At 69.9% G+C, this 44,678-nt stretch carries 49 protein-coding genes, 1 tRNA gene and 1 pseudogene; 15 read left to right on the top strand and 36 right to left on the bottom strand.

All coding sequences use genetic code 11. The annotated features are described in order from the left end of the window. The 5 genes and pseudogenes from HCN51_RS52205 to HCN51_RS62810 form a co-directional block, all read right to left on the bottom strand. A pseudogene (locus HCN51_RS52205) lies at positions 1-762 on the bottom strand (DNA-directed RNA polymerase subunit beta); the annotation flags it as partial. 446 nt (positions 763-1,208) lie between these two features. Further along, positions 1,209-1,706 carry a hypothetical protein gene (locus HCN51_RS52200; protein ID WP_230465613.1) on the bottom strand — a complete coding sequence of 166 codons (498 nt, stop codon included), beginning with the start codon at positions 1,704-1,706 and terminating at the stop codon, positions 1,209-1,211. Between the two features lie 34 nt (positions 1,707-1,740). Next, a complete protein-coding gene (locus HCN51_RS52195; protein WP_080043247.1) occupies positions 1,741-2,241 on the bottom strand; it encodes a hypothetical protein in 501 nt (166 codons plus the stop codon). A gap of 217 nt (positions 2,242-2,458) precedes the next feature. After that, positions 2,459-3,460: an ATP-binding cassette domain-containing protein gene (locus HCN51_RS52190; RefSeq protein WP_168020725.1), complete on the bottom strand. Its 1,002-nt coding sequence runs from the start codon at positions 3,458-3,460 to the stop codon at positions 2,459-2,461. A 106-nt stretch (positions 3,461-3,566) separates the two neighbouring features. Beyond that, positions 3,567-4,124, bottom strand: coding sequence for a TetR/AcrR family transcriptional regulator (locus HCN51_RS62810; protein ID WP_168020723.1), 558 nt, complete (start codon positions 4,122-4,124; stop codon positions 3,567-3,569). 89 nt (positions 4,125-4,213) lie between these two features. On the opposite strand from HCN51_RS62810, the gene HCN51_RS52180 reads away from it, so the two are divergent. Then, positions 4,214-4,603, top strand: coding sequence for a nuclear transport factor 2 family protein (locus HCN51_RS52180; protein WP_168020721.1), 390 nt, complete (start codon positions 4,214-4,216; stop codon positions 4,601-4,603). 75 nt (positions 4,604-4,678) lie between these two features. Here the strand turns inward: HCN51_RS52180 and HCN51_RS52175 are convergent, their stop codons facing one another. The 12 genes from HCN51_RS52175 to HCN51_RS52120 all read right to left on the bottom strand — a co-directional run bounded on the left by HCN51_RS52175 (position 4,679) and on the right by HCN51_RS52120 (position 16,123). Next, positions 4,679-6,526 carry an ArnT family glycosyltransferase gene (locus HCN51_RS52175; RefSeq protein ID WP_346434123.1) on the bottom strand — a complete coding sequence of 616 codons (1,848 nt, stop codon included), beginning with the start codon at positions 6,524-6,526 and terminating at the stop codon, positions 4,679-4,681. A gap of 142 nt (positions 6,527-6,668) precedes the next feature. Next, a complete protein-coding gene (gene rplL / locus HCN51_RS52170) occupies positions 6,669-7,061 on the bottom strand; it encodes a 50S ribosomal protein L7/L12 (protein WP_080043250.1) in 393 nt (130 codons plus the stop codon). Positions 7,062-7,131: 70 nt separating this feature from the next. Continuing rightward, positions 7,132-7,656, bottom strand: coding sequence for a 50S ribosomal protein L10 (gene rplJ / locus HCN51_RS52165; protein WP_080043251.1), 525 nt, complete (start codon positions 7,654-7,656; stop codon positions 7,132-7,134). A gap of 235 nt (positions 7,657-7,891) precedes the next feature. Then, entirely contained in the window at positions 7,892-8,692 is an 801-nt protein-coding gene (locus tag HCN51_RS52160; RefSeq protein ID WP_230465615.1) for an SCO4651 family lipoprotein, read from the bottom strand. A gap of 49 nt (positions 8,693-8,741) precedes the next feature. Next, positions 8,742-11,957 carry an AfsR/SARP family transcriptional regulator gene (locus HCN51_RS61925; RefSeq protein WP_346434122.1) on the bottom strand — a complete coding sequence of 1,072 codons (3,216 nt, stop codon included), beginning with the start codon at positions 11,955-11,957 and terminating at the stop codon, positions 8,742-8,744. A 10-nt stretch (positions 11,958-11,967) separates the two neighbouring features. Continuing rightward, positions 11,968-12,399 (bottom strand): pyridoxamine 5'-phosphate oxidase family protein, encoded by a 432-nt coding sequence (locus tag HCN51_RS52150; protein WP_346434121.1) that lies wholly within the window; start codon positions 12,397-12,399, stop codon positions 11,968-11,970. A gap of 13 nt (positions 12,400-12,412) precedes the next feature. Further along, complete coding sequence (locus tag HCN51_RS52145; RefSeq protein ID WP_168020710.1) at positions 12,413-13,426, bottom strand: NADP-dependent oxidoreductase; 1,014 nt, start codon at positions 13,424-13,426, stop codon at positions 12,413-12,415. A gap of 132 nt (positions 13,427-13,558) precedes the next feature. Beyond that, positions 13,559-14,278, bottom strand: a complete 720-nt coding sequence (rplA, locus tag HCN51_RS52140) for a 50S ribosomal protein L1 (protein ID WP_080043255.1) — start codon at positions 14,276-14,278, stop codon at positions 13,559-13,561. Between the two features lie 64 nt (positions 14,279-14,342). Beyond that, positions 14,343-14,774, bottom strand: coding sequence for a 50S ribosomal protein L11 (rplK, locus tag HCN51_RS52135; protein ID WP_020544879.1), 432 nt, complete (start codon positions 14,772-14,774; stop codon positions 14,343-14,345). Between the two features lie 120 nt (positions 14,775-14,894). Continuing rightward, positions 14,895-15,659 (bottom strand): transcription termination/antitermination protein NusG, encoded by a 765-nt coding sequence (gene nusG, locus HCN51_RS52130; RefSeq protein ID WP_168020708.1) that lies wholly within the window; start codon positions 15,657-15,659, stop codon positions 14,895-14,897. A gap of 68 nt (positions 15,660-15,727) precedes the next feature. Then, a complete protein-coding gene (gene secE, locus HCN51_RS52125; RefSeq protein ID WP_080043257.1) occupies positions 15,728-15,973 on the bottom strand; it encodes a preprotein translocase subunit SecE in 246 nt (81 codons plus the stop codon). Between the two features lie 77 nt (positions 15,974-16,050). After that, positions 16,051-16,123 (bottom strand) — tRNA-Trp (locus tag HCN51_RS52120). Positions 16,124-16,291: 168 nt separating this feature from the next. Here HCN51_RS52120 and HCN51_RS52115 point away from each other — a divergent pair. After that, positions 16,292-17,500 carry a pyridoxal phosphate-dependent aminotransferase gene (locus tag HCN51_RS52115; protein WP_168020706.1) on the top strand — a complete coding sequence of 403 codons (1,209 nt, stop codon included), beginning with the start codon at positions 16,292-16,294 and terminating at the stop codon, positions 17,498-17,500. On the opposite strand, the gene HCN51_RS52110 is transcribed toward HCN51_RS52115, so the two are convergent. Both HCN51_RS52110 and HCN51_RS52105 read right to left on the bottom strand, forming a co-directional pair. Next, positions 17,497-18,027, bottom strand: a complete 531-nt coding sequence (locus HCN51_RS52110; protein WP_168020704.1) for a hypothetical protein — start codon at positions 18,025-18,027, stop codon at positions 17,497-17,499. The two genes, HCN51_RS52115 and HCN51_RS52110, sit on opposite strands and share 4 nt — an antisense overlap. A 39-nt stretch (positions 18,028-18,066) precedes the next feature. Continuing rightward, a complete protein-coding gene (locus HCN51_RS52105; RefSeq protein ID WP_168020702.1) occupies positions 18,067-18,699 on the bottom strand; it encodes a hypothetical protein in 633 nt (210 codons plus the stop codon). Positions 18,700-18,760: 61 nt separating this feature from the next. Here HCN51_RS52105 and HCN51_RS52100 point away from each other — a divergent pair, with 61 nt between their 5' ends. After that, entirely contained in the window at positions 18,761-19,783 is a 1,023-nt protein-coding gene (locus HCN51_RS52100; protein WP_168020700.1) for an adenosine deaminase, read from the top strand. A 6-nt stretch (positions 19,784-19,789) separates the two neighbouring features. On the opposite strand, the gene HCN51_RS52095 is transcribed toward HCN51_RS52100, so the two are convergent. Both HCN51_RS52095 and HCN51_RS52090 read right to left on the bottom strand, forming a co-directional pair. Beyond that, entirely contained in the window at positions 19,790-20,530 is a 741-nt protein-coding gene (locus HCN51_RS52095) for a hypothetical protein (protein WP_168020698.1), read from the bottom strand. Next, the gene (locus HCN51_RS52090) at positions 20,517-21,056 is read right to left on the bottom strand and encodes an RNA polymerase sigma factor (RefSeq protein WP_168020696.1); all 540 of its coding nucleotides are present in this window, start codon (positions 21,054-21,056) and stop codon (positions 20,517-20,519) included. Before HCN51_RS52090 ends, HCN51_RS52095 begins: the two co-directional genes overlap by 14 nt. Before the next feature lie 124 nt (positions 21,057-21,180). Here HCN51_RS52090 and HCN51_RS52085 point away from each other — a divergent pair, with 124 nt between their 5' ends. After that, positions 21,181-21,927 (top strand): class I SAM-dependent methyltransferase, encoded by a 747-nt coding sequence (locus HCN51_RS52085; protein ID WP_080043263.1) that lies wholly within the window; start codon positions 21,181-21,183, stop codon positions 21,925-21,927. Between the two features lie 42 nt (positions 21,928-21,969). On the opposite strand, the gene HCN51_RS52080 is transcribed toward HCN51_RS52085, so the two are convergent. From HCN51_RS52080 to HCN51_RS52060, 5 genes are all read right to left on the bottom strand, one after another. After that, entirely contained in the window at positions 21,970-22,863 is an 894-nt protein-coding gene (locus HCN51_RS52080) for a carbohydrate ABC transporter permease (RefSeq protein WP_240974141.1), read from the bottom strand. Beyond that, positions 22,863-23,786, bottom strand: a complete 924-nt coding sequence (locus tag HCN51_RS52075; RefSeq protein ID WP_168020694.1) for an ABC transporter permease subunit — start codon at positions 23,784-23,786, stop codon at positions 22,863-22,865. The genes HCN51_RS52080 and HCN51_RS52075 overlap by 1 nt, the downstream gene beginning before the upstream one ends. Positions 23,787-23,850: 64 nt before the next feature. Beyond that, positions 23,851-25,116: an extracellular solute-binding protein gene (locus tag HCN51_RS52070; protein WP_206068921.1), complete on the bottom strand. Its 1,266-nt coding sequence runs from the start codon at positions 25,114-25,116 to the stop codon at positions 23,851-23,853. 209 nt (positions 25,117-25,325) lie between these two features. Further along, the gene (locus HCN51_RS52065) at positions 25,326-27,197 is read right to left on the bottom strand and encodes an acyl-CoA dehydrogenase family protein (RefSeq protein WP_168020692.1); all 1,872 of its coding nucleotides are present in this window, start codon (positions 27,195-27,197) and stop codon (positions 25,326-25,328) included. A 67-nt stretch (positions 27,198-27,264) separates the two neighbouring features. Further along, positions 27,265-28,488: an APC family permease gene (locus HCN51_RS52060; protein ID WP_168020690.1), complete on the bottom strand. Its 1,224-nt coding sequence runs from the start codon at positions 28,486-28,488 to the stop codon at positions 27,265-27,267. A gap of 80 nt (positions 28,489-28,568) precedes the next feature. Here HCN51_RS52060 and HCN51_RS52055 point away from each other — a divergent pair, with 80 nt between their 5' ends. From HCN51_RS52055 to HCN51_RS52040, 4 genes are all read left to right on the top strand, one after another. Next, entirely contained in the window at positions 28,569-29,030 is a 462-nt protein-coding gene (locus HCN51_RS52055) for an Lrp/AsnC family transcriptional regulator (protein WP_080043268.1), read from the top strand. A gap of 70 nt (positions 29,031-29,100) precedes the next feature. After that, positions 29,101-30,552, top strand: a complete 1,452-nt coding sequence (locus tag HCN51_RS52050) for a serine hydrolase domain-containing protein (protein ID WP_346434120.1) — start codon at positions 29,101-29,103, stop codon at positions 30,550-30,552. 79 nt (positions 30,553-30,631) lie between these two features. Next, positions 30,632-31,183, top strand: a complete 552-nt coding sequence (locus HCN51_RS52045; RefSeq protein WP_168020688.1) for a sigma-70 family RNA polymerase sigma factor — start codon at positions 30,632-30,634, stop codon at positions 31,181-31,183. Next, on the top strand, positions 31,180-31,740 hold the full coding sequence (locus tag HCN51_RS52040) for a hypothetical protein (protein ID WP_168020686.1): 561 nt from the start codon (positions 31,180-31,182) through the stop codon (positions 31,738-31,740). The genes HCN51_RS52045 and HCN51_RS52040 overlap by 4 nt, the downstream gene beginning before the upstream one ends. A 46-nt stretch (positions 31,741-31,786) precedes the next feature. Here HCN51_RS52040 and HCN51_RS52035 read toward each other — a convergent pair whose 3' ends face one another. Continuing rightward, complete coding sequence (locus HCN51_RS52035) at positions 31,787-32,506, bottom strand: MFS transporter (RefSeq protein ID WP_346434119.1); 720 nt, start codon at positions 32,504-32,506, stop codon at positions 31,787-31,789. Between the two features lie 17 nt (positions 32,507-32,523). Here HCN51_RS52035 and HCN51_RS52030 point away from each other — a divergent pair, with 17 nt between their 5' ends. Further along, the gene (locus tag HCN51_RS52030; protein ID WP_168020684.1) at positions 32,524-32,877 is read left to right on the top strand and encodes a MerR family transcriptional regulator; all 354 of its coding nucleotides are present in this window, start codon (positions 32,524-32,526) and stop codon (positions 32,875-32,877) included. On the opposite strand, the gene HCN51_RS52025 is transcribed toward HCN51_RS52030, so the two are convergent. Genes HCN51_RS52025 through HCN51_RS52015 form a run of 3 tightly spaced genes read right to left on the bottom strand, consistent with a single transcriptional unit; the run spans position 32,878 to position 34,437 of the window. Beyond that, positions 32,878-33,120, bottom strand: a complete 243-nt coding sequence (locus tag HCN51_RS52025) for a hypothetical protein (RefSeq protein WP_168020682.1) — start codon at positions 33,118-33,120, stop codon at positions 32,878-32,880. Positions 33,121-33,161: 41 nt separating this feature from the next. After that, the gene (locus HCN51_RS52020; protein WP_168020680.1) at positions 33,162-33,893 is read right to left on the bottom strand and encodes a GntR family transcriptional regulator; all 732 of its coding nucleotides are present in this window, start codon (positions 33,891-33,893) and stop codon (positions 33,162-33,164) included. Position 33,894: 1 nt separating this feature from the next. After that, on the bottom strand, positions 33,895-34,437 hold the full coding sequence (locus HCN51_RS52015) for a UTRA domain-containing protein (RefSeq protein WP_168020678.1): 543 nt from the start codon (positions 34,435-34,437) through the stop codon (positions 33,895-33,897). 145 nt (positions 34,438-34,582) lie between these two features. Between HCN51_RS52015 and HCN51_RS52010 the strand changes: the two genes are divergently transcribed. The 4 genes from HCN51_RS52010 to HCN51_RS51995 all read left to right on the top strand — a co-directional run bounded on the left by HCN51_RS52010 (position 34,583) and on the right by HCN51_RS51995 (position 36,405). Next, on the top strand, positions 34,583-34,798 hold the full coding sequence (locus HCN51_RS52010; protein ID WP_168020676.1) for a DUF397 domain-containing protein: 216 nt from the start codon (positions 34,583-34,585) through the stop codon (positions 34,796-34,798). A gap of 87 nt (positions 34,799-34,885) precedes the next feature. Continuing rightward, a complete protein-coding gene (locus HCN51_RS52005; RefSeq protein ID WP_168020674.1) occupies positions 34,886-35,290 on the top strand; it encodes a hypothetical protein in 405 nt (134 codons plus the stop codon). Positions 35,291-35,318: 28 nt separating this feature from the next. After that, positions 35,319-35,603 (top strand): hypothetical protein, encoded by a 285-nt coding sequence (locus tag HCN51_RS52000; RefSeq protein WP_168020672.1) that lies wholly within the window; start codon positions 35,319-35,321, stop codon positions 35,601-35,603. Between the two features lie 55 nt (positions 35,604-35,658). Further along, positions 35,659-36,405 carry a S1 RNA-binding domain-containing protein gene (locus HCN51_RS51995; RefSeq protein WP_168020670.1) on the top strand — a complete coding sequence of 249 codons (747 nt, stop codon included), beginning with the start codon at positions 35,659-35,661 and terminating at the stop codon, positions 36,403-36,405. A gap of 368 nt (positions 36,406-36,773) precedes the next feature. Here HCN51_RS51995 and HCN51_RS51990 read toward each other — a convergent pair whose 3' ends face one another. From HCN51_RS51990 to HCN51_RS51965, 6 genes are all read right to left on the bottom strand, one after another. Beyond that, complete coding sequence (locus HCN51_RS51990; protein WP_168020668.1) at positions 36,774-37,919, bottom strand: acetyl-CoA C-acetyltransferase; 1,146 nt, start codon at positions 37,917-37,919, stop codon at positions 36,774-36,776. Positions 37,920-37,976: 57 nt separating this feature from the next. Next, positions 37,977-38,717 (bottom strand): hypothetical protein, encoded by a 741-nt coding sequence (locus tag HCN51_RS51985; protein WP_168020666.1) that lies wholly within the window; start codon positions 38,715-38,717, stop codon positions 37,977-37,979. Positions 38,718-38,731: 14 nt separating this feature from the next. Continuing rightward, positions 38,732-39,496 carry a class F sortase gene (locus HCN51_RS62805; RefSeq protein ID WP_080043273.1) on the bottom strand — a complete coding sequence of 255 codons (765 nt, stop codon included), beginning with the start codon at positions 39,494-39,496 and terminating at the stop codon, positions 38,732-38,734. A gap of 6 nt (positions 39,497-39,502) precedes the next feature. Then, positions 39,503-40,426 carry a hypothetical protein gene (locus HCN51_RS51975; protein ID WP_168020664.1) on the bottom strand — a complete coding sequence of 308 codons (924 nt, stop codon included), beginning with the start codon at positions 40,424-40,426 and terminating at the stop codon, positions 39,503-39,505. 560 nt (positions 40,427-40,986) lie between these two features. After that, positions 40,987-41,784 carry a class F sortase gene (locus HCN51_RS51970; RefSeq protein WP_168020662.1) on the bottom strand — a complete coding sequence of 266 codons (798 nt, stop codon included), beginning with the start codon at positions 41,782-41,784 and terminating at the stop codon, positions 40,987-40,989. Then, positions 41,784-42,989 carry a hypothetical protein gene (locus HCN51_RS51965; protein ID WP_206068920.1) on the bottom strand — a complete coding sequence of 402 codons (1,206 nt, stop codon included), beginning with the start codon at positions 42,987-42,989 and terminating at the stop codon, positions 41,784-41,786. The genes HCN51_RS51970 and HCN51_RS51965 overlap by 1 nt, the downstream gene beginning before the upstream one ends. A 338-nt stretch (positions 42,990-43,327) precedes the next feature. Between HCN51_RS51965 and HCN51_RS51960 the strand changes: the two genes are divergently transcribed. Continuing rightward, positions 43,328-44,473 (top strand): acyl-CoA dehydrogenase family protein, encoded by a 1,146-nt coding sequence (locus tag HCN51_RS51960; protein ID WP_168020658.1) that lies wholly within the window; start codon positions 43,328-43,330, stop codon positions 44,471-44,473. A gap of 42 nt (positions 44,474-44,515) precedes the next feature. Next, positions 44,516-44,677 carry a hypothetical protein gene (locus tag HCN51_RS51955; protein ID WP_168020656.1) on the top strand — a complete coding sequence of 54 codons (162 nt, stop codon included), beginning with the start codon at positions 44,516-44,518 and terminating at the stop codon, positions 44,675-44,677. Position 44,678: the final 1 nt, after the last annotated feature.

Here is a 44,678-nt window from a genome sequence, read left to right as displayed (position 1 = left end):
ATCCTGGCCGGCGGTGTGGTCCTTCTCCAGCGTGGCCCGCATCGACTCGTACTGGCCGAAGCGCTCGAGGATCTGCTCGCTGGTCCACCCCAGTGCCTTGAGAAGCACGGTGACGGCCTGCTTACGCTTGCGGTCGATGCGCACACCGACGCTGTCGCGCTTGTCGATCTCGAACTCCAGCCACGCACCCCGGGACGGGATGACCTTGCAGCCGTACAGGTCCTTGTCGGACGTCTTGTCGACGTTCCGCTCGAAGTAGACGCCCGGAGACCGGACGAGCTGGGAGACCACGACACGCTCGGTGCCGTTGATGATGAAGGTGCCCTTCGGGGTCATGAGCGGGAAGTCGCCCATGAACACCGTCTGGCTCTTGATCTCACCGGTGGTGTTATTGATGAACTCCGCCGTCACGAACATCGGGGCGGAGAAGGTCATGTCCTTCTCTTTGCACTCATCTACGGAGTACTTCGGCGGCTCGAACCGGTGGTCGCGGAACGACAAGGACATGGTCCCCGAGAAGTCCTCGATCGGACTGATCTCTTCGAAGATCTCTTCGAGGCCCGACTGGGTCGGGACGTCCCTGCGCCCGGCCTGGCGAGCCGCCTCGACCCGGGCCTTCCACTTCTCGTTTCCGAGCAGCCAGTCGAAAGACTCGGTCTGCAGAGCGAGAAGGTCAGGAACTTCCAGAGGCTCCTGGATACGCGCGAAAGAGACGCGACGGGGACCAGCGGGTACGGCGGAGGCGTTGCGCGAGGCTGCCAACAGATGTCCTTCCGAGGGCTCGCGGCGGACTGACTACACGCACGCCAGACAACCTCGCAACGTGAGCAAGCATCGCGGGTCGTCAAAGGGCAGCGCAAAGGGGCAGTGTAGCCGAACGGCACACGCCTGTCCACTTCGCCCTCGCTGCATGCTCCACGTTGGTCGCAGCATCGCCCGTTCAGGCGGAAACGTCAAGCCCGTGAGCCCGACTTTTAGCCGACTCAGGGCCCCGACGCTGGGTTTTCTCCCCTGTGTGACTGATCGCCTACCGCCAGGCCCAAGACGATACCCGCGAACGGGGGCGGTTAACGCTCTGTCACCCCGGGGGGCGAACCCATGCCGACAACCGGTGTTGCGATGACTGAGTTACCCCTATCAAAGGCTTCGCTAAACCTGATTTTTGGTAACAATTGAAGGTAGCGACGCGCCCGCGATCACCTGGGGCCTCAGGCCGTCCCCAGCAGGGTGGACAACACCGCCACCAGCCAGCGAGAGCCTTGCCGCACCATGACGAACCTGGCGCGGTTCTGGGTGAACTCTTGCTGGACCCCTTCTTTGCCGGGGATCTCCTTGACCGTACCAGTGTTCACGAAGAGCAGAACCTCTACCCGGTCCGGCTCCGCGCGCTCCACCCCGGCGCCCGCCACGGCCACGTTCTGGACGATCTTCTGCTCCTTCGCCTTCGGCACCAGGGTCTTCGCCAGCTCCTTGTAGTGCCCGGCCAGCTCGCCCGTCGTGAACGTCCCGGCCCGGGCCAGATCCTCCTCCACCGTCCGATAGTCGTAGGACAGCAGCTCGGGCGCGGCCTTCCTGGCCGCCGCCACGGCCGCCACACCGGCCGCGTCGCTGTCGCGCAGCTCCCGCAGGTCGAACCACATCCGCGGCACCAGCACCCCGCCCGCGGCCACGAGGACGCCGAGCAGGACGATCACGAAGGTCCTCACTGGACCCGCACCACCTTGCCGATCGCGAAGATCCTCACTGAACCTGCACCACCTTCGAGACCAGCCACGCCCCGCCGGCCTTGCTCAGATCCATCTGCCAGCGGTAGAAGCGCTCCTGCGGCGCGCTGCGGGAGCCGTCCCAGCGGATCTCCACGTCGGCCACCACCAGCACCCTGGCCGTCGTGGCGCTCATCGAAACCAGGCCGGTCGCGCGCAGCACGCCCTGCTGGACGACCTTGTTCTCGACCGTGGTGGCCCTCAGCTTGGCGGCGTTGGCCTCGTACTCGGCCCTGGCCGCGCCGGTGGAGGTGGTGAGGATGCGCCGCACGTCGGCGTCGGCGCTCTTGTAGTCCAGCGAGACGAGGTTCTTGGCGTGCGTGCCCGCCGCCTGGAGCACGGCCTGCCTGTCGTCCGCCCTGCCCTGCTCCTCGCGCGCCTGCGCCGCGATCCACCCGCCCGTGCCGACCAGCACCGCCAGCGCCCCGCTGAGCGCGGCGATCAGGAGGCGGGCGGGCCGGGCGGCGAGTCCTGCCACGTCTGCTCACCCCTTTCCGGCCGGTCGCTGCCGGATCATAACGCGACATCCGCTCGTGAAGCCCTCTTATCGACGGAGCCGGTCCGGAGCAAATCGGCCAGACGCGAAAGATCTCCGCAAATGCCCCCAGATGGCCCTGAGGGGCACGCTGAGCGCCCAGCGCGGCTTCCCCTTGCGATGGCCGCCCCTTCGACGCTATGGGGCGCCAGGGGGAGACTCAGGCGATCCCGTGCAGGTGGGCGTTGATCAGGCGGGGGTACTCCTCCAGCCAGTTGCGCCCGCGCTCGTCCACGAACGAGCCCTGCGGCGGGATCACCCCGTTGGCCGCCAGCCACGTGCCGGGCGGCCGCTGCGTGCGGCGGATCTTGTTGCCAGACGGCATGAGCTGCGGCGGGATCGGCGGCAGCGGCCCCGGATCGTGCCCCATCTGCGCCTCGGCCTCCAGCTCCGACAGATCCTTCTCCTCGGACATGCCGATCGGGCCGTGCTTCCTGGCGTTCAGGAACTGCCGCACCACCGGCTCGTCACTCGACAGCAGCATCTCCCGCGAGCCGAACATCACCAGCTCCCGCCGGAACATCAGCCCGATGTTGTCGGGCACCGTACGGGCGGTGTTGATGTCGTGCGTCACGATCAGGAACGTCGCCTCGATCTCGGCGTTGACGTCCACGATGAGCTGGTTGAGTATCGCGGTACGGACCGGGTCGAGACCCGAGTCGGGCTCGTCGAACAGGATGATCTCCGGGTCCAGCACCAGCGCCCTGGCCAGCCCGGCCCGCTTGCGCATGCCGCCGGAGATCTCGCCCGGCAGCTTCGTCTCGGCGCCCAGCAGGCCGACCAGCTCCACCTTCTCCATGACGATCTGGCGGATCTGGGTCTCGCTCTTCTTCGTGTGCTCGCGCAGCGGGAAGGCGATGTTGTCGTAGAGGTTGAGCGAGCCGAACAGGGCGCCGTCCTGGAACAGCACGCCGAACAGGCGGCGCAGCTCGTACAGCTTGGCCTCGGCGCAGTGGGCCAGGTCGAAGCCGTCGATCCAGATGTGCCCGCGGTCCGGCCGCAGCAGGCCGACCATGGTCTTGAGGAAGACCGACTTGCCGGTGCCCGAGGGGCCGAGCAGCACCGAGATCTCGCCCGCGGGCAGCGTGAGCGAGACGTCCTCCCAGATGACCTGCCGGCCGAACGACTTCGTCAGCCCGTCGACCACGACTTCCACGCCCACGGTCACCTTCCCTGTCGCCGGGGGTCATCAGGGGACAACGCTCTCCTGCACCGTAACGGCGTCGCACGGAATGGGGACCGGATCCCGGAGCCTTGTTACCGGGCAGTTATGAGACTTCTTGTCCAGTAAGCGCGCGCAGGCTCGGCCGCAGCAGCCGGGCCAGCTCCTCCTGCGGCACGCCGCGCAGCTCGTCGATCTCCAGGAGCTGGTGGCCCACGGTGATGCCGAGCATGGTGAGCGTCATCAGCGCCGCCCGCAGCCGCGCGTCGTCGCCGGGCATCGCCTCGGCCAGGCGGTCGATCTGCCGGCTGAGCACCTCCCGCGCGGAGGCGGCGGCCTCGGGGTGGGTCAGCATGGAGCGCATCATGGCCAGGGAGCCCTGCGGCAGCTCGCCCAGCTTCATGGTGAGCGAGCCCAGCACGTGCTCGACCGCGCCCTCGGCGTCCAGCTCGCCATCGGCGGGCGGCGTCATGCGTACGGCCTGCTGGAACAGCTCCTGCTTGCTGCCGAAGTACTGCATCACGAGGGCCGGGTCGACCTCGGCCCGCCTGGCGACGGCCCTGATCGTGGCGCGCTCGTAGCCCAGCTCGGCGAAGAGCACCCTGGCCGTGTCGAGGATCCGCGCCTCGGTTCGCCGCCGCCTCTCCGCCCTCGGAACGCCCACACCCCCGACTCTACACACGTTGACCGGCCGCTCCGATTCGCTCTACGCTCGTTGAGTCAACGACTGTTGAGCCAAATCCGGGGTGAGTCATGTCCATCGAAGAGATCGTCACCGGCTTCCACGCGGCCATGCTGCACAAGTCCGCCGACGAGCTGGCCGACCTGTACGCCGAGGACGCCCTCCACGAGTTCCCCTTCGGCGGCCTGGCGCCGTACGAGGGCAGGGAGGCGGTCCGCGAGAACTACCGCGCCACGTGGGGCGCCACGCCATTCGAGGTCGAGGAGGTGCGCCGGGTCGCGCTGCACCGCACGCAGGACCCGGAGGTCGTGGTGGTGGAGCAGACCGTGCACGGCACGGCGGGCGGCCACCGCCTCACCGTGCCCGGCCTGCTCGTGCTGCGGATCAGGGACGGCAAGATCGTGCACACCAGGGACTACATGGACACCAGCGCCATCGCCCAGGTGCGGGCTGCGGGCTGACCCCTGAATGCTCATCTCCGCATGAGAGGCGGCCGGCTGGTGCTCATCTCCGCATGAGGGGCGGCCGGCTGGTGCTCATCTCTGCGTGAGGTCGAACACCGTCGTGCCGCCGACCGTGGTCGCGGTGAACGTCTCCCGCACCCAGGCCGCGATCCGCGCCGCGTCGTCGCTGCCGCCGGTGCTGCGCCCGGCGCCGCCCATGCCGGTGCCGACGAAGTAGTGGATCCTCCCCTCGGCGACGTACTGCTGGAACCGCTCCAGCGTCGGCGCCGGGTCCGTGCCGTTGAACCCGCCCACCGCCATCACCGGCAGCTCCGTGGCGAGCTGGTAGCCGGCCGCGTTGTTGGACCCGACCGTCGCCGCCACCCACGTGTAGCCGGCGGCGCCGGACTTCAGCAACGCGGTCAGCTCGGCGCTCGGCGTGCCCGCACCGAGCAGCCCGCCCATGCCGCCCCGGCTCTGCGGCCCGCCACCACCCGGCCTCCTCTGCGCGAATGGCTGGTTGTCGCCGCCCCGCCGGCCACCCCCAGGCCGCTGGAACCCGCCGTCGAACGATCTCGTGGCGGGCCCGGCGGTCGGGATGGCGCCCGTGTGCGGGGACGCCGCCGTGTCCACGGCGTACGCGGCCGGCCCCGCCAGGCACGCCACCACCGCGACCACGACCACGGCGGCCACCCGCCGGGTGAACACCATCGCCAGCGCCGCCCCGAGCCCCGCCACCAGCACGACCACGCCCAGCCAAGGGTTCCAGCCGGAGCTGCGCGACAGCAGCACGTACGACCACACCGCCGTCCCCGCCGCGACCATGGCCAGGACGCGGTGCGCGCCCCGCTCCCACGCCACGGCCGCCCCGATGCCGACGAGCGCGGCGATGGCCGGTGCGAGGGCCACGGTGTAGTAGGCGTGGAAGATGCCCTGCATCAGGCTGAAGATCAGCCCGGTGACGACGAGCCAGCTCCCCCACACCCACAGCGCCGCCCGTGCCGGATCGGGCCTGGGCGCCCGGCGGGTCAGCCACGTGGCGGCGACCAGCAGCACGAGTGCGGCCGGCAGCAGCCACGAGATCTGCCCGCCCGCCTCGGTGTCGAACAGCCGCAGCCAGCCCGCCTGCTGGTTGAGGTTGCCGAGCCCGCCGTAGTCGGCGCCGTTGAGCCGCCCGATGCCGTTGTAGCCCAGCGCCAGCTCCAGCACGCTATTGGTCTGCGAGCCCCCGATGTACGGCCGCTCCGAGGCGGGCACGAGCGCCACGGCGAGCAGCCACCACCCGGCGGCGACCACCATCGCCGCCCCGGCCAGCAGCAGTTGCCGCACCCGCCGCCAGAACGCCACCGGCGCCGCCAGCAGGTACACCAGCGCGAACCCCGGCAGCACGAGGAACGCCTGCAACATCTTCGCCAGGAACGCGAACCCGATCGCCGCCCCGGCCAGCACCAGCCACCGCGTCGCGCCGCGTTCCTGCGCCCTGATCACGCAGTACGCCGCCACGGTCAGCAGCAGGACGAGCAGCGCGTCGGGGTTGTTGAAGCGGAACATGAGCACGGCCACCGGCGTCAGCGCCATCGCCGCCCCCGCGAGCAACGCGGCCCAGGCCGGGAACAGCCGGCGCACCGAGGCGTACACCATCGCCACCGTGCCGACGCCCATCAGCGCCTGCGGCACGAGGATCGCCCAGGAGCTCAGCCCGAACAGGCGCACGCTGAGCACCATCGGCCACAGCGACGCGGGCGTCTTGTCCACGGTGATCGCGCCCGCCGCGTCGGAGGCCCCGAAGAAGAACGCCTTCCAGCTCTGGCTGCCGGCCTGCACCGCCGCCGAGTAGAACGAGTTGGCCCACCCGGAGGCGTCCAGCCCCCAGAGGTAGAGCGCGGCGGTGCCGGCGAGCAGCACGGCCAGCGCCCAACGAGACTTCGCTTCGGTAACCACGCCAAGGACGCTAGGCGGGCCGGTTGGCCGGGCGATGAGACGTACATGAGAATCCTCTGAGGCACGCCCCGGAAACGCGAAAAGAGGCGGGCACACCCGGCACCAGGGTGTATCCGCCTCTCTCCGAACAGCTTGTCGTGAATTACTTCACGGTGACGGTGGCGCCGGCGCCCTCGAGGGCAGCCTTGGCCTTCTCCGCCTGCTCCTTGTTGACCTTGCCGTCGAAGACCGGCTTGGGAGCGCCGTCGACCAGGTCCTTGGCCTCCTTGAGGCCCAGGGACGTCAGGGCGCGGATCTCCTTGATGACCTGGATCTTCTTGTCGCCGGCGGCCTCGAGGATGACGTCGAACTCGTCCTGCTCCTCGACGGCGGCGGCCTCGCCACCACCGGAGGCGGCGGGGGCGGCGGCAACCGCGACGGGGGCGGCGGCCTTGACGTCGAAGGTCTCCTCGAAGACCTTCACGAACTCGGACAGCTCGAGGAGGGTCATCTCCTTGAACGCGTCGAGCAGCTCGTCGGTGCTGAGCTTCGCCATGATCGTTTCCTTACGTTAGGTCTTGCTGAAAACTAGGAACGGGACCGCGGTACGTGCGGCAACCCCCGTGTTACTCGCCAGCCTCATCGCGCTTGGCGCGCAGGGCGTCGGCCAGCTGAGCCATCTGCGTGGGCAGAGCGGCGAACATCGCGGCCGCGGCGCTCTGCTTGGCCTTCAGGGCACCGGCAAGCTTTGCGAGGAGAACCTCGCGGGACTCGAGGTCGGCGAGCTTGGTGATCTCGGAGGCGTCGAGCGTCTTACCGTCGAGGACGCCGCCCTTGATCACCAGAAGGGGATTGGCCTTGGCGAAGTCACGCAGACCCTTGGCCGCCTCGACAACGTCACCGTTGACGAAGGCGATCGCGGTCGGACCGGTGAGCAGGCCGTCGAGGCCCGTCAGACCGGCCTCGTTGGCCGCGATCTTGGTCAGGGTGTTCTTCGCCACGGCGAACTTCGCATTCCCACCGAGAGAGACACGCAGCTCCTTGAGCTGCGCGACGGTGAGACCGCGGTACTCGGTCAGAACGGCGGCCTGGCTGCCTTCGAACTCACTCTTGAGCTCGGCAACCGCTGTCGCCTTATCCGCCCTCGCCATGGGCCTCCTTCCAGATGTGCCGCCGGAGAAGGCCCAGAAAATGAGAACAGCCCCGGCGCAGGGCGCACGGGGCTCACGCACACGGAAACCACCATGTGGGAAACTCGTATCACACCTGCGCAGGTCGCCCACTGACGTGGATCCTTCGGTCGCCAGGCTCAGAGCACCTGACGACGACCGGCGGTCTTCGGCAACGACCAGAGTACGTGCTGGCCGCCGAGTTTCCAAATCGCTCTCAGTTGGTCGTGCCCTTGGGCAGCTCACCGACCTGGTCGGCGGGCGGGGCCTGGATGTTGACGGCCTCGTTGAACCCCTTGAAGAACAGGGTCGCGTCGAGGGTGGCGCCCTCCTTGGAGCCGTTCAGGGCGAGCTTGCGGGGCAGCTCGTCGGCCGCCACCCACATGTCGAACTTGACGTCCTTCAGCTCGGCCAGGTTCTGGCGGGCCTGCTCCTGCTTGTCGGCGGGCAGCTGCTGCACGGCCACGTCCACCGGGAACGTGCCGCTGTAGTGGGTGGTGTCCTCGCCGTTGACGCTCTCGGTGCCGACCGACTTCACGTCCTTGGACGCGGTGACGAGCTTGGTCACGTTGCCCAGGTCGAACTGCTGGATCTGGCCGAGATACTGGTTGACCTCACCGGCGTGACCGGTCTCGTTCAGCGAGACCTTGATCCACGGCTTGGTGTTGCCCAGGAAGTCGTTGAGAGCCTGAACCTTCACGTAGACGGTGTCGCCCTGGAGCACCGCGCGGACCCCACCGGGGACGTTGCGGCCCCCCATGTCCACGGTGTCCAGCGTCAGGTCGGCGGCGAGCTGCGGCTTGCTCTGGTAGAGCATGCGGCCCTGCACCTTGCCATTGCCCTGCTGCGGGTGCGAGACGTTCACCACCGCGTCGACCGTGTAGCTGGTGACCTCGGCGGTCTTCTGCGCGGCCTGCGCGAGCACCTCCGAAGCGGCCAGGTTGACCTGGATGGGCTGGGCGTTCGATCCACAACCGGCGACCGCGGCCACGACGAGCGCGGCGCCTGCCGCGGTCATACTTATCGTGCGCTTCAGCATGTCTTGACCCTACTTTTAAGTTTCCGGGTCATGGCGCCTTCCCCGCACAATTCGGGGAAAACCCAGGGTTCTCCCCCACAGGCTCTGCACAATCCCCACACAACTCGCTGATCGCCCGGCTGATCCGGTCCACGTCGAAGCGTTCCGCCGCAGGCAGCGGAGCCTGCGCGCGCTCCCGCAACTCGCCCGCCGCCCGCAGCAGCTCCGCCGCCTCACGCGCCGCCCCCTCCAGGAGCCGCGCGCCCGCCAGTCCCTCCAGGGCGAGGGCCTCGGCACGGGCGTCGCCGTCCGCGCGCGCCACGTCGAGGCTGCGCGCGTGCAGCTCGGCCGCCGTTGCGGCGTCCCCGCGCCGCTCGGCGACGAAGCCCAGCTCCGCCAGCAGCAACGCCACGGGAGCGCCACCGCCGCCGATCCGGCGCAACCACTCCAGTCCGGTACGGAAGTAGCGCTCGGCCGCGTCCAGGTCACCCCGGCGCCGGGCGGCCAGACCGAGACCGATCCTCGCGAACTCCTCCATCGACTTGTCGGACTGCTCCACCGCCCGCCGCCGGGCCCGCTCGTGCAGCTCGTCGGCCCGTTCGAGATCGCCGGCGAGCAGGGCGATCCGGCCCAGGCGCGAGGTCAGCAACGACTCCTCCGACCGCAGCCCCAGCCGCTCGGCCACCCGCAGCCCCGCCGCGAGGTGCTCGGCGGCCTCCTCGTACGCCCCGGCGATCTCGGCCAGCACCCCCAGTGGCTCGGCCGTCTGCAACATCCCCCACTGGTCCCCCAGCTCGCCGAACAGCTCCGCCGCCCGCTCGCCGCCCCGCCGGACCGTCTCGAAGTCGCCGCGCAGCGCGGCATAGCGCGCCAGCCCGGCCAGCGCCGCCGCCGTCCCCCATCGATCACCCACCGCTTCGAACGTCCGCAACGCCCCCTCGATGTACCGGACTCCGTCCCCCTGCTCTCCCACCCCGCACAACGCAAACCCGACAAACCACCGCAACCGCGCCCGCGTCCCCGGCTCGACGACGCCGTCCAGCACCGCCTCGAACCTGTCTCCCAGAGCCACCCCGGCACCCTCCGGGGCCCTGCCGCCGCCCTCCCCGTCCCTCTCCTGTGCCGCCCCGGCAGGGCTCTCGCCAGCGCGCAGCCCGATGACTGCGGCCCAGACCCGCGCCTGCGCCCGCGCCGACGGCTTGCCTCCGCCCAGCGACAGCGCCCGCCTGAGCGCCTGCCGGGCCTCGCTCAGGCGGCCGGTCATGAACCAGTACCAGGACAGCGCGTCGACCAGCCGCAGAGCATGATCGGCCGCCCCCTGCCCGACCGCGTGATCCAGCGCGGCCCGCAGGTTGGCGCCCTCGGCCCGCAACCGGGTCAGCCACATGTCCTGCTCGGCGCCGCGCAACCCGGCCTCGGCCCGCTCGGCGAGCGCGACGCAGTAGCCGAGGTGCCGCTCCCGCATCATCCCCAGCTCGCCCGCCGCGCCGAGCCGTTCCAGGCAGTACTCCGCGACCGGCTCCAGCAACCGGTACCGCCCATCGCTCCGCACCACCATCGACCGATCGACGAGCCGCCCGAGGACGCCCATGACCTCGGAGACCTCCACCCCGCCCCCGGCGCAGGTCCGCTCGGCCGCCTCCAGCGTGCACCCGCCGGGGTGCACCGCGAGCCGGGCCAGCACCACCCGCTCCGGCGGGCTCAGCAGCTCCCAGCTCCAGTCGATCATCGCGGCGAGCGTCCGCTGGCGGGCCGGCGCGTCCCTGGGCCCGTCGTCCAGCAGCCGCAGGCTCAGCCGCTCGGCCAGCTCCCGCACGCCCAGCCCGCGCACCCGGGCGGCGGCCAGCTCCAGGGCCAGCGGGATCCCGCCGAGCCGCCGGCAGATCTCCGCCACCGCCTCCGCGTCGTCCACCACCCCGCCGGCCGCGGCGACCCGCTCGCCGAACAGCCGCGCCGCGTCCCCCGCCTCCAGCGGCGGCACCGGGATCACCGTCTCCCCGGACAGGCGCAACGGCTCCCGGCTGGTGGCCAGCACCCGCAACCCCGGCACGCTCCGAAGGGCCGGCCCCACGACCCCGGCGACCTGGTCGAGCAGGTGCTCGCAGTTGTCGAGGACCAGCAGCAGCCGCCTGCCGTGCAGCACCTCGTGCAGCGGACGCCCGTCGTCCCGCACGCCCAGCGCCTCCAGCACCACCTCCGCCCCGAACCGCCGCACCTCGCCCAGCTCCACGAGGTACACACCGTCCTCGGCCCAGGTGGCGGCCACCTCCAGCGCGAGCCGCGTCTTGCCGACGCCTCCCGGCCCGGTCAGCGTGACCAGCCGCGCCCCCTCCAGGGCCGAGCGAACCCGGCCCGTTTCCGAGTCGCGCCCGACCAACCGGGTGACCGGCACCGGCAGGACCGGGCCCGCCAAGCCGGGCAGCAGGGTCTCGCCCTGGCCGGACGTCAGCCGCGCGTCCTGGCGGGATGCCCGGCGCGCGTCCCGCCCGAGCGTCAACGGCGGGTCCTCGCGGGGCGTCAGGGACGCGTCCTGGCGGAGCATCGCCGTGTGCAGGGCGGTCAGCAGCGGTCCCGGGTCGGCGCCGAGTTCGTCGGCCAGCAGGCGGCGTACCCGCTCGTAGGCCTCCAGCGCCTCCGCCTGGCGCCCGGCCCCGTACAAAGCACGCAGGTAGGCGGCCTGCAGTCGCTCGCGTAGCGGGTGGCGGGCGGCCAGGGCGCCCAGCTCCCCGGCGAGCCCGCGGTGCTCGCCCAGCTCCAGGCGGGTCTCCGCGCGTTCCTCCAGCGCGTCCAGGCGGGCCGCCTCCAGCCGGGCGATGGCGGGGGCGGCGAAGGCGGCGTCGGCGAAGTCCGCCAGCGCCGGTCCCCGCCACAGCGTGAGGGCGTCGGCGAGCAGGTCCGCCCGGGTACGGGGGTCGGCCGCGGCGCGCGCCCGGGACACCAGGACGTCGAAGCGCCCCTGGTCCACCGCGTCGGCCTCGACGGCGAGCCGGTACCCGGCCGGCCCGGAGGCGACGAGGCCGCGCGCGCCGGGCTCGGCGTCGTCCAGCACCCGGCGCAGCTGGGAGACCTTCTGCTGCAGCGCGTTGGCGGGATGCCGGGGCAGGTCCCCTTCCCACAGGTCGTCGATGAGCCGGTCGGCGGAGACCGGCCGCCCTTCCTGGACGAGCAGGTCGGCCAGCAGGGCGCGGACCTTCGCCTCGGGGACGCGGACCGGCTCGCCGGCCTCCGTCAGGACCACGAGCGGCCCCAGCACCCCGAAACGCACCCGTCACACGTTAGGTGAACTCCTTCCCGAAATCGAACGTCCGCCACCGTTCTGGGCGGATCCGGAAGGTCACCCAGCCGCCCAGTTCGTCCTGGACGGCGGCGAAGAACCGTTCGCCCTGTTCCGGGCCGAGGTACCGGATCGACCATTCCCGGTACTCGGCGGGATCGACCGGCTCGTGGCCGGCGACGGGGCCGTCCACGGAGACGTACCGGTAGGGCATCGCCTCCTGCTGCACCGCGAACCCGACGGCGGGGGCCGTGCGGATCAGGTCGTACTTGCGGGTTCCGGACGACGTGCTGATCCGGACGTCGCCGCCGGGCGTGTAGGCGTACCAGATGGGGATCAGCAGCGGCGCGCGCCCGTCGGGGACGCTCAGGACGCCGATGTGCGTGCCGGCGAGGAACTCCTCGCGCTCGCGGACGCTCATGCGGGTGGACACGTTCCTGCCTCCCTCAGCCGAGCCGGACGAGCATCTTGCCGGTGTTGGCGCCGCGCAGCACCCCGAGGAACGCCTCCGGGGCCCGTTCGAGACCCTCCACGACCGTCTGCTCGTAGCGCAGGGAGCCGTCGGCGATCCAGGCGGCGCCGCGCTCGATCCATTCGGGGAACAGGTCGAGGTGCCCGGGGATGTAGATGCCGCCCAGCGTGGCGTTCTTGGAGGCGAGCCGGAACAGGTTGTCGGGGCCGGGCACCGGCTCGGTCGCGTTGTAGGCGGAGATCGCGCCGACCATCCCGATGCGGCCGCGCTCGCGCAGCGCCGCGATCGCGGCCCTGAGGTGGTCGCCGCCGACGTTGTCCACGTAGACGTCGATGCCGCCGGGCGCGGCCTCGGACAGTTGCTTGGCAATCGGCCCGGCCCGGTGGTCCAGCCCGGCGTCGAAGCCGAACGTGGTGACCAGCTTCTCCGCCTTCTCCGGCCCGCCGGCCGAGCCGATCACCCGCGCGGCGCCCAGCTTGCGGGCCACCTGCCCGGCGATGCTGCCGACCGCGCCCGCGGCGGCCGACACCCACACGACGTCGCCCTCCCGGACGGGGGCCACCCGGGTCAACGTCGCGTACGCGGTCAATCCGGTCGTGCCCAGCGGCCCCAGGTAGACCTCGGCGGGCACCAGGCTCGTGTCCACGACGGTCGCCTCCGCCGCGTCCAGCAGCGCGTACTCGCGCCATCCGAGAAAATGCGTCACGGTGGCGCCCACGGGGACCGCCGCGGACCTCGAGGCGACCACCTCGCCGACCGCGCTGCCCAGCAGCGGCGCGCCGAGCTCGTACGGCCGCGCGTACTCGACGTCCTCCCGCATCCACTCCCGCATGTACGGGTCCACCGACATCCACGTGTTGCGGACCACGATCTGCCCCTCGGCGGGCTCGGGGACGCGGGTCTCGGCCAGTTCGAAGATCTCGGCCGTCGGCTCGCCCACGGGGCGGGCGGCCAGCCGGATCTCACGGGTCATCAGTTCGTCGCTCATGCCCCCACGGTGCCGCCCGCCGCTTTGGGTTTCCTTTGGGTCGGCGAGCAGCAAGCAAAAGGGGCCTGTGAGCGGAAAGCAAAACGCCCCCGCCCGGACGAACCGGGCAGGGGCGAAGAGGCTTGCTGAGGCTCAGGCGTCGAGCTCGGCCGTCAGCCCACGCGTCAGGTTGGGGTCGACCGGAACGCCCGGCCCCATCGTCGTGGAGAAGGTGACCTTCTTCAGGTAACGGCCCTTGGCCGCCGACGGCTTGAGACGCAGCACCTCGTCGAGGGCGGCGGCGTAGTTCTCGATGAGCTGGCGCTCGCCGAACGACGTCTTGCCGATGATGAAGTGCAGGTTGGCCTGCCGGTCGGTGCGGAACTCGATCTTGCCGCCCTTGATCTCCGTCACGGCCTTGGCGACGTCGGGCGTCACCGTGCCGGTCTTCGGGTTGGGCATGAGGCCACGCGGGCCGAGCACGCGGCCCAGGCGGCCGACCTTGCCCATCAGGTCGGGCGTGGCCACCACGGCGTCGAACTCGTTGAGCCGGTTGCCCTTGGCGATCTCGTCGATCAGCTCGTCGGCGCCGACGATGTCGGCGCCCGCCTCGCGGGCCGCCTCGGCACGGTCACCGGTCGCGAAGACCAGGACCCGGGCGGTCTTGCCGGTGCCGTGCGGGAGGTTGACCGTGCCGCGCACGATCTGGTCGGCCTTGCGAGGGTCGACGCCCAGCCGGAGAGCGACCTCGACGGTGGCGTCGAACTTGGTGGTCGACGTCTCCTTGGCCAGCCTCGCGGCCTCGACGGGCGAGTAGAGCTTGTCGCGGTCGACCTTGGCGGCCGCGTCTTTGTGCGCCTTGCTGCGCTGCATTCTTGACTCCTAGTGGTGTCCGGGCCGCATGCGGCGGCCCTCCCACGAACTGCTGGGAAAGGTCTTACTCGGCGATGGTGATGCCCATCGACCGGGCGGTGCCGGCGATGATCTTCTCGGCCGCCTCGATGTCGTTGGCGTTGAGGTCGGGCATCTTCGTCTCGGCGATGCTGCGCAGCTGCTCGCGGCTGAGCTTGCCCACCTTGTCGCGGTGCGGGACCGCGCTGCCCTTGTCGAGACCCAGGGCCTTCTTGATCAGCTCGGGCGCCGGGGGCGTCTTCGTGACGAAGGTGAAGCTGCGGTCTTCGAAAATGGTGATCTCAACGGGGATGATGTTGCCCCGCTGGGCCTCCGTCGCAGCGTTGTACTGCTTGACGAAGTCCATGATGTTGACGCCGTGGGGACCGAGGGCGGTACCCACCGGCGGAGCCGGCGTGGCCTGGCCGGCCGGCAGCTGCACCTTGACGAGTGCGGCGATCTTCTTCTTCGGAGGCATTAGTCCTTCTCCGGGTCCTGATTGCGATGCGCCCGGCCCGTGGGATTGCGGCCCGGACATGTCGGAGGCCGCCCCTCGCGATGAGGCGGCCGGCCGAACGTCTAAGTGTATGTGATCGTCTTAGATCTTCGAGACCTGGTTGAACGAGAGCTCCACCGGAGTCTCGCGGCCGAAGATCGACACGAGCACCTTGAGCTTCTGCGACTCGGGGCTGATCTCGCTCACCGAGGCGGGCAGCGTGGCGAACGGGCCGTCCATGACCGTGACCGACTCGCCGATCTCGAACTCGACGGTGGGGCCGCTGGCGGCCTTCGTCGTGGTCTTCTTGGCCTCTTCGGTCGGCTCGGGCGCCAGCAGCTTGGCGACCTCGTCGAGGCTGAGCGGGCTCGGCTTGTTGGACAGGCCGACGAAGCCGGTCACGCCGGGCGTGTTGCGCACGGCGGCCCACGACTCGTCGGTCAGCTCCATGCGCACCAGCACGTAGCCGGGCAGCACGCGCTCCTTGACCGGCACCTTCTTGCCGCTCTTGAACTCCTGGACGGTGTGCGTCGGCACCTCGACCTGGTAGATGTAGTCCTCCATGTTGAGCGAGACGTTGCGGCTCTCGATGTTGGACTTCACGCGGTTCTCGTAGCCGGCGTAGGAGTGGATGACGTACCACTCACCGGGCAGGCCCCGCAGCGAGCTCTTGAACTCCTCGACGGGATCGACGTCGGGAAGCACTTCACCGTCCTCGACGGTGGTCGCCTCTTCCTCGGCGGCCTCGTCGCTCTCCTCGACCTCGGCCTCTTCGAGAGCCGCCTCGGCGGACTCCTCAGTGGCCTCTTCCAGCTCGTCGCCCCACTCGTCGCGGGACTCGTCCGCCGGAATTGAAGACTCGGACACGGTGACTCTTCCTCTTTCGTGGTTTCGAATGGCGACTCCGTCAGGCGACCCACCCGGCGGCGTCTCGGTCAGGATCCGCCGAAGACGCGGAGGACCGCCCATCCCAGGGCGCTGTCGAGCCCGTACACGATCGCAACCATGATCAGAACGAATACCAGAACGACCGTGGTGTAGGTGATGAGATCCTTGCGTGTCGGCCAGATGACCTTGCGGAGCTCGTTGACGACCTGCCGGTAGAAGAGGGCAGGAGAAGTGCGGGTCTTCTTCTCGCCACTAGGCTTGTCTGCGGTCTCGCCGCGCGTGTCGATCGCCACAGTCCTCACCTGATCCGTCGTATCCAACGCAGTCTTGCGGCGCGCTTACACGCCAATTGTTGCGCGGACCGCACTCGCAGGGCACGAGGGACTCGAACCCCCAACCGCCGGTTTTGGAGACCGGTGCGCTACCAATTGCGCCAGTGCCCTATGTCGTAGACCAGACTACCCTGATCGACTCACTGCCTGGACCGAACCGCTCGCCGACATGCGGCGGAAGGACCAGGCGAAAGCATACGGGTGATTGCCCGCCACGTCGAACCAAAACCTGATCGCCCAGGTCACGCGCACGCGAGGGCCGCGTGGGAGCATGGAGTCATGTCCACCCGATCCCGCATCTCCGCGAGAATTTCCGCGATTTCCGAGTCCGCCACGCTCGCCGTGGACGCCAAGGCGAAGGCGATGAAGGCGGCCGGGCGCCCCGTCATCGGCTTCGGCGCGGGCGAGCCCGACTTCCCGACGCCCGGGTACATCGTCGAGGCGGCGATCGAGGCGGCTCGCGACCCGCGCTTCCACAAGTACACGCCGGCGGGCGGCCTGCCCGAGCTGAAGCAGGCGATCGCCGCCAAGACGCTGCGCGACTCCGGCTACGCGGCCGAGGCCGGGCAGGTGCTGGTCACCAACGGCGGCAAGCAGGCGGTGTACGAGGCGTTCGCGACGCTGCTCGACCCGGGTGACGAGGTGCTGGTCATCGCCCCCTACTGGACCACCTACCCCGAGGCGGTCAAGCTGGCCGGCGGCGTGCAGGTGGACGTCGTGACCGACGAGTCCACCGGCTACCTGGCGAGCGTCGACCAGCTGGAGGCGGCGCGCACTGAGCGGACGAAGGTGCTGCTGTTCGTCTCGCCGTCCAACCCGACGGGCGCCGTCTACTCGCGCGAGGAGACGGTCGCGATCGGCCGCTGGGCCGCCGAGCACGGCCTGTGGGTGGTCACCGACGAGATCTACGAGCACCTCGTGTACGGCGGCGCCGAGTTCACCAGCATCGCCACGGCCGTGCCGGAGCTGGGCGACCGCGTGGTGATCCTCAACGGCGTGGCCAAGACGTACGCGATGACGGGCTGGCGGGTGGGCTGGATGATCGGCCCGTCCGACGTGGTGAAGGCGGCGACCAACCTGCAGTCGCACGCCACCTCCAACGTCTCGAACGTGGCACAGATGGCGGCCCTTGCGGCGGTGTCGGGCGACCTGTCGGCGGTGGCCGAGATGCGCACGGCGTTCGACCGGCGCCGCCAGACGATGGTCAGGATGCTGAACGAGATCCCGGGCGTGTTCTGCCCGGAGCCGAAGGGGGCGTTCTACGCGTACCCGTCGGTGAAGGAGCTGATCGGCAAGGAGCTGCGCGGCAGGCGGCCGCAGTCGTCGGGCGAGCTGGCGGAGCTGATCCTGGAGGAGGCCGAGGTGGCCGTGGTGCCCGGTGAGGCTTTCGGCACCCCGGGTTACTTCAGGCTGTCCTACGCGCTGGGTGACAACGACCTGGCCGAGGGCGTCAGCCGGATGGCCAAGCTCCTGGCCGAGGCCCGCTAAGTGGTGATGTCGGCGGCGATGGGCCTGATGTCGTCGGCGAGGCCGGGCGTCGCGCCGACGTAGACGGCGGTGCCGGGCCGCTCCAGCCACATGAAGCTGCGCACGCCCGTGCGGGTGGTCCAGCGCAGCGCCGGCTTGCCCTTGTACGCCGTCAGCGTCGATCGGGCGACCAGCGTGGCGAACTGCTCGGCGGTGCGCACCCCGCAGACCACGCCGACGTACATGCGCTCGTCGTTGTCGCTCCAGATGCGGCCCTCGACCTTGAGCGGCCGGGTGAGCGAGTCGAGGCGGCCGAACGCGCCCGCCGGGGTGAGTCCGGCGGGCGAGGCCGGCACGCGCACGTCGGTGCCGTCGCAGGACAGCGAGATCGAGTCGCTGCCCGCGCCGGCCGGCTCATGTGAGGGCGAGGAGGACGGAGAGGGGGACGGCGGGGTGGTCGAGCTGCCCTGCACCTCGCCGCCGTCACCGCCAGCGCCGCCGCATCCCGTGAGCGTGAGCATGAGGAGAACCGCCGCCAACCGCCGCATCGACCCCCCATGAGGTGTGTGGAACCAGGGAAAAGGCTCCTAGTCTCCTACAGGAGCCTTGACCGAGGCGGCAATTGCGACGAGTTCGCGGCCGAACGAGTCGCTGACGCGGACCAGCGCGCCCGTGCCCGGCCGTTCGAGCCAGGCGAGCACGCGGCCGCCGCCGGGGTACCTGCCGGCCACGGCGGGCCTGCCGCGCACGGTGGTGGCCCGGGCGTCCAGCACGGTGAGCCGGTGGCGGTAGCCGTCCCAGTCGGCGGCTACCGTACCGTGCTCCACCTGCACCTCGGCGAATCCGCCCGGGGAGCCGAACCGGGCGCGGGCGCCGGTCGCGGTGACCTCGCCGCCGCTGCGCGCCAGCCCGTCCGGCAGGTACGACAGCCAGAAGTCGGCGGCGACGACGGCGAGACCGGGCGCGCGGGGCGGGGCGGGCTGCCCGGCCCCCGCGCCCGCGGGCCGCTCGGGTTCGGGCTCGGGCTCAGGCTCGGGTTCGGGTTCGGCCAGGACGGGCTCCGGCGTCGGTACGGCCGCCCGCGGCAGGCGCCCGAAGCCCGAGGAGAACAGGGCGTAGATGATGAAGGCCGTGACTCCGAGCGCCAGCACGGCGAGCGCCGCGCGCCATCCCTGGCCGGTGTGGTGCCCCTCGGGGATCATGGTGACTTGATCCCCCACGGGGCCCCTTCCGTACCGTGGAGCCCAGCGGCCGCGTGAGGTCGGGTGGCAAGATATGCAGATGCTCCGGCCCCTGCACGCGCTTCCCAAGGCTCACCTGCACCTGCACTTCACCGGCTCGATGCGGCACTCGACCCTGATCGAGCTGGCCAGGGAGCAGGGGCTGACCCTGCCCGACGCGCTGGAGCAGGACTGGCCGCCCAAGCTGCGGGCGACGGACGAGCGGGGCTGGTTCCGGTTCCAGCGGCTGTACGACATCGCCAGGTCCGTGCTCACCCGCCCGGAGCACGTCTACCGGCTGATGCGGGAGACCGCCGAGGACGAGGTGGCGGCCGGGTCGCGGTGGCTGGAGATCCAGGTGGACCCGTCGGGGTACGCGCAGCGCTTCGGCGGCCTGACGGCGACGCTGGAGCTGATGCTGGACGCGGTGGAGCAGGCGTCGAGGCACGCGGGCGTCGGGATGGCGGTGGTCGTCGCGGCCAACCGCACCCGCCACCCGCTCGACGCCAACACCCTGGCCAGGCTCGCCACCCAGTACGCCGGCAAGGGCGTGATCGGCTTCGGCCTGTCCAACGACGAGCGGCGTGCCCAGGCGAGAGACTTCGAGCGGGCGTTCCGGATCGCCAAGCGGGGCGGGCTGCTGGCGGTGCCGCACGGGGGCGAGCTGCTCGGGCCGCGCAGCGTCGCCCAGTGCGTGGACGACCTGGGCGCCGACCGCGTGGGGCACGGGGTGCGGGCGGCCGAGGACGAGTGGCTGATGCAGCGGCTGGCCGACCGGCAGATCTGCTGCGAGGTGTGCCCCACCTCGAACGTGGGCCTGGGCGTGGTGGAGGAGGCGGCGGACGTGCCGGTGCGGCGGCTGTTCGACGCGGGGGTGCCGATCGCGCTGGGCGCCGACGACCCGCTGCTGTTCGGCACGCGGCTGCTGCGCCAGTACGAGCTGGCCAGGGAGGTGTACGGGTTCAGTGACGCGGAGGTGGCGGAGCTGGCCCGGCAGTCCGTACGGTCGTCGGCGGCGCCGGAGCCGGTGCGCAAGGAGCTGCTGAAGGGCGTGGACGACTGGCTCACCGGAGCCCTCCACTGACCCCGTCTACTTGATCGACGAGGCGATGCGGACGGCCTCCTTGAGGCTGCCCGCGCCCTCCAGGCGGAGGTTGACGCCGTCCTGCTGCCAGATGAGCGTGGCGGCGGCCTGCCGGAGCGGGACCTGCGTGCCGTCCTCGCGCGGGATGTAGCCGAGCGGGTGCTCTCCGGGGATCCACCAGGCCTCGCGGCCGTTCACGCGGGTGTACTCGGGGGCGGGCGGGCCGAGCTTCTTGAAGAAGAACGGGGCCATGGTGCCGTCGAACTGGTCGAGCCTGATCCCTCCTGGCCAGAACATCGAGGCGACCCGGCCGTTCTCGGACACGGTGACGCGTTGCGGCTCGCCCAGTGCCGCCGGGGTCCGTACCGGGAACCTGACCTGGGCGGGGAGGTCGGCCCTTGCGACCTCGTGCTCGCCCGGCAGGCCGGCGGTGGTGGTGACGGGCGGCGGCGTGGTGTCGCCGACCTCGATCTCGATGCCGGCGAAGCGCAGGATCTGCGCCACGGCGGCGCGGCCCTGGGGGGTGGCGGCCGTGACGGTGATCACGGCGACGACCACGGCGGCCACGACCGCCCACCGCGTGCGCCGTCGCCGCCGCGCCGGCCGTACAGGCTCGTTGTCTTGGGAGAGGCGGGCGCGGACGGCGGCGGCCACGTCGGCCGGCGGCGGCGCGGCGGGGACGTCGAGGAGGTCCCCGAGGGCCGTCAATTCAGACTCGATCGCGTCCGAAGGCTCATTTGAGCTCATCCCCCACCTCCTCCCTGAGCCGGGCCAGCCCCCGGTGCGTGCTGGACTTGACGGTGCCGACGGGCCAGCCGAGCACCTGCGCGGTCTCGGCCTCGCTCAGTTGTAAGAAGTACCGGCACACGACGGCCTGGCGTTCCCGTTCGGGCAGGGCGCGGACGGCGGCGAGCAGGCGGGTGCGGCGGTCGGTGGCGACGGCGGTGTCCTGCGGGTCGTCGGGGACGCGGGTCTCGGCGGTGCCGCCGAGCCGCAGTTCGAGCGAGGAGCGCCGACCGCGCGAGCGGGTGAGGTTGTGGGTCTCGTTGGCGACGATGCGCAGCAGCCACGGCCGGAACGGCGCGCCCTCGCGGAAGCCGGACAGGTGCCGGTAGGCCTTGACGAACGCCTCCTGCACGACGTCCTCCGCCTCGTTGCCCGCCCCGAGCAGGAACGCGGTACGGTGGGCGAGCGCGCTGTAGCGGGCGACCAGCACCTCGTAGGCCGTCAGGTCGCCTCGGGCCGAGCGCGCGATCGCCTCGTCGTCGTCCATGGCGAGTCAGATTCCACCGCATACGGGTCGCGCGGGGAAGGGCGATCCGCGGATCGTGTCATCCTGGTGACTGTCCAGGGCACTAGACTCTGGCAATCCATGAGCCCCTCGAAGGAACGGGATTATGTCTTCTGGGTATGACCGTGTAGTTCAACCGGCGGCCGGTGACGAGGCCCTGGAGAACCACCTGGGTGGGGACGAGGCCAAGAACTATCGGCAGTACGAGTTCGACATGGTCGCCCCGCACGTGGGCCGTTCGATGCTGGAGATCGGCTCGGGGCTGGGTCACTTCGCCGAGCAGTTCCTGCCGCGTCTCGACCGGCTCGTGGTGAGCGACTTCGACCCTTACTGCGTGGAGCAGCTGGAGAAGCGCTTCGCCGACCGCGACGAGATCGACGTCCTGCAGTTCGGGCTGCCGACGGACATCCCGCTGGAGGACAAGGTCGACACGGTCGTCCTGATGAACGTCCTGGAGCACATCGAGGACGACGCGGAGGCGCTGCGGTCGCTGGCGCGGGTGACGCTGCCGGGCGGGCGCATCATCATCTGGGTGCCCGGCTACATGCAGCTTTATGGAGACTTCGACCGCAAGGTGGGGCACGTCCAGCGCTACACGCCGAAGACGCTGGGCACGACGGTCGCCAAGGCAGGGCTCGACGTCGAGGTGCTCAAGCCGATCAACTTCCTGGGCGGCATCGCCTGGTGGGCGGCGGTGCGCCGGGGCGGCGTGGGCTACCCCGACCCGCGGCTGGTGAAGATCTACGACCGCACGGTGGTGCCACTGACCAGGCTCATCGAGCGGTTCGTGCGCCCGCCGTTCGGCCAGACGGTGTTCTGCGTGGCGCGCGTGCCGCAGGAGAAGCAGCGGTGACCCGCCCGGGCCACCCCAAGGGTTGCGGGGTGGCCCGGGCGGTCACTTGATGGAGCCGGCGGTCAGGCCGCCGACCACCTTCCGCTCGATCAGGGCGAACAGGATGATCACCGGGATGGTGGCGATCACCGAGCCGGCGAACAGGTTCTGCCAGTCCACCTGGTACTGCCCGATGAACGAGTTGAGCGCCACGGGAAGCGGCTGGTTCGCGGTCGTGGTGGTGAGCGTCAGCGCGACCACGAACTCGTTCCACGCGGCGATGAACGTGAAGATCAGCGCGGTGATGACGCCGGGCATGGCCAGCGGCAGCGTGATCCTGAACAGCGCGCCGAAGCGCCCGTTCCCGTCGATGAAGGCGGCCTCCTCCAGCTCGCGCGGGATGGAGGAGAAGTACGCGTTGAGGATCCACACGGCGAAGGCCAGGTTGAAGCCGCCGTTGACGAGGATCAGCGACCAGATCGAGTCGACCAGCCCGAACTGGAAGAACTCGCGGTAGATGCCGACCACCATGGCGGTGGGCTGGAACATCTGGGTGATCAGCACGAGGATCAGGAACGCGGTGCGGCCGCGGAACTGGTGCCGGGCCGAGTAGTACGCGGCGGGCAGCGCGACCAGCAGCACGAGCAGCGTCGAGCCGGCCGCCACCTTGATCGTCACCCACAGGTTGCCGGCCAGGCCGCTGCCCCAGAAGTCGACGAGGTTCGACCACACCCACTCGTCGGGCCAGAACGTCACGTCACGCAGGGACTCCTGGGAGCGCAGCGAGGTCAGCAGCATGACCACGTACGGGAACAGGAACAGCAGCGCGACGACGTAGGCGGTGGCCGCGACGAGCACGGTCTTGACCTTGGGCATGGCGCGGCGCGCGCCGCCGCCGCCCGCGCGGGCGTGGTGGTGATGGGGCTGGGCCGGCGCCGGCATGGTCTTGACGGCCATCAGGCCACCTCCTTGTTCCACCGGGACACCTTGAGGAAGACCACGGTGAGCACGATCACCATGCCGAAGTTGACGACGGACATGGCGGCCGATTCGCCGATGTCGGAGCCCTTGAGGATGTACATGAGGATGGTCGAGGTGGCGGTCGAGTAGCCGGGCTGGCCGTGGGTCATGGCCCAGATGATCGGGAAGCTGTTGAAGACGTTCATGACGTTGATCAGGGCCGCCACGGTGAGCGCGGGGCGCAGCAGCGGCAGCGTGATCGACCAGTACGTCCGCAGGCGTCCCGCGCCGTCCATCCTGGCGGCCTCGTACACGTCTGCGGGGATCGTGGCGAGCCCGGCGAGCAGCGCGTACGTGGTGAACGGCACCGAGACGAACACGGCGACGAACACCAGCCACGGCATGGCGGTGGCGGCGTCGCCGAGCTGGTCGGCGGCGGCTCCGCCCATGGCGTCGATGAGCCCGAGCTTGAGGCGGATCTGGTTGATCACGCCGACCTCGGGGTCGAGCATCCACTTGAAGATGATCGCGGTCATCAGCACCGACGCGGCCCACGGCGCGATGAGCGCCCAGCGGGCCAGCTTGCGCAGCGGGAAGCGCTGGTTGAAGAGCTGGGCCAGGGCGAGCGAGATCAGCACGGTGAGCGCGACGACGGCGACCACCCAGATCACGCTGCGCAGCATGACGTCGGCGAAGTCCTTCTCGGCGAAGAGCTTCTCGTAGTTCGAGAGTCCGGCCGAGCCACGCACCACGCCCAGCCGGCTGATCTCCAGGAACGACGACCTGATCATCTCGACCACGGGCCAGAGCACGACCAGGGCGATCAGCACGATGGCGGGCCCGACCCAGGCGAGGGGTTCGAGGGCGCGCAGGCCCCGCCGCCGCCGCACGCGCGGCTCTTTCACGTCCAGCGTTGTCACTCAAGCACCTTTCGACAGGCCGGTACGGCCGGCGCGGGGCCGGCCGTACCGAGGTCCTGCTGGATCAGCCGGCCGCTTCCGCGGTCTTCTGCAGCTCACCGAGGACCTTGGCGGGGTCGTCCTTGACGGCGCCGCCGATGGTCTGCTTGATCGCCGGGTTCAGGGTGGCCCACTTGGGGTCCTGGAAGGGGTAGAAGCTGGCGTTGGGCAGGGCGTCGAGGAACGGCTTGAGCTTCTCGTCGCCGGACAGCTTCTGGATGCCGCCGTTGGTGACGGGCAGCAGCTTGTACGTGTCGGAGATCTTCTGGGCGGCGGTGCCGGTGTAGAAGAAGTCGAAGAACTTCTTGATCTCGGCGGCGTGGCCGTTCTTGTTGAACGCCATGATCCAGTCCATGACGCCGAGCGTGGTGTCGAGCGGGCCGGTCTTGCCGGGGATGGGCGCGACGCCGTAGTTCTTCAGCCCGGCCGCGTCGAAGATCGGGATGGACATGGGGCCGCCGTTGACCATGCCGACCTTGCCGGCGCCGAAGTCCTCCCAGACCGTCTTGCGGTCCTTGGTGCCCGGGTTCGGGGTGGTCAGGCCGGCGTCGACGAGGCCCTTCATGTACGTGAAGGTCTCGATGTTCTGCGGCGAGTTGATCGCCCACTTGCCGGAGGCGTCCTTGTAGCCGCCGCCGTTGCCGAGCATCCACAGGAACGACTCGGCCTGGGCCTCCTCCTGGCCGAGCGGCAGGCCGAACGGCTGCGTCACGCCGGCCGCCTTCAGCTTCTCGGCGGCGGCCTTGAGCTCGTCCCACGTCTTGGGCGGCTCGGCGATCTTCGCCTTCTCGAACAGGTCCTTGTTGTAGAACAGGGCGCGGGCGGAGGAGACGAACGGGATGCCGTACGCGGTGCCGTTCACCTTGCCGAACTCGGCGAACTTCTGCAGCATGTCGCCGGAGACGTTCGGGGACAGGACCTCGTCCACCTTGTAGAGCAGGCCGTCCTCGACGAAGCCGGAGTAGTCGCCGGTCTGCAGGATGTCGGGGATCTGCCCGTTCTGCACCATGGTGGCGACTTGCTTGTCGATGTCGTTCCAGTTGATGACCTGGACGTCGACCTTGATGTTCGGGTTGGCCTTGGTGAACTCGTCGGTGACGCCCTTCCAGAACGTCTCGCCGGAGTTGGGCTTGCCGGGGCCGTCGCCGTAGTCGGCGGCGACCATCTTCAGGGTGACCTGCCCGTCGCCGGACGCCTGGGTGTCACCCCCACCGCCTGAGCCGCCCGACCCGCAGCTGGACAGGACCAGCATGGTGGCAAGGCCGAGAGCGGCGCCGCCCACAAGCTTCATGTTCACTGGAGATACCGCCTTCTCGTCGGACGGGCCCCGCTGGTCCGTACCAGCCGGCGGAGCCCCGCCCAGGGGGATGTGCGCGCGAGCCGACACGCGACCGCGTTTGCGCAAGCGTAAGCCGGAGTTCAGCAGCCGGTCTATACCGGCCTGTCTCGGTTTGACAACATCCAGGCGGCGATGAGCGCACAACCGGTCTAGACCGGATGTCAGGGAATCTTGCGGCGGACGTTCTCCCCGCCCTCCGGCGTGCCGATCCACGGGCCGTCGATGGACGGATCGAGGATGCCCTCCTCGACGAAGGTGTAGCGGCCGTCGAGCACGTAGCCGGCCACCCGGACGTCGTGGCTGTCGCTGTTGTCCCACAGGCGGTCGAACAGCGCGTCCACCCGGTTCCTGGACTGCCGGCAGAAGGTGTCGGCCAGCTCGTACGGCCGGCGCCCCAGGTCCTTGGAGTCCTCCTCGGCCTTGAGGCAGGCGGCGGTCATGGCGTACAGCTCGGCCCCGATGTCGACGATCCGGCCGAGGAACGACTGCTTGTGCTCCAGCCCGCCCTGCCAGCGGGACATGCCGTAGAAGGTGGACCTGGCCAGCTTCCTGCTGGTCCGCTCCACGAACCGCAGGTGCCCGGCCAGGGGGCCGAAGGCGGCGTACGCGGTGGGCAGGTTGCCGGTGCCGGCCACCAGCGTGGGCAGCCACTTGGCGTAGAAGCCGCTGGCCCGGCGCAGGGCCTGGGCGCGCTCCTGGCGGCTGGCGTCCGGGTTGATCAGCTCGCCGGCGACGGACAGGTGCGCGTCCACCGCCTCGCGCGTGATCGCCAGCCGCATGATCTCGGAGGAGCCCTCGAAGATGCGGTTGATGCGGGAGTCGCGCAGCATCTGCTCGGCGGGCACGCCGCGCTCGCCCCTGGCGGCCAGCGACTCGGCGGTCTCGTAGCCGCGCCCGCCGCGCACCTGGACCAGCTCGTCGAGCACCTTGTACGACAACTCGGAGGCGAACAACTTGGCCAGCGCGGCCTCGATCCTGATGTCGTTGCGCCGGTCGTCGGCCAGGCGGGCGGTCAGCTCGCAGACGGCCTCGACGGCGTACGCGGTGGCCACGATGAAAGCGATCTTGGTGGCCACGGCCTCGTGCTGCCCGACCTTGCGCCCCCACTGCACGCGCTCGTTGCCCCACTCGCGGGCGATCTTGACGGCCCACTTGGAGCTGCCGGCGCAGGTGGCGGGCAGCGAGAGGCGGCCGGTGTTGAGCGTGGTGAGCGCGATCCGCAGCCCCTCGCCCTCCTTGCCGATGAGGTTCCGGACGGGCACCCTGACCTGGGAGAACTCGGTCACGCCGTTCTCGATGCCGCGCAGCCCCATGAACGTGTTGCGTCGCTTGACCGTGATGCCCGGCGTGTCGGCCTCGACGACGAACGCGCTGATCTTCTTGCCGGTCCTGGCCATGACGACGAGGAGGTCGGCGATGACGCCGTTCGTGGTCCACAGCTTGACGCCGTCGAGCACGTACTCGTCGCCGTCGCGCACGGCGGTGGTGGCCAGCCGCGCCGGGTCGGAGCCGACGTCCGGCTCGGTCAGCAGGAACGCCGAGATCTCCCCGGCCGCGCACCTGGGCAGGAACTCCCGCTTCTGCTCCTCGGTGCCGAACAGCTTGAGCGGCTGCGGCACCCCGATCGACTGGTGCGCCGACAGCAGCGTGGCCAGCGCCGGGCAGTACGAGCCGACGAGCGTCAGGGCGCGGCAGTAGTACAGGTACGGCAGGCCGAGCCCGCCGTACTCCTCCTTGATCGTGATTCCGAACGCGCCCAGCTCCGCCAGGCCCTTGACCACGTCGTCCGGGATCTGCGCGGTCCGCTCGATGAGCGCCGGGTCCACCCGCGCGTCGAGGAAGCGGCGCACCGCCCTGACGAACTCCTCGCCCTTCTTGGCCGCCTCGGCGGGCGGCACGGGCGCCGGATGCACCAGGTCCATCCGGAAGTCGCCGAGGAAGAGCTGCTTGGCGAAGCTCGGGCGGGCCCACTCCTTCTCCCGCGCCTGCTCGCCGACCTGCCGGGACTCCGCGTACTTGGCGTGCTGGGTCATGGCACCTCCGGACGTCGCGCCGCCTGTGCTCATGGGTACTGCCCGCCTGACGGCGCCCTGTCGCCGTTTATAGCCCGATTTTGTAGGAACGGCGAGGCTTGACGTGGAGTGCGGCGATCGCCACCGCGCCCAGCACGGCCGGGACCAGCAGGTACACCCCGCAGAACGCCAGCCCCAGCAGCGACATCCCGGTGCCCACGACGGCCACGGTCCGGTGGCGGCCCCGCGGCAACATCCGCACCGCCGCCGCCACCCCCGCCGACGTGACCGCCGCCAGGCACGCCGAGGTCGCCCGCATCAGCACGTCCAGGTCCACCGCCGCCACCAGGACGGGCACGCTGAGCACCAGCACCAGCCCGAGACTCCGGTACGGCGTGCGCCCCGGCGCCCCGCCCCTGGCGAACCAGCGCGGCAGCGCCCCGTCCGCCGCCAGCGCCGCACCGAGCCTGGAAGCCCCCGCGATGTAGGTGTTGACCGCGCCGAACGTCAGCAGCACCGCCACCACCCCGGTCACCGGCCGGGCCGCCGGGCCGAGGCCGAGCTGCAGCATGTCGGTGAGAGGCACGGCCGACATGTCCGCGCCGAGCACGGCGACCGAGGTGACGGAGACGCCCGCGTACAGCACGCCGATCACGGCGAGCGTGACCACGGTGGCGCGCAGCAGGCCGCGCCGGTCGGCGAACTCGGCCGACAGGTGGCTGGCCGCCTCCCAGCCCACGAAGGCGAACATGAGCACCCCGGCCGCGCCGGCCACGCCCGCCGGGCCGTACGGGGCGAAGGGGGTGAAGCTGGCAGGGTCGGCGTGCGGCGCGGCGGTGATCACGGCGGTGGCCAGCAGCGCGACGAGGAGGGCGACGAAGCCGATCTGCAGCCCGCCGGACGTGCGCAGCCCGGCTGCGTTCGCGGCGAAGGCGGCGGCCAGGATCAGGCACGCGGCCACGGTGGCGTTCACGCCCAGGCAGGCTTCGACGTACTGGCCGCCGACCAGCGCGCCGGCGACGGTGCCGATCGGCACGGCGCCGTAGAACCACCAGCCGGTCACGGCGGCGGCGTGCCGGCCGAACGCCAGGCCGACGACCGCGGCCACGCCCCCGCCGCCCGGGTAACGCGCGCCGAGCGCGGCGAACGTCAGCGCCACCGGCACGCTCAGCGCCAGCATCCCCGCCCACGCCAGCACCGACGCGGGCCCGGCCGCGGCGGCGGCCAGGTGCGGCAGCACCAGCATGCCCGGCCCGAGCACAGCGCCGACGAGCAACGCCGTGCCGTGCCGTACCCCCATATGTCCATTCATGGGGCCGAAAGTAGCCCGTCCATTCGGCGTCTCCGGGTGCTGGCCGAACGTTCGGCCGGAAAGCATGGAAACCTTGCCCCATGGACGAACTTGATTCGGCGATCATACGGCTGCTCCAAACGGATGCTCGGCAGTCCAACCGCGAGCTGGCCAGACAGCTCGGCATCGCCCCCTCCACCTGCCTGGAGCGGGTCAGGTCGCTGACCCGGCGCGGCGTGATCCGCGGCTACCACGCCGACATCGACCCGGCCGCGCTCAACCGGGGCGTGCAGGCCATGGTGTCGGTGCAGGTGCGACCGCTCAGCCGGGCGGTGATCAACGCGTTCAAGGCGTCGGCGGCCGAGATGCCCGAGGTGATGAGCGTGTTCGTGCTCGCGGGCGGTGACGACTTCCTCCTGCACGTGGGCGTGCAGGACCTCGACCACCTGCACGCGTTCCTGCTCGACCACCTGAGCAAGCGCAAGGAGATCGTCGGGTTCCGCACGTCGGTGGTGTTCCAGCAGGTGCAGAAGGCGGTGCCGACCCGGCTGGAGGACGCCTGACTTTCGTCAGGGGTGATCCCTGACGGTCGGCGGATCCGCGGAGTGGGGTCGCTTTCCTAGGTTCTTCCTCGTGAAACTCCTTCTGGCCCTCGCCCTCGCCGTCTCCCCCACCTCGGCCCCCTCCCTCTCGCCTGCCGCCATCGACGCCTACCTCCAGGACGCCATGGAGGCCACCGGGGTGCCGGGCCTGTCCGTGGTCGTGACGCACGGCGGCAAGGTGGTGCACGCGGCCGGGTACGGGCACGACTCCGAAGGACGCCCCGTCACCGAGGACACCCCCATGCGGGTGGCCTCGGTGAGCAAGTCGTTCACCGCCATGGCCGTCATGACGCTGGTCGAGCGGGGCAAGATCGAGCTGGACTCCCCCGTGGCCGCGCAACTGCCCGGCTTCGCGATGGCCGACCCGCGCGCGGCCCGGATCACCGTACGGCAGCTGCTCAACCAGACCTCCGGCCTGTCCGACACCACCGTGGACATCGCCGCCACCGAGGAGGCCACCTCGCTGGCCCACTACACCGCCCGCCTCGCCGGCTCCCGGCTCGCCGCCGACCCCGGCACCCGCTACGAGTACTGCAACGTCAACTACGACCTGGCGGCGCGGCTGGTGGAGGTGGCGAGCGGCCGGCCGTTCGGCGACTACCTGCGGGACAAGGTGTTCGGGCCGCTCGGCATGACCACCAGCGCCGTCTCCGCGCAGGTCGTGCGGCCCGCCGACGGCTACAACTCCCTCTTCGGGGCCTGGCTGCCCCGCCCCGAGCTGGACGGCTTCCTCGACGGCGGCGGCTCCGGCGGGGTCGTCACCACCGCCGCTGACATGGGCAAATGGCTCATCACGCAGTCGGGCGACGGCCGGCCGCTGGTCAAGCGGGAGAGCCTGGAGACCATGCACCAGCCGTCGAAGATCCGCCCGTACGGAATGGGGTGGGGCATCGAGGACGGCGGTCAGCTCGTGCACTCCGGGAACCTGTTCACCTACAACGCCGTCGAGGCCGTCTCGCCCAAGACCGGCTACGGGTTCGCGGTGATGGCCAACAGCGCGAGCCTGTACGACCCGACGTACGACATCATGCGCGGGCTCACCGCGCTCAGCGAGGGCCGGCAGCCGGAGGCGCTGGGCAGCGACCGGCAGCTCTTCGAGGCGGTGCTGGCCGCGCTCGCGCTGCTCGCGGCCGGGCTGGGCGTCCTGGGCGGGGTGCGGGCGCGGCGCTGGGCCGCCCGGCGGTCGGGGCGCCCGTGGTGGCGGATCGCGCCGCGCATGGTCCCCGCCCTGGTGCCGGTCGCGGTGCTGGCCTGCTACCCGGATCTGGTGTCCGTGCTGATGAACGGCCGGACGGTCACCTGGGCGCAGCTCACCTACTTCCCGGCGCCGCTGTCCGTCACGGTGCTGGCGGCGGCGCTCGCCGGCCTGGGGGTGACCATCGCCCGGCTTGGTGCCCTGCGTAACCTCACAAGGCGCGCGAACCGCCGCCATCGTCGTGCGGCTGAACGCCGTGGTGACGCCCTCCGACGGCAACCGGTGTGACCCACCGCTTCGTGGCTTTGTAAGCCTTCGGCCGGTTCTCACCAAGTACGGGTGTAGATCGACGAAGGGAGCAAGGCCGGTGCGTCTCAGACGGGGGAAGCTCGCCACCGACCCCGTGGCGTTCGAAGCCTTCTACCGGCGGCACATCGACGCTGTCACGCGGTTCCTGTCCCGCCGGGTCGACGACCCGCACACGGTCGCCGACCTGGCGGCCGACGTGTTCCTCGCGGTGTTCGACTCGGCGCACACCTACCGCCCCGGCAAGGGCAGCGAGATCGCCTGGTTGTACGGCGTCGCACGCAACACGCTGTCGTCGGAGCGGCGGCGGGCGCTGCGGGAGTCCCAGCTCACGTACCGCGTGAGCGGGCGGCGTCCGCTCGACAGTGACGACGTGTCCCGGCTGGAGGAACAGATAGACGCGGAGCAGCCCGCCAGAGCGGCCTTCGAGGCCATGGCCGGATTACCCGACGGGGAACGCGCCGTCCTGGAGCTGGTCGTCCTGGAGCAGCTCACGCCGTCGGAGGCGGCGATGGCGCTCGGGATCCGGCCGGGGACCGCCATGGTGCGGCTGCACCGCGCTCGGAAAGCGCTGCGCGACCTGCCCTTCGTCATGGAAGGAAATCCACGATGAGATTCGAGGAGCAGTTGCTGATGGACCTCAAAGCCGAGATGACCGCGCGCAACGACCGTAGTCGCCGCATCGGCCGCCGCCTGCTCGCGGGGGCGGCGGTGGCCGGGCTCGCGGCCGTGGCGGCGGTCGCGGTGCCGCTGCTGAGCGGGCCGGAGCCGGCGTACGCGGTCAGCAAGAACCCCAACGGCACCCTCACGGTGGAGCTCAAGGAGTTCAGGGACTCCGACCAGCTCGAGCAGGACCTCAAGGACCTCGGCGTGACCGCCGACGTCACCTACCTCAAGCCGTACACCAAGTGCCAGGACGGTCGGGGCGCGCTCGTCGGCGGCGGATACGACACCCCTGAGGAGTGGCGCGAGTCCGTGCACTACAAGGTCGCCCGGCCGGCGAACAAGGCGTTCGTCATCGACCCCCGGCAGGTCGGCAAGGGGCAGACGGTGCTGCTGGAGTTCACCGAGAACCCGGACGGGCCTTACAAGTCGCAGCTCAAGGCGGAGGTGATCGAGGGCTCCGTCAAGCCGTGCGTGCCTGAGCACGACCCGACGCAGGTCGGCTGACGGTTCCGTCCCGTCCGGGCCTGGTCATAGGCCCGGGCGGGACGCTTCAGGCGGGGACGCTCGTCAAGGAATCGTGGCTCCTAGGAACGGCGGCATAACTGATCACCAGAGCACCGAGGCTCAGCGCCGCGCCGACCAGCCCGAGCCACCGCAGCCCGCCGTCCACCGCGACCAGCCCACCCCCCAGGGCCGATCCCGCCGCGATCCCGATGTTGAACGCGCACACGTTCACCGACACCGCCAGGGTGGGCGCCCGCCCGGCATGCCGCAACACCAGGCTCTGCAGCACCGGCGTGGTCGCCGACGTCAACATCCCGAGCACCAGCACGGCGGGGACCGCCGACCAGCCCCGCGGCACCGCGAACGGAAAGATCGCCAGCACGACGGCGAGCCCGGCGAACGTCCCCCGCACGGTGGCCCCCAGCGACCGATCGGCCAGCCGCCCCGCGACCAGCCCTCCGGCCAGGCTGCCCACCCCGTGGACGAGCAACAGCGTCGACACCGCCGTGGCCCCGAACCCGGTGATCTCGGTCAGCGCCGGCGCCAGGTAGGTGAACACGGTCGAGGTCGCCGCCAGCCCGAACGCCGTAGTGGCGATCACCACCAGCACCCGCCGCCCCAGCACGGCGGCCACCTCGTCCCGCACGCTCGTCGCGGGCGCCTCCTGCCGGGGCAGCACGGCGGCGAGCACCCCGGTCACGGCCAGCGCCAGCCCCGCCAGCACCGCGAACGGTGTCCGCCACCCCGCATCCTCCCCCAGCAGCACGCCGAGGGGTGGCTGGGATGCGCATCGGCGAATTGGTCCGGCGCACGGGCGTGAGCGAACGACTCCTGCGCTACTACGAGGAACAGGGCCTGCTCAACCCGTCCCGCCTGCCGAGCGGCTACCGCTCGTACACGGAGGCCCACGTGGAAACCGTCCGCCGCATCCGCTGCCTCTTGGCGGCCGGCCTGAGCACCTCGACGATCGCCACCGTCCTGCCCTGCTTGGAAGCGGACGGCGAACGCCTCGCCCCCACCTGCCCGGACGTGGTGGGACAGCTCCGCGCGGAACGCGACCGCATCGACCAGGCGATGCGCGACCTCCACGAATCCCGCCAGGCCCTGGACCTGGTCATCTCGGCCGCACGCGGGTAATCACCGAGCCTTGTCTTTCATCAGCCACTCACGCAGCTCATCGTCATCACTGAGACCGACCAACCGCACCAGCTCCCGGCTCTCCCGATGGTTCGGGGCATCGAGCAAGTGGTCGTGCCAGTCGTCGGCATACTCCCGCAACGCGGCGATCAGCTCGGTAACGGCCTCATGGACGGTCGGGCCATCGGCCGCGATCGGCAGCCCGGGGATGAACACGGACCATCCATCATCCTCGGACAGCATGCGGACCTCGTGGGTGAACGTGAGGACACCTCTCCCTGTCGCTAGTCGCCGGTCTCAGGCTGGGCCGGCTGCTGATACAGCACCTCGAACAAATGGCCGCCCTTGATCAGAACCGAAGCCTCAACAGGCCGCCCGTCGTCGCTGCGGATCACACGAAACTGCCGGATGACCGGTACGTCCGCCGGCAGGTCCAGCATCACGACCTCTTCGGTACGCGGTTGCCGCACAGAAACCCGATCTTCAAAGGTCCGCTGAGGAAACCCCAGATCAGCGAGCACCTTGGGAGCACCACCCTTGATCTTCGCACGCCTGGCGAGGGGCGATCCCGAAGCGATGTCCAGAGGGTAGTACGACCACGAGAGCTCGATGGGATCACCGTCGTGCAGCAGAACGCGATGCCGCTCCACACACTGCTCACCCTCATCGAGGTCGAGCGCCTGCGCGATATCCACCGGCGGCTCCACCTCGTTCACGTGCAGGAGATCGTAACTGTAACCACCAGGCGCGGGAGTCTTGTACGCCGTCGCGGTGACGGTGAACGGCTGCCGCTGCCGCACGAAGACGCCTCTGCCAGGCTGCCCCTCCAGGAAACGCTCCTCCTTGAGAAGCTTCATCGCTCCCTGGATGGTGGCGGGCGCACACCCGTACTGCTCCGCGAGCTGCGGCGTGGAGGGCAACTGCGCACCTGCGGGCAGAACCCCGGACATGATCTGAGCCCGCAGGTCCGCCGCCACCTGCTGATGCCGAGGGCGGCTGTCGACGCGTCTGGCCATGTCAGCCTTCCTCGTACTCGTAGCGCAGCTCACGCCCACTGGCGACCATCGTCATCACGGTGCTCTCGTACGGAGTTCCGGCGCGGTCCCGGGTGACGCGGCGAAGCTCCAGAACCCAGTCCGTCGCATCGAGCTTGAGCAGGTCCCGCTCGTCCGTCGTGGCCGGTCTGGCACTCACCGTCTCCTCGACCTTGTACGCCCGATAACCCAGCTCGGCGAGCAGCTTCACCGCACCGCCACGGATCTTGCCCGGATGCGCGAGGGGCGTGCCGCCCGCGATGGAGACCGGGTAGTAGGAGTCGGCAAGTTCGATCGGCGTGCCGTCGAGCAATACGATGCGGCGACGTACCACGACCTGCTGCTCGTCCTCGAGGTTAAGGTCACGGGCGATGCCCGGCGGAGCTGGGATTTCACCGACTTCGCGCAGTTCGTTCGTACCCACACGCCCGCCCTGTGCGGCTTCCTCGGTCCACGCATCGGGCTCCCCGTCGCGGCGCGGCCGGATATAGGGCGCCGAGGTGTTGCTCCAACCTGACGGTCGCACGTCCCATCCCCTCCGGACGACTCGTCCTACTTCATCACCTTACTCGTATGCCAGTAAGGTGTGCGACTCGGAAACCTTGCTGCCATTTGAATATGGCAGTACGGTGTGCGTCATACACGCTCGCGAAGCTCGAAGGAGGAGCAAGATGACCGATCTGTACGGCAGCGACCTCGGCGAGGTGCCGTTCACCAGGCTGTGCGGCGGCAACCAGCAGAATGAGGACGGCGAGAGCTGCGTCCTGATCGCCGCGATCCCCGGCCTGACGGACGCCTACGCCGTGCGTGACTCGAAGAACCCCGACGCCGGGACCCTCCGCTTCACCGGTGACGAGCTGCGCGCCGCCGGGCTCGCCATCGTCTGAGTGTCACCCCGATAGGACGGCGGCCCCTGCCTGATCCAAGCAAGCAGGGGCCGCCACCCCACCAGAACCCTACGGGAGCGCCCGACCATGCATTGGCACGCCTACCAATGGACCGGCCCCGGAGCCGACCGGGGCAACGAGGCCGAGCGCCGACCGGCCTCGCCCGGCTTTCCCTCCTCGCTGGTGCCGCCCATGCGGACGGGTGACTGGCTGGCCAAGCCCGCGTCGCGGATCGCCCGTACCTTCGACAACCCCGGCCAGGCGGCCGGGTGGATGGCCGCCGAGTACGGCAAGGCGCGCGGGGTGCTACTGCTTCCCGAGCGGGTGCCGCTGGAGGAGCGGCTGGAGACCGCCGTCGACCTGCTGTCCCGGGGTGTGGACGTGCAGTGGGGCGAATGGCTGCAGGGCGGCCGGTTCGTCACGATCGGCGTGATCTGCTGCCCGAACCGGCACGTCTCCCACCCCTGCCCGGTACGCCGCCCCACCCGCTGACAGGCTCGACCTGCGATCGGAGACCGGCATGTGCATCGAGGACTTTCACGGCCCGCACCCGGACCCGCCCGACAAGGGCTGCACGCGGATCGACTGGCGCGAGCCCGAGGGCAGGGCCGTTTCCATCCGCGTGCGGGCCCACACCTGCGATCGAGAGCCGACCAGGTACGAGCTGTGCGTGGCGGGCGGACTGAGCCACATTCGCCGCACGCGCCGGACCTCCGCCGGCGACCAGGTCCGGGAGAGCCCGTGGGTGCGTATGCCGGAGGGACAGCGGTTGTGGGACGACCTCCTGAGCGGGCGCGCCAGATAGGGCTTGGCATCCCAGACGAGTCACATGCGAGTCTGTCCGCATGGGTCCTTCACGGATGGGCGGACTGCCTCCGCCCGTCCCTCTTCGCGAGCTGCTGGCCGCCGTCGTCTCGGGAACGGTCGTAGAGGACGGGCCGCGGGTACGGCTCGATGGGGACCTCGCCTCGACGCCCGCGTACATCAGGGACTTCCCTTGGAGCGGCAACCGGGCCGATGCGGTCAGGGCCGGGCGGCGCGTCACCGCTGAGGTCGTCTCCGTCGATGAGGCCAAGGGGCGGATCTGGCTGTCCTTGGCGGCGACGGAGCATCCCGAGCTCTGGGCGTTCCTGAAGAAACTGCGGGCGGGGGACGTGCTCACCGGACGCGTCGCTGACGTGCGGAGCTTCGGCGTGTTCGTCACCCTGGATGAGGGGCCGCCGCATCCCACCTACCCCGGCGTCGGGTTCGTGTCGATCCCTGAGCTGTCCTGGACCCGCTTCGAGCAGGTCACCGACGTCGTCCAGGTCGGGCAGCGGGTCCGTGGCGAGGTGCTCGCCTTCGACACCTACAACGGCGAGGCCAGGCTCTCCCTGCGCGCTCTGCAGCCGGATCCGTTCCAGATGTTCGCCGAGCGGGCCGAGGTCGGGCAAAGGCTGTCGGGCACGGTCACCAAGGTCGTCCCGTTCGGGGTGTTCGTCAGGGTCGCGGACGGCATGGAGGGGTTGGTCCGCGAGGCCGCCGGCCGGCCTGGTGACATCGTCCAGGTCGTCATCGTCGGCCTGGAGCGGGAGCGGCGCCGCCTGCTCCTCGCACCTGGCGATTAATTCGGTTGCACCCTCACCCAGCGCCCCCATAGCCTCTTGGACATGCGCCTTTACCTGTAATTCGCGAACGCGAAGCCCTGTCCCCCGTCCAGACATGTGACGCGGCACGCAGCCGAGCTCGCCGAGCGGCCCACCCTGTGCGGAGCCGCGTCCCCGAATTACGTAGAGGAGCGTTGTATGTTCATCCGCGCCAGCAACAAGAAGGGCCGCCCCGGCATGCCGGTCGTGCGGCCGATGCCCAAGATGCCGCAGCGGCCGATCGCGCCGCCGCGCCGCATCCCGTCCAAGGGCAGATGAAGCAACTACCGGGATGGTAGTTAGGCGAGCGCCGCCCCCCTGTTACGCCCGGGGCGGCGCTCGCGCCTTCCTCAGAGCCGTTCGATGATGGTGACGTTGGCCTGGCCGCCGCCCTCGCACATCGTCTGGAGGCCGTACCGGCCGCCGGTGCGCTCCAGCTCGTGCAGGAGCTTGGTCATCAGGATCGCGCCCGTGCCGCCCAGGGGGTGGCCGAGGGCGATGGCGCCGCCGTTGGGGTTGACCTTGGCGGGGTCGGCGTCGAGCTCGTGCATCCAGGCCAGCGGCACCGGCGCGAACGCCTCGTTGATCTCGACCACGTCGATGTCGCCGATCGACATGCCGGCCTTCTTCAGTGCCCGCTGCGTGGCGGGGATCGGCGCGGTCAGCATGTAGACGGGGTCGTCGCCCATGAGCGCGAGCTGGTGGATGCGGGCCCGCGGGGTGAGGCCGTGGTCGCGTACGGCCTGCTCGGAGGCGATCAGCACGGCGCCGGAACCGTCGGAGATCTGCGAGGAGGTGGCGGCGGTGATCTGGCCGCCCTCCTTGAGGGTCTTGAGGCCGGCCATCTTCTCCAGCGTCGTGTCGGCGCGCGGGCCCTCGTCGTCCTCGACGCCGTTGATGGGGGCGATCTGGTCCTTGAAGTAGCCGTTCGCGATGGCCTTGGCGGCGCGCTGGTGCGACTCGAACGCGTACTGCTCCAGCACCTCGCGCGTGTAGCCCCACTTCTCGCACATCAGCTCCGCGCCGCGGAACTGCGAGATCTCCTGCCTGCCGTACCGTTCCACCCACTTGTCACCGAACGGGAACGGCATGCCCTTCTCCAGGGCGGCCGTGATCGAGGAGCCCATGGGCACGATGCTCATCGACTCGACGCCGGCGGCCACCACGAGGTCCTGGGTGCCGGACATGACGCCCTGCGCGGCGAAGTGGATCGACTGCTGCGAGGAGCCGCACTGCCGGTCGATCGTGACGCCGGCGGTGGTCTCGGGCAGACCCGCCGACAGCCAGGCATTTCTCGCGATGTCCATGCTCTGGGGGCCGAACTGCATGACGCACCCCATGATGACGTCCTCGACCGCCTCGGGGTCGACGCCGGTGCGGTCGATCAGCGCCTTCAGCGTGTGAGCGGCCAGGTCAGTGGGGTGGACGGTGGACAGGCCGCCCTTCTTCTTGCCGACCGGGGTGCGGACCGCCCCGACGATGTACGCCTCTGCCACAGTGCCTCCTGGAAACCGAGCATTATTCGGTTACTAAGGGCAGCGTACAACAGAACGTCATTCGGGCGCAGGTTCCGTGGGGGCTACGAGCTCCTCCTCGGCCTCCTTCCCGGCCTCCTCCTCGGTCTCCTCCTTGGCCGGGGCCACAAGATCTTCCGGCGCGTCGATACGGAAGCGCCACCGATCCACGGGGATCCCGTTCAGCGCCTCCGACAGCTCCAGCGCCAGCGCGCCCAGCTTCAGCGGATCGTCGCCCCGCAGCTCGACCGCCGTCAGCTCGGTCGCGAAAGGCAGCAGCTCCTGTACGGCCGGCGGCTGCCCCTTCTGCGGCACCAGCGCCGCCTTGACCTCCCCGGCCGTGAACAGGAACTCGTCCTCCTCGTCCTGCTGCAACAAGGGTGCCAGCTCCTCGGCGGACGGGCGTACCGGCAGGATCACGGCGGGCCCGCTCTCAGCCCCGTCGTCGGCCGGATCGCTCACCTCGCCCCGGCACACCGCGAGCCCGCCCAGCCGGAACGCCAGCCCCTCCGCCAGGTAACGGTCGAAGAAGTCGAGCGGCAGCGGCCCCTCGGCGGCCACCCGGACCGCCCACACCCGCTCCAGCTCGCCGCCCGTCAGATCCTTGTCCGCCTCCACCGGAGCGCACACGCGGACGTCCACCGCCACGATGTCGTCGCCGTCCCGCCTGGCGTTCGGATCGGCGAGCTGCACCAGCCGCAGCAGCTCGCCGGGGTCCGGTTTGGCGGGCAGCGCCGCCGTGGGGCCAGTACGCAGTCTCCGCTTCGCCAACCAGCCCATGCCCGCCTCCGCGCTCAGCTTCTGTAAGAGCTCGTCATCGTCGCGTACACGATGACGTTGTCGGTGTAGTGCCCGGTGGTCCGATCGTAGGTGCCACCGCAGGTGATGAGGTGCAGCTGGGCGTTCTGCTGCTCCCCGTACACGCGCTGCGTCGGGAAGGTCTTCTTGTCCGCCTGCTCCACCCCGCCGACGGTGAACACCGCGGTCGTCTTGTCCTGGCGCTTGACCTCGATGGTGTCGCCGTTCTTCAGCTCCGGCAAGCGGGCGAAGACGGCGGCCGTCGTCCGGGTGTCCTTGTGGCCGAGCAGCACCGCCGGGCCCGCCTCACCCGGGGTGGACATGTTCCGGTACCAGCCGACCAGGTTCGCGTTGTTCGACGGCGGCACCTCGATCGTGCCGTCCTTCCGCAAACCCACCGACTTGATCGGCGCGTTGATCCCCAGCCGCTTCACGACCAGCCTGATCGGCGTCGAAGGCAGCATGGGGGGCGCCGGGGTGATCTGCGGCAGCGGCGGCGGCACGTTCGCCGGCGCCTGGAACCACGCCTGCTCCGGCTGACCACTCTGCTTCGGCTGCGCCTGCAGATTCAACGTGTCCCTGCTGCTGCTCTGCAGGCCGTACTCCTCGGGAGACTTCAGCACGATCAGCAGACCCGCCACCACCGTCACCACGCCCGCTATCGCGGCCGTGATCAGCACCGCCCTCAGTGCCGTGCTGCCCTTGTCCTGGGGCGGTTGCGGGGTGGGCGCTTGGCCGCCGTACGGATAGTAGCCCGACACGTCGCCTCAGCCCTTGATCGAACGGCGTCGCATGACCAACCCACCCACGGCTGCTGCTCCCACCAAGGCCGTGCCCGTCAGGATGAACAGCCGCCCGTCAGGCCCCATCGTGCCACCGGCACCGGTGTCCGCACCCGCCTTCGGGGTCGTGGACTTCCTGGTGGTGGTGCTCCTGGACGGGGTGATCGTCACCGTCGAGGTGCGGGTGGTGGTAGGGCGGGGGCTGGTGGTCGTCGGGCTGGGACTGTTGCTGCTGGTCGACGTGCTCGTGGCGCTGGCCACCGTGAAGCTGTACGTCTTGAGCCCGGTCGTCGGAGCGGCGCACTTCAGCAAGAGCGAGCCGGTGGTGCCGAAGGCGAGATCGCCTGCGGTCAGCGACACAGTGCCCGTCGTGGTGGGCTTGACCTTGAGCGTGACGTTGGGCAGCGCTGCGAGAGTCGCACCGACCGTTACGTTGCTGAGGGTCGCCTCGCCGCTCGGCGCGGTGGGGACACCGGCGCCGGTCGCCTTGACCGTGACGAAGACCTTGGCGCCCGTCGTCGGGAAGCCGCTGGGGATGACCAGCGGGTCGCCGGTGCTCTGGATGGTGCCTGTCCAGGTGAGCGTGGCGTCGGTGTTGACCGTGGCGGTGGGGGTCGACAGGGCGACCTTCACGTAGATGTCAGCGGGGTAGTTGGTGTCGGTGTTGGCGGGGTCGGTGACGTCGCAGTCGTAGAGGACGACATCGTCTCCGTCGGTGCCGCCGCCATTGCCACCACCTGTCTGCACCGGAATCGTGATGCCGCCGGTGGCGGGCACTGCTGACACGTAGGTGCAGTTGGTCGTCGCGCTACCGATCTTGATGGACAGCAGCGTTGTGTTGGGGGTCGTCACCGGTGTCAGGTTCAGGTTGCCGCCCGTGGTGGCGGTCACATTGACCATCGCCGTCATCTCCGGCGGTGTGAAGTTCTGTCCGGATGTGACCCCACCAGCGATGACGGAACCACTGCCATTGCCCTTGAGCGGGTTCGACGTCCCCCCTTGAGGGGTCCCTCCTTGAACCGTCAGGTCGCCTCCGGTCGTCGTGACCGTAGTTTGAGCAGTCAAAGCCGCCGTGGTCCTGATAGGCGGGAAGGTCCACTTGACGGAAGCTGTCCCACTGGGCGCCACAGTCTCAGGGGCCGCGACTGTGACAATGACGTTGCCAGGCTGAAGCGAACCTCCTGTGCAGGCGTAGGTGACCTGCATCGTCTTGTCGGCAGCCTGCGCCGGCGACGACAGAGCGAACACCGAGCAAACAAGGAGGACAAGCGCACTTGCGAGCCCCAACGCAGACGCCATGTGGGCAAGGCGAAGCCTCACCTGGGACATAAGCACGGGTCCTTCTCCGTTTCGAAGCCAGTGTCAACAGTCGTGCCAGAATTCCAGCCGTTGGTCACGGTTAGGTTGAGATCCTACGAACTGTCCCTGTCAACTTCCCGTAAACCGCCAAATCCACCCCAACTTTCCCCTCAGCCCTTCTTCTTCGACAACGTTGCGTACACGACGATGTTGTCCGTGTAGTGATGGGTCGTCTTGTTATAGACCCCGCCGCAAGTGATGAGCCTGAGCTGAGAGTTGCTGGTGTTGCCGTACACCCGCTTCGTCGGGAACGAGTTCTTGCTCGCCTGCTCGATCCCGCTGACGGTGAACCGGGTGACCTTCCCGTCCGACCGATACACGTAGATCTGGTCGCCCTTGGCCAGCTCCCGCAGCCGATCGAAGACGGCGGGGCCGGACCGGGTGCTCACGTGGCCGTTGATGACGGCAGGGCCGAGCTCGCCGGGCACCGGTGAGAGCTTGTACCAGCCGGTCTGGTTGGGCTTGCTCAGCGGAGGCGTGCCGAGCACGCCCTTCTTGTTGACGGTGACCGAGCCGATGGGCGCGTTCACCTTGATCTTGGGGATCTTGATCCGGGTCGGCCGGGGCGCCGCCTTGCCGGCCTTGGGCTTGGCCTTGGGGATCGCCGGCACCACCGGCACGGCCGCCAGCGGGGGCGGGGCGTCCAGGCGGGCCGGGGTCAGGGGCACGTCCTTGCCGCCCGGGCCGACGGTCGGAGGCAGGACGAACGCGCCCGCGTTCGCCATCTCGACCGTCGACGGCCCGTTCTGCGGCGCGGCGAGCGGCACCCCCGCGCCCGAGCCGTCGTCCACCGGGGGCGCCAGCGAGAGCAGGCTCACCATGACCAGCCCGACGCCGCCGAGCGAGCCGGCGATGAGCAGCCCGGGCAGCGCCCGCTGCATCGGCGTCCTCTGCTGCGGCTCCTCCATCACTGCGCTCCTCCCGCATGCTCGGCCCTGCGCCGCCGTAGCAGCAACCCGCCACCGGCGGTCCCCATCACCAGCGCCATCCCGCCGGCCATCAGGCTGTACGGCGGCCTGTCCTCGTCAGGGGCGACACCCGTCTCCACGCCGCCGCTCGGGGTGTTGGCCACCTGGGCGCGGTAGTACTTGGTCGCGGTGGGGCCGGTGCTTCTCGGGGTGACGGTCGTCGTGGCGGTGGTCGTGGTGGTCGGCGTCACCACCCTGACGAAGTCACCGCCTACGGTGGCGTGCGAATCGACGTCGTTGTCGTCGTCCGGATCCGGGTTGTTCGGGTTGGGGTTGTTCGGATCGTCGGTGTTGGTGTTCGAGGGGTCCGGGGAGTTCGTGTTCGTGGGGTCGTCCGTCGGCGTCGTGGTACCGCCGGGAACGGTGACGTCGATGGCGCCCGGGTCGTTCTGCATGGTGCAGGTCGCCTTGTCGTGCTCGGGCGGCTCGGGCACGTCGCTGATGAACACCTGGAAGGCGTCGAGGTAGGCGCGCTTGCTCTCGGTGTTGATGATCTCGATGGTGTGCGGCCCGTAGTCGAGCTGCGGCGACGTCCAGAGCACTTCCTGGCTCTTGGTGCCCGTCATGGGGTTGCCGCTGCTGTCCTTGCCAGGCTCGACCAGGCCCGAGGTGACCTCCTGCCCGTCGATCTTCACCCTGATCTTGCTGAGGTCCTGCTCGCGCCGGCCGATGTAGGACACCTTGGTGCCGAGGAACGCCAGCTTGGCAGTAGCGTCCAGGCCCTCGGTCCAGCGGATGTCCTTCTGGTAGTCGTCATACTTGGCCGCGGTGTAGTCCCACTGCCACGACCCGGTGTACTGGATGTCTGTGGAGTCGTCGCTGTTGACCTTCACGTCGCCCTCGGCGGGCGTGAACTTGAGGCTCAGCCCGGCGGGCTCGAAGCGGATCGTGCCCGAACGGTCGAGCGCCGCGCCGTCGGTCAACCCTTCAGGCAGGTCCAGGTAGGTTCCCGGGACGAGTTGTCCTTGAGTCTTGTCGCCGCGAGGTTCGAGCTGGCCGTTCCAGGCGCCGCTGGCTTTCACCACGCCCTCAAGGCTCAGGATGGAGCCCTCCGGGAAGAAGCCCGGCGAGCCGAATCGTTGCAGGCTCTTGTAGGACATGTCCCAGCGCACGTCCATCCGCCCAGCCGTGACCTGCGGCGTCATGCGCGCTTCCAGATCCACGCCGGTACCGGCGATGCCCCCTGTGCATCGGTATTTGATCACGAGCGACGTCGCCGCCTGGCCGGGGATCGAGGATGTCACGACCAACCCAGCTGAGGCCGCCATTCCCAAGGATGCAGCGAATAACGCTCTGTGCCACCGTCTCACGGAGACTCCGATCCCCCACATACCAGACCGAGGGTAGATCTTAGAGTCGAAACACCCACAACACATGCCGAAAATCGCTTCTCCCGGCACTTGTGATGAACCCGTGTCCCCAGCCTCCCCCACCGGGTATACCTACCGGTAACAGAATTGCATTCTGCAAGCGGAGGCGACTGATGCAGCGAGACCTCTTCGACGACGAGCACCTCCTCTTCCAGGAGACCGTGCGCGACTTCATGACCCGCGAGGTCGTCCCGCACCACGCCCAGTGGGAGAAGGACGGGATCGTCCCGCGTGAGGTCTGGAAGAAGGCCGGCGAGCTGGGCATGTTCGGCTTCTCCGTGCCGGAGGAGTACGGCGGCGCGGGGGTGAAGGACTTCCGGTTCAACGCCGTGGTCGTCGAGGAGATCATCAGGCACGGCGCCACCGGCCTCGGCTTCTCGTTGCACAACGACGTCATGGCCCCGTACGTCGTGGATCTCACCAACGACGAGCAGAAGCAGCGCTGGCTGCCCGGCTTCGCGGCCGGTGAGCTGATCACGGCGATCGCCATGAGCGAGCCCGGTGCCGGCAGCGACCTTCAGGGCATCAGGACCACCGCGATCCGCGATGGCGACCACTACGTGCTCAACGGCCAGAAGACGTTCATCACGAACGGCATCAACGCCGATCTCGTGGTCGTCGTGGCCAAGACCGACCCCGAGGCGGGCGCCAGGGGCACCACGCTGGTCGTGGTGGAGCGGGGCATGGAAGGCTTCGCGCGGGGCCGGAACCTGGACAAGGTCGGCATGAAGGCGCAGGACACGGCCGAGCTCTTCTTCGACCACGTACGCGTCCCCCTCGCCAACCGCCTCGGCCCCAAGGACGGCGAGGGCTTCTTCCAGCTCATGCACAACCTCCCCCAGGAGCGCCTGTCGATCGCCGTGGCGGCCGTCGCCGCGGCGGAGACGGTGCTGGAGCAGACCATCGAGTACTGCAAGACTCGTCAGGCGTTCGGCCGGAACATCGGCTCGTTCCAGAACACCCGCTTCGTCCTGGCGGAGCTGGCCACCGAGACCGACATCGCCCGCCACTACGTCGACAAGTGCATCCGCGCCCTCAACGCCGGCGAGCTGACCGCCGTGGACGCCGCCAAGGCGAAATGGTGGACGACCGAGCTGCAGACCAAGGTGATCGACCGCTGCCTGCAACTGCACGGCGGGTACGGCTACATGACCGAGTACCCCGTGGCCAAGGCGTGGCTCGACAGCCGCGTCCAGACGATCTACGGCGGCACCACCGAGATCATGAAGGAGATCATCGGCAGGTCGTTCGGTTTCTGACAACCCGCCCGCGGGGCCGGATCGGGCCGCATACTGGACGATATGGACGGCGGCCTGATCCTCCTGATTTTCCTGGCGTTGCTGTTCGCCTGGCTGCTCAACCGCGTCCGCCGGGCGATCCGCCTCGGGCCGGTCGGCTACGCCGGTGTGGTGATCGTCTTCGTCATCGTCATGCTGCTGCTCTGGGGCCAGACCAAGATCTAGC

Source organism: Nonomuraea composti, assembly GCF_012034275.1.
Taxonomy (GTDB): domain Bacteria; phylum Actinomycetota; class Actinomycetes; order Streptosporangiales; family Streptosporangiaceae; genus Nonomuraea; species Nonomuraea composti.
Note: the sequence above shows the minus strand (reverse complement) of the source record. Positions and strands in the feature narration are given on the sequence as shown.

Coding starts and splice junctions, on each gene's coding strand:
- HCN51_RS52180 (WP_168020721.1), top strand. CDS start 4,214: ATGTCCATCGAAGAGATCGTCACCGGCTTCCACGCGGCCATGCTGCAC.
- rplL (WP_080043250.1), bottom strand. CDS start 7,061: ATGGCGAAGCTCAGCACCGACGAGCTGCTCGACGCGTTCAAGGAGATG.
- rplJ (WP_080043251.1), bottom strand. CDS start 7,656: ATGGCGAGGGCGGATAAGGCGACAGCGGTTGCCGAGCTCAAGAGTGAG.
- HCN51_RS52160 (WP_230465615.1), bottom strand. CDS start 8,692: ATGACCGCGGCAGGCGCCGCGCTCGTCGTGGCCGCGGTCGCCGGTTGT.
- HCN51_RS52145 (WP_168020710.1), bottom strand. CDS start 13,426: ATGAGCGACGAACTGATGACCCGTGAGATCCGGCTGGCCGCCCGCCCC.
- rplA (WP_080043255.1), bottom strand. CDS start 14,278: ATGCAGCGCAGCAAGGCGCACAAAGACGCGGCCGCCAAGGTCGACCGC.
- rplK (WP_020544879.1), bottom strand. CDS start 14,774: ATGCCTCCGAAGAAGAAGATCGCCGCACTCGTCAAGGTGCAGCTGCCG.
- HCN51_RS52115 (WP_168020706.1), top strand. CDS start 16,292: ATGTCCACCCGATCCCGCATCTCCGCGAGAATTTCCGCGATTTCCGAG.
- HCN51_RS52110 (WP_168020704.1), bottom strand. CDS start 18,027: ATGCGGCGGTTGGCGGCGGTTCTCCTCATGCTCACGCTCACGGGATGC.
- HCN51_RS52100 (WP_168020700.1), top strand. CDS start 18,761: ATGCTCCGGCCCCTGCACGCGCTTCCCAAGGCTCACCTGCACCTGCAC.
- HCN51_RS52095 (WP_168020698.1), bottom strand. CDS start 20,530: ATGAGCTCAAATGAGCCTTCGGACGCGATCGAGTCTGAATTGACGGCC.
- HCN51_RS52090 (WP_168020696.1), bottom strand. CDS start 21,056: ATGGACGACGACGAGGCGATCGCGCGCTCGGCCCGAGGCGACCTGACG.
- HCN51_RS52085 (WP_080043263.1), top strand. CDS start 21,181: ATGTCTTCTGGGTATGACCGTGTAGTTCAACCGGCGGCCGGTGACGAG.
- HCN51_RS52080 (WP_240974141.1), bottom strand. CDS start 22,863: ATGGCCGTCAAGACCATGCCGGCGCCGGCCCAGCCCCATCACCACCAC.
- HCN51_RS52070 (WP_206068921.1), bottom strand. CDS start 25,116: ATGAAGCTTGTGGGCGGCGCCGCTCTCGGCCTTGCCACCATGCTGGTC.
- HCN51_RS52065 (WP_168020692.1), bottom strand. CDS start 27,197: ATGACCCAGCACGCCAAGTACGCGGAGTCCCGGCAGGTCGGCGAGCAG.
- HCN51_RS52060 (WP_168020690.1), bottom strand. CDS start 28,488: ATGAATGGACATATGGGGGTACGGCACGGCACGGCGTTGCTCGTCGGC.
- HCN51_RS52055 (WP_080043268.1), top strand. CDS start 28,569: ATGGACGAACTTGATTCGGCGATCATACGGCTGCTCCAAACGGATGCT.
- HCN51_RS52040 (WP_168020686.1), top strand. CDS start 31,180: ATGAGATTCGAGGAGCAGTTGCTGATGGACCTCAAAGCCGAGATGACC.
- HCN51_RS52030 (WP_168020684.1), top strand. CDS start 32,524: ATGCGCATCGGCGAATTGGTCCGGCGCACGGGCGTGAGCGAACGACTC.
- HCN51_RS52025 (WP_168020682.1), bottom strand. CDS start 33,120: ATGCTGTCCGAGGATGATGGATGGTCCGTGTTCATCCCCGGGCTGCCG.
- HCN51_RS52020 (WP_168020680.1), bottom strand. CDS start 33,893: ATGGCCAGACGCGTCGACAGCCGCCCTCGGCATCAGCAGGTGGCGGCG.
- HCN51_RS52010 (WP_168020676.1), top strand. CDS start 34,583: ATGACCGATCTGTACGGCAGCGACCTCGGCGAGGTGCCGTTCACCAGG.
- HCN51_RS52005 (WP_168020674.1), top strand. CDS start 34,886: ATGCATTGGCACGCCTACCAATGGACCGGCCCCGGAGCCGACCGGGGC.
- HCN51_RS52000 (WP_168020672.1), top strand. CDS start 35,319: ATGTGCATCGAGGACTTTCACGGCCCGCACCCGGACCCGCCCGACAAG.
- HCN51_RS51995 (WP_168020670.1), top strand. CDS start 35,659: ATGGGCGGACTGCCTCCGCCCGTCCCTCTTCGCGAGCTGCTGGCCGCC.
- HCN51_RS51985 (WP_168020666.1), bottom strand. CDS start 38,717: ATGGGCTGGTTGGCGAAGCGGAGACTGCGTACTGGCCCCACGGCGGCG.
- HCN51_RS51975 (WP_168020664.1), bottom strand. CDS start 40,426: ATGACGGCGATGGTCAATGTGACCGCCACCACGGGCGGCAACCTGAAC.
- HCN51_RS51970 (WP_168020662.1), bottom strand. CDS start 41,784: ATGGAGGAGCCGCAGCAGAGGACGCCGATGCAGCGGGCGCTGCCCGGG.
- HCN51_RS51965 (WP_206068920.1), bottom strand. CDS start 42,989: ATGACGCCGCAGGTCACGGCTGGGCGGATGGACGTGCGCTGGGACATG.
- HCN51_RS51960 (WP_168020658.1), top strand. CDS start 43,328: ATGCAGCGAGACCTCTTCGACGACGAGCACCTCCTCTTCCAGGAGACC.
- HCN51_RS51955 (WP_168020656.1), top strand. CDS start 44,516: ATGGACGGCGGCCTGATCCTCCTGATTTTCCTGGCGTTGCTGTTCGCC.